The following is a 57671-nucleotide window of genomic DNA, read 5'->3' on the forward strand; positions in this document are numbered from 1 at the left end:
GTCTTTACCGGTTAGTGTGCTGATATGGCTCAGTCGGTAGAGCGCATCCTTGGTAAGGATGAGGTCCCCAGTTCGATTCTGGGTATCAGCACCATCTTTAAGTTAGTTTTAAAAGCTTTTGCCTGACGGCAATAGCGCCGTGGAACCACCTGATCCCATGCCGAACTCAGAAGTGAAACGCGGTAGCTCCGATGGTAGTGTGGCATTCGCCATGCGAGAGTAGGACACTGTCAGGCACCTATTTAGAAGAGGCCTCCCATTAGGGAGGCCTTTTTGCATTTCTGCGTTCCAAAAATCTGCCATGCCGCTGGCATTTTAGTAAAAGTGCTGGGCTATCAAGGGATTGCCCGTTACTCTTTAGCCGTTACCGATTAACACGTGATGCTGCCAGCGAGGTATTGATGGCTACGTTGAAGGAAATTGCACAGGAAGCGGGGGTTTCTCTCGCCACGGTATCCCGGGTACTGAACGAGGATCCCAGCCTGAGCGTCAAGGAAGAGACCAAGCAGCGGATCTTCGAGATTGCCGAACGGCTGGAGTACAAGACCAGCAGCGCCCGCAAGGGGGTACACAAGAGCAAGCTGCACTTTCTGGTGGTCTATGCCTATCCCCAGAGTACCGAGGTCAACGATCCCTACTATCTCGCTATCCGTTATGGCATCGAAACCCAGAGTGCCCGCCTCAATATCGAACTGACCCATCTCTACAACTGCGGTGAAGGGCGCGAACTGAGCACTGTGGATGGCATTCTGGTGGTCGGTACCCTCACAGCCGAGCGTCTCGTCCAGCTAAGGGCTTGTTCCAGCCAGCTGGTGTTTGTCGACTGCCGTTCACAGGGAGAGTTCGACTCGGTCGATGTGGATCTCGCCCTGATCAGCCAGCAGGTCGTCGATTACTTCATTGCGCAGGGGCACCAGCGCATCGGCTATATCGGTGGCCAGGACGAGAATCCGGATCTGCGCGAACTGGCCTTCCGGGAGTATGGCCAGCGGCTGGGGGTGGTGCAGGAGAGCGATCTCTATCGTGGCGACTTCTCCAGCGCTTCCGGCTACCAGTTGGCGAAGGAGATGCTGGCCGGCGACTGGCCCAAGGCGCTGTTCGTCGCCTCCGACTCCATCGCCATTGGCGTGCTGCGTGCCATCCACGAGAAGGGACTGGCGATTCCCCAGCAGATCGAGCTTATCAGCGTCAACGATATTCCGACCGCCAAGTTCACCTTCCCGCCGCTCTCAACGGTGCGGATCCACTCCGAGTTGATGGGCTCCCAGGGGGTCAATCTGTTGGTCGAACGGCTGCGTGACGAGCGGGATATTCCACTCCGGGTGCTGGTACCGAGCAAGTTGACCCTGCGCGGCACTACTCGCTGATTTTAGTAAAATGTTCTGCTTTTTAGTCGCACCATCTTGCGGTGGTGCGACACCTCTCCCAAGTAAACCTCTTTCCCATATCATCCAACAACTTCATATCATATTGTTTTATATTTGATTTTATTGCAGCTCAGCCAGCTACTATCAACATCCATGCCACTCATCCATATCTTGCCCTCCTTTATCTCCCGCTTCTGATCTCGCTCACAAAACCATCTGTTCATTGTGATCAGGTTAAAACTTTACCAATTCAAAGCTGATATTTAGTAAATGTTTATCTAGAGTTTACCCAGTTAACGTTGCCTTGTTCCGGGAGGACATGTGAATAACTGGGAAAACGTCCAATTCGTTGGTGAAAACAGGCTGGCTCCGCGCGCCTACTTCTTCTCTTATGCCGACCACGTGCTGGCGGCCACCATGCAGCGCGAGCTGAGCCGCCGCTTTCTCTCCTTGAGCGGTCAGTGGCAGTTCCACTACTTCGACCATCCCCTGCAGGTGCCGGAGGCCTTCTATCACAGCCCCATGAGCGAGTGGTGCCAGATCACCGTGCCCAACATGTGGCAGATGGAAGGACATGGCAACTTGCAGTACACCGACGAAGGTTTTCCCTTCCCCATCGACGTGCCCTTCGTGCCGACCAACAACCCCACCGGTGCTTATCAGCGCAGCTTTATGCTGAGCCCGGCCTGGGATGGCGAGCAGGTGATCATCAAGTTTGACGGGGTGGAGACCTACTTCGAGGTCTATGTAAACGGCCAGTATGTCGGCTTCAGCAAGGGGAGCCGCCTCACCGCCGAGTTCGATATCAGTGCCTACGCCAGCATTGGCGAGAACCTGTTGTCGGTGCGGGTGATGCAGTGGGCAGACTCCACTTATATCGAAGATCAGGACATGTGGTGGATGGCGGGGATCTTCCGCGACGTCTATCTGGTGGGCAAACCTGCCGCCCATGTGCAGGACTTCTTCATCCGCACCGCGCTGGCCGATGACAATCAAAGCGCAACCCTGAGCTGCGATCTCCAGCTGGAAAATCTGGGGGCTGCAGCCCGTGATCACCGTCTGGTCTGGTCGCTGCTGGATCAGGGCAGCGAGATCGCCAGCGGCTCGCTCGATCATCTCGCCATCGACGGCAAGTGTGATTGCCGCTTCACGCTGGATATGGCCAACCCCCATCTGTGGAGCGCCGAAGATCCTTACCTCTATCAGCTGCAACTCTCCCTCTACAACGGTCAGGGCGAGCTGCTGGAAGTGATCCCGCAGCGGGTCGGGGTGCGTGAAATCAAGGTCAAGGATGGCCTCTTCTACGTCAACGGTCACTACCTCAAGCTGCACGGGGTGAACCGTCACGACAACGACCACCTCAAGAGCCGCGCTGTCGGCATGGACCGTGTTGAACGCGATATCGTGCTGATGAAGCAGCACAACCTCAACTCGGTACGCACCGCCCACTACCCGAATGACCCGCGTTTTTACGAGCTGTGCGACCAGTACGGTCTGTTCGTGATGGCGGAGACCGACGTGGAGACCCACGGCTTTGCCAACGTCGGTGATCTCAGCCGCATCACCGACGATCCCTTCTGGGAGCCGGTGTTCGTGGATCGCATCGAGCGCCATGTGCACGCCCAGAAGAACCACCCCTCCATCATCATCTGGTCGCTCGGCAACGAATCCGGCTACGGCTGCAACATCAGAGCCATGTACCAGCGCTGCAAGGCGATCGACCCGACCCGGCTGGTGCACTACGAAGAGGATCGCGATGCCGAGGTGGTGGATGTGGTGAGTACCATGTATTCCCGCGTCTCCCAGATGAACTGCTTCGGCGAGTTCCCGATGGAGAAGCCACGCATTATCTGCGAATACGCCCACGCCATGGGCAACGGCCCGGGTGGTCTTAGCGAATACCAGCAGGTGTTCGACCGTCATCCCCACATTCAGGGTCACTACATCTGGGAGTGGTGCGATCACGGCATTCTGGATCAGGACGAGCAGGGGCGCCCGGTCTACAAGTACGGCGGCGACTACGGTGACTACCCCAACAACTACAACTTCTGCATGGATGGCCTCATCTATCCGGATCAGACCCCGGGGCCGGGCCTGCGTGAATACAAGCAGGTGATCTGCCCGGTCAAGGTGCGCGCACTGGATCTGGCGAGCGGCAAGCTGGCGGTGGAAAACCGCTACTGGTTCTCCACTCTCGACGACATCCGCCTGCTGGTCGAGGTGAAGGCCGAGGGCGAGCTGCTGGCCAGCCAGCAAATCCGGCTGGAAGGGGTGGCTCCCGGTGCCATCACCGAGTTGCAACTCGAACTGCCATCCCTCGATGGGCGGGAAACCTTCGTCCAGCTGCGGGTCATCAAGGCCACCGCCACCCGTTACAGCGCGGCGGAGCACGAGTTGGGCCAGTACCAGTTCCAGCTGAAAGAGTCGACTCGCCAGCTGCAGCCCTTTGCCAATCCTAACGCCACTCCGTTGCAGATCGCCGATGAGCGGCTCGACCTGACCTTGAGCGGCAGCGGCTTCGCCCTGCGCTTCTCGCGCCTCGACGGCAAGCTGGTGAGCTGGCAGCAGGATGGCAATGAGCTTATCGAGCGAGCCCCGCGTCTCACCTTCTTCAAGCCGATGATCGACAACCACAAGCAGGAGTACGAGAGCCTGTGGCACCCGAACCATCTGCAGATCATGCAGGAGCACTTCCGCACTCTGAGCTGGCGCCAGCTGGGCGAGGCGGTCGAGGTGACGGTAGAGAGCCTGATCGCGCCGCCGGTGTTCGACTTCGGCATGCGCTGCCGCTACGTCTACACCCTGAGCCCGAATGGTCAGCTGCACGTTGCGCTCTCCGGTCAGCCCTACGGCGGTTATGACGACATTATTCCCAAGATCGGCTTCGAGCTGGGCATTCGTCAGGATCTCGACCGAGTGCACTACTACGGCATGGGCCCGGGCGAGAACTATCAGGACAGCCGCCAGAGCAACTGGATCGACCGCTTCAACAGCACAGTGGGCGAGATGTGGGAGCACTACCCCTTCCCGCAGGACAACGGCAACCGCCAGCAGGTGCGCTGGGCGACCTTGACCAACCGTCACGGTGCCGGTCTCTACGTGCGGCCCGATGCCCCCATCAACCTGAGCGTCTGGCCCTACAGCTGGGAGCATATCCACGCGGCGCAGCACATCAACGAGCTGGAGCCGAGCGGTTATCTCACCCTCAATCTGGATCACAAGGTGCTGGGGCTGGGCTCCAACTCCTGGGGCTCCGAGGTACTGGACTCCTGGCGGGTGCGCTTCGAGCCGTTCAGCTTCGGCCTGACCCTGCTGCCCATCGCCCGTGGCAACCTCAATCCGGCTGCGCTGGCCGGGCTCGATCTCACCATCAACGGCGGGAGGAACCTCGCATGATCACCCTGGACAACCTGACCCTGTTCAAAAACATCTACCGGGAGGGCAAGAAGTGGGGCCGCTGCGTGGAGGCCATCAACAACCTGCCGAACCTCAAGCCCGGTATCTGCCACTCCATCGGTGACTCCCTCACCTACCGCTTGCAGGAGGGGGCCAGCCCGGCCACCTCCCTGTTCGAGGGGCAGCGCCGCTATTTCGACGTCCACTACTACCTGGAAGGGGAAGAGACAGTTGAGTGGGCTGCCAAGAGCGAGCTGGCGGTCGAGCAGGGCTATGACGACACCACGGATCGCGAGTGGCTGGCAGGCGAGGTGCGTGCGCGCCAGAAGGTCGGCAACGGTCAGGTGGTGATCTTCGAGAACGACGAGGCTTACCGGTTCGTCGGCGATGCGCCGGTGCGCAAGGTGATCATCAAGGTCACCGTCGAAGGCGGCTACTTCAAGAACAAATAACAAGCCGCTGGTTCTGCACTGATAAAAGCCGGAAGGGCGGGGCTCACCCTACAACCCACGCCCCGCCCTTTCGCGGCAATAACTACAGGTCTGGAGATGCACCATGTCTGATTCCAAACGGAATACGATAGGCAAGTTCGGTTTGCTGTCGCTCACCTTCGCGGCGGTATTCAGCTTCAACAACGTCATCAACAACAACATCGAGATCGGTCTGGCCTCGGCCCCGATGTTCTTTCTGGCCACCATTTTTTACTTCATTCCGTTCTGCCTGATCATTGCGGAATTCGTGTCACTGAATAAGAACTCCGAAGCGGGCGTCTATGCCTGGGTGAAGAGCTCCCTCGGCGGTCGTTGGGCCTTTATCTCCGCCTACACCTACTGGTTCGTGAACCTCTTCTTCTTCACCTCGCTGCTGCCGCGGGTCATCGCCTATGCCTCCTATGCCTTCCTCGGCTACGAGTACATTCTCACCCCGGTGGCGACCACGGCGTTAAGCATGGTGCTGTTTGCCTTTGCCACTTACGTCTCCACCAACGGCGCCAAGATGCTCGGTCCCATCACCTCGGTGACCTCGTCCCTGATGCTGCTGCTGACCCTCTCCTACATCCTGCTGGCAGGTGCGGCTCTGGTGGGTGGCGTGCAACCGGCCGACCCCATCACGGTAGAGGCGATGATCCCCGATTTCAGCTGGGCCTTCCTCGGCATCACCACCTGGATCTTTATGGCAGCCGGTGGCGCCGAGTCGGTAGCGGTCTACGTCAATGACGTGAAAGGGGGCTCCAAGTCTTTCGTGAAGGTGATCATCATCGCCGGGATCTTTATCGGGGTGCTCTACTCCATCGCGTCGCTGTTGATCAACGTGTTCGTACCGAGCGGCACCCTGAAATATACCGGCGGCTCGGTGCAGGTGTTTGAAGGGCTGGCGGCTTACTTCGGCCTGCCGGAGATCCTGATGAACCGCTTCGTCGGGCTGGTCTCCTTCACCGCCATGTTCGGCTCCCTGCTGATGTGGACGGCGACTCCGGTGAAGATCTTCTTCTCCGAAATCCCGGCCGGCATCTTCGGCAAGAAGACGGTCGAGCTGAACGAGAACGGTGTGCCTGCCCGGGCAGCCTGGATCCAGTACCTCATCGTGCTGCCGCTGATGGTGATCCCGACTCTGGGCTCCAACACCGCGCAGGATCTGATGAACACCGTCATCAACATGACCGCCGCCGCTTCCATGCTGCCGCCGCTGTTCATCATGCTGGCCTACCTCAATCTGCGTCTGAAGCTCGATCACCTGCCGCGGGATTTCAGGATGGGTTCGCGCACCACCGGCATCGCCGTGGTCTCGGTGCTGATCGCCATCTTCTCGGTGGGCTTCCTCGCCTCCACCTTCCCGACCGGCGCCGACATCATGACCATCATCTTCTACAACGTCGGCGGGATCGTGATTTTCCTCGGCTTCGCCTGGTGGAAATACAACAGATACGAGGCCTCCCTCAGTGCCGAAGCGCGTGCCAAAGAGGCCCAGCCGACAGCGCAGGTTGCCATGCAGACGCCATAGGCACTGAATTGAATCCCAATCAAACCGGGTGGCCGTTGGCCACCCGCAAACCGTTGAACCAGAAAAGGAAAAGAGAATGAGCGAGACGATCGAGTTTGCCGAATTCAAGCGGGTCGAGATGAAGGTGGGCAAGGTGCTGGAGGTGGTGCGTCACCCCGGGGCCGACAAACTCTACATCGTCCAGATCGACGTGGGTGGCGAGCGGCCGCTGCAGACCGTCACCAGTCTGGTGCCTTACTACAGCGAAGAGGAGCTGATGGGCAGCGAGGTGGTGGTACTGACCAATCTCAAACCGACCAAGATGCGCGGCGAGCGATCCGAGTGCATGTTGCTGTGCGCCGAGACCCCGGACGAGAGCCAGAGCGTGCTGTTGCAACCGCGGGTGCCGATGGCGCCGGGCACTCCGATCGTCTGAATGGTATTGCGAGCCGGTGCGGGAGACGGTACCGGTTCACCAGCGAGGCCGTGCACGCGGCCCGATCATAACAAGAGAATAAAGCGCGGGGCCGACAGACCCTTGCCGAACACATCACAGAGTCACAGCGCTCCCCGCAGGGAGCGCAAGTCCACTGGAGGACACCATGTCTGAATCCGTACGCGGCACCATAGGCAAGTTTGCCCTGTTGTCGATGACCTTTGCCGCCGTGTTCAACGTGCGCAACATCGTCAACAACAACATCGAGCTGGGGCTCAGCTCCGCCCCCATCTTCCTGCTGGCGACCATCGTCTACTTCATCCCGTTCGTCTTCATCATCGCCGAGTTCGTTTCGGCCAACAAAAACTCCGAGTCGGGGATGTACGACTGGCTGAAAAAGCCGCTCGGCACCCGGATGGCCTATCTGGGTTCGTTTCTCTACTGGTTCGTGAACCTGTTCTGGTTCGTCTCCCTGCTGCCCAACGTCATCGCCTACGCCTCATACGCCATGCTGGGGTACGAGTACAGCTTCTCGCCCATGGTCACCTCGATCATCTCCATCGTGCTGTTTGCGGCGGCGACCCACATCTCCACCAAGGGGGCGAGCTGGCTTGGCAAGATTGCCGAGATCGTGGCCTACGGGGTATTTGCCCTGTTCGCCATCTATGTGCTGGGCGCCCTGATGGCTCTGAGTGGCGATCATGTGCCGGCACAGCCCATCACGCTGGAGGCGATGACTCCCACCGTCAACTGGGCGACGCTCGGCATCATGTGCTGGATCTTCCAGGCGGCGGGCGGTGCCGAGACTGCAGCGGCCTATCTCAATGATGTGAAGGGCGGCCAGAAGTCCTTTATCAAGGTGATCATCAGCGCGGGTATCGTCATCGGTGCCATGTATGCGGTCGGTTCCCTTTTGGTGAACGTGTTCGTGCCGCGCGAGAGCCTCACTTATGCCGGCGGCATGGTGGAGATCTTCACCGGTATGGCGCAGTATTTCGGGCTTTCCGAGGCGCTGGTGGGCCGCTTCGTCGGCGTGGTGCTGTTCATCGCCATGTTCGGCTCCATGATGATGTGGACCTCGGCGCCGGTGAAGATCCACTTCTCCGAGATCCCGCAGGGGGTTTACGGCGAGAAGACCACCCAGCTCAACGAGCACGGCGTGCCGGTGCGCGCCGCCTGGTGGCAGTTTGTCTTCGTGTTCGCGATGCTGGTGGTCAACGGCTTCGGCTCCGAGTCGGTGCAGCAGATGATGAACACCGCCATCAACCTCACCGCCGGTACCGCCATGTTGCCGCCGATCTTCATCATGGTGGCCTACTTCGTGTTCCGCTGGAAACATGACGACACCCCGCGCGACTTCCGCATGGGGTCGCGCAAGTTCGGGATGGGCGTGGTGTCGGTGCTGATCGCCATCTTCGTGGTGAGCATGAGTGCCTCCGCCTTCCCGGCCGGGGTGGATCTGGTGCGCGCCTTCTTCATCAACGTCTTTATGACCGCGGTCTTCTCGGCGCTGGCCTACTGGTGGATCTCCCGCTTCGAGAAGCGGCAGGCCCGCAAGCTCGGCGGCAATGAGAAGAAAACCGGCAACGGCACGCTGGCCAGCCAGCGCTGATCGGCTGAGTGAAAAAACGGAACGGGCGGCCTTGGTCGCCCGTTTTTTTATCCATTTTTAGCCGTTTGGGAGCTGTCAGGGCCGTTTCATCGTCAACTTTTGCTGCTCGATATGACGATGGCGTTAAGCATTGATGAACAATTATTCGCCGCTCAACTTTGCGCCTCTCCGTTATCGGGGTAAGCTGGAGGTTCGTTTTAGCGGGAGGTGCCAGACATCTCCCGCTCCGTTTCTTGTCCTCCCCAATCCTGACTGTCGCCATGGCTGCAGGATGTCCTTCTGATGGAGACCTTTCGTGCGTCTGGATCCCTTTACTGTTGTGCTGATTGCGGTGGTCACCCTGGCCTCCCTCTTTCCCTGCGAGGGGCAGGTAGCCGTCTGGTTCGGTCTGCTGACCAAGCTGGCGGTGGCGCTCCTGTTCTTCATGCATGGCGCCAAGCTGTCGCGCCAGAACCTGCTGGCAGGCCTCGGCCACTGGCGGCTCCATCTTGTGGTGATGCTCAGCACCTTCGTGCTGTTTCCGCTGCTGGGGCTGCTGCTCACCCCGCTGGTGCCGAGCTGGCTGAGCCCGGCCATCTACCTTGGCTTCCTCTATCTCTGCGCCCTGCCTGCCACCGTGCAGTCGGCCATCGCCTTTACCTCGATGGCGGGGGGCAATGTGTCGGCGGCGGTGTGCAGCGCCTCGGCCTCCAGCATCCTCGGCATCTTCCTCTCGCCGGTGCTGGTGGGGATGATGATCCACGTGCAGGGAGAGGGGATCGACACCTGGCACTCCATCCAGTCCATCATGATGCAGCTGATGCTGCCGTTCGTGGTGGGCCACCTGTCGCGCCCGCTCATTGGTCGCTGGGTCGACAGCCACCGTCCGCTCATCGGCAAGCTGGATCAGAGCTCCATCCTGCTGGTGGTCTACGTCGCCTTCAGCGAGGCGGTGGTGCAGGGGATTTGGCACCAAGTAGGTTGGTACGATCTGGCCAGTATCGTGCTGCTGAGCTGTGTCTTGCTGGCGCTGGTGCTCTGCTGGAACGTCTGGATCAGCCGTCGCCTCGGCTTCGACAAGGCGGACGAGATCACCATCGTCTTCTGCGGCTCCAAGAAGAGCCTCGCCAACGGGGTGCCGATGGCCAACGTCATGTTCCCGGCCGCCAGCGTCGGTGTCATGGTCTTGCCGCTGATGATCTTCCACCAGATCCAGCTGATGGTCTGCGCCGTGCTGGCGCGCCGCTATCACGAGCAGGGGCATTGATAATCGCGGCGTTTTTATTGCCATAACAAGAGGGAGGCCCGTTGGCCTCCCTCTTCTCATCTGCATGCCGACCGGCGTGCTAGCGTTTGCGCCAGACGGTCAGCTGCGCCACCGTATGCTGGTATTTGCGGGCGGTCTCGCGGATGACGAAGGGCACATCCCGCGGCGGGCAGTGCTCCTCGAACTCCGCCGCCAGCAGCCGTTGCAGCGCCTGATAGGTGGTGAGCGCCTCGCCGTTTTCGCGAATGCCGCCGAGCCAGTTGGCGGGCGGGGTATATTCCGCCAGCCAGGTATAGGGGCTGGTGAGCACCAGCAGGCCACCGCTGCACAGCCGGGGAGCTATGTCCCGCAGGAAGCGGGCGGGCTCCCGCAACCGATCGATCAGGTTGGAGGCGAGCACCAGATCGTAGTGGTCATATTTGGGCTTGAGGTTGCAGGCATCCCCCTGACTGAAGTGGATGCGCTCAGCCTGACTCGCCCCCAGCCCGTGGCTCGACAGGCGCGCCTCGCAATACTCCACCAGTTCACCCTCCAGCGGAATGGCGTAGCGGAAGCTGTCCTGACTGGCGAGGGCCAGCGCCACATCGATGAAGCGGGCTGAGTAGTCCACCCCGTCCACATGCTGGAAGTGGCGAGCCAGTTCGAAGCTGGCGCGGCCGGTGGCGCAGCCGATATCCAGCGCCCGCTGGTGGTTGCTGCACAGCTCGCCAGCAAGATCAGCAAGCGTCTTGGCGTAGTTGGCTACCCCGAAGTGGCTCGGGCCGTACTGGAAGTCGAGGTACTGAGCGACCAGCGTGTCGGTTTCATAGGGATTCACGATAACGGGTTCCTGATAACGGGAGACCAGATAGCGGAAACCCGCATGCTGGAAGAAGTGACGCCGGAAGGCGTAACGGGATGATTTGAGCGCTTCGTTACCTGTGCTGATCCAGCTGCCGCCCTTGATCAGGGTGTGCTTGCCATCAAAGGTGGGGGTAGAGAAGTCGTCGTAGAGCGGGTGGATTTTAAAGCCGTCGAAACCATCGATGGCGGTGCTGGTCCACTGCCAGACATTGCCCACCAGATCGAAGAACTCCCCTTGCGGGCAGGCATCCACCGGGCAGGAGGAGGCGAAACGGGCCAGATTGATATTGCCGGGGGCCTCCGTCCAGTCCGGCTGATCGCCGGGTAGCTGCTCGCGCAGCAGCATCCATTCCGCCTCGCTCGGCAGCTGGATGGGGAGTCCGGTCTGGGCCGCCTTCCAGCGACAGAAGGCGGCCGCCTCCAGCTGGTTTACCTCGACCGGCCAGTCCCAGGGCATGGCGACCTGCTCGGTCATCAGCCGCAGCTGCAACTGCCCGGGTTCGGCGGGGTCTCCGACCCAGAAGGTGGGCATCTGCGCCTTGGCGTACTGGCACCAGCCCCATCCCTCCTCATCCCACCACTGTTGTTGGCCGTAGCCGCCCGCCTGAACGAAGGCGAGGTACTCGGCATTGCTCACCAGCATGTGGCTGGCCTGAAACGGGGCCAGCTTGATATGGCGCTCGCCATATTCGTTGTCCCAGCCGTAGGTGGCGTCCTGCTTGCCAAGGTGCACCTTGCCGCCGGCCACCGGCAGCAGGCTGTTGGCGGGCACCTGATCAATGCGGTGGCGGGCTTCGGTACAGGCGGGCCAATAAGGCTGCTGCCGCACCCAGGCGAGCGGCAACTGGCGGATCAGCACGCTGGAGGTCTCGAGGTGGATGCGCTCGTGCTCTATCCCCATCAGGATCACCCAGGCCGGGCTCTGCCAGTTGATGGGCAGGGTGAGCGGCATCTGGCGAATAAAATCGCACACCAGCGAACGGACTTTGGCCCGATAGCTGCGCAGCTCGCTGACCTTGGGCCAGTCGTAGTGGGTCTCGTCCAGATCGTCCCAGCTCATCTCGTCCACCCCGATGGCGACCATGGCCTCGATGCGGGCATCCAGCCGCTGGTCGATCAGGCGCGCCGCCAGCAGTTTGTTGATGAAGAAGGCGGCGGTGTGGCCGTAGTAGAAGATGAGCGGATGGCGCAGGGGGATCGCCTTGTTGAACCAGGCCCGCTCATCGGCCAGACAGTCGAACAGTGAGTCGTAGAGATCGAAGGTCTGGCAGAAGTAGGCGAGCAGCTCGCGCCGTTTCTGCTCGGGATCGCTGCCGGTCAGCAACGGGGTGCGAGTCGGCTCCGGCAGACCGGTGGCAGTGGAATAGAGAGGGCTTGCTTGGGTCACGCTCTGACTCCTTGTTGGCAGTGAAGACTGACAAGACAGTGGTAATGACATTACCGCAATGGAGAGCTTGGTACGCACGAAGTACCACTATTGGCTCAACAGACCGGCAGGGCAATCCAAAACTTCCACGGCTTGTCAGCGTAGCGACCGGCAGGACGACCCGCCAATCAGCCACAATCATATCCGTTCGAGAATGGTTATTTTCACCAAAATATGGTCTAAATGGCTCTCTGAATTCTTCGGTTTGTTCTGGGTTTAATGGTTATTTCCTTTTGAATCATTAGGTTAATTTTTGGCTCACGCTTTGCAGAGCATGAAAACCAATTGGCCCGGGATGGCCAACACATAAGGAGGAGAGTAGTGATGAAATGGATGATGGTTGTCATGTTGATGGCAGGGCTCAGTGGTTGTAACTGGCTGGATCAGACCAGAGTGACCGGAACGGGGGCTGTGGTCGAGCGCCAGCAGGCGCTCGGTGATTGGGTGACCCGGGTGCTGGCGGGGGTGCCTGCCACCCTCCATCTGGTCGCGGGGGAGCCGCGCGGTATCCTGATCAAGGGGCAGGAGAACCTGCTGCCCTATCTGGTGCTGACCGAGAGCGGCGACAAGCTGGAGATCGAGGTGAAGGAGGGTTACCGGCTCGATCCTACCGAGCCGCTGGAGCTGACCATCACCTTGCCGGTGTTGAACGAACTGGCATTGGCCGGGACCGGCAACGGCGATCTGAGCGGCTTCAAGGGCGATGAGCTGGTGCTGTCGGTGGCCGGTACCGGTGACATCGTCGCCAGTCAGCTGGAGCTGAAACGGCTGGAAGGGAATATCGCAGGCACCGGCAGTCTGGAGCTGGGCAGCGGTTCGGCACAGGCCATCGAGCTGAACATTGCCGGATCTGGCGATGTGCTCGGGAGCGGGATGCGCGGCAAGGAGGTAGAGGTCAATATCGCCGGCAGCGGTGATGTGGCGGTGCGGGCGCAGGAGACGCTGAAAGTCGGCATCGCCGGTTCAGGTAACATCGCCTACTGGGGCGATCCCAAGGTGGAGCAGCAGATCGCAGGCTCCGGCGGCGTGACCCGAGCGGGCAGTTGATATCAACCGATCACCCCAACTGAAACAGGCCCGCAACGGGCCTGTTTTGATCAGAGGTGGCGGGCGTGAAAGCGCAGGTGCGCCTCGATAAAGCTCGCCACGAAGTAGTAGCTGTGGTCATAGCCCTCGTGGCGGTTGAGCTCCAGTGGCCACTCCTTGCTGGCCGCCACTTCGGCCAGCGCATCGATATGCAACTGCTCGGCGAGAAAGGGATCATCCAGCCCCACATCCACCAAGGTTGGTAGCGGCGTGACCGGCTGGTGGCGCAGCAGCTGGCAGGCATCCCACTCCTGCCACAGCAGAGGATTGCTGCCGAGGTAGGCGCCGAGCGCCTTTTGGCCCCAGGGGCAGCGACTTGGATGGCAGATCGGGCTGAACGCCGAGACCGAGCGGTAGCGACCGGGCTCTCGCAACGCGGCGATAAGCGCACCGTGACCGCCCATGGAGTGGCCGCTGATGGCGCGGCGGGTCGAGACCGGGAAGTGAGTCTCTATCAAGTCGGGCAGCTCGCGGGTGACGTAGTCATACATCTGGTAGTGCGCCTGCCAGGGGCTCTGGTTGGCGTTGACGTAAAAGCCTGCTCCCATGCCGAGGTCATAACCGGGATCGTCCGCTACGCCATCGCCGCGGGGGCTGGTGTCCGGCGCCACCAGGGCGATGCCCAGCTCGGCGGCGATACGCTGGGCACCCGCCTTCTGCATGAAGTTCTCATCGGTGCAGGTGAGGCCGCTGAGCCAGTAGAGCACGGGCACCTTCTGGCCGGTGAGAGCCTGAGGCGGCAGATAGATGGCAAAATTCATCTCGCAGCCGAGCACGCTGGCGTGGTGGCGATAGCGCTTGTGCCAGCCGCCGAAGCTCTTGTTGCTGCTGATAATCTCCAGATTCATCGAAGGACTCCTGCGCCCCGCCCACGATGGCGGGCGGGGTGATCATGCTCAGTAGTGGATGACGGTGCGGATGCTCTTGCCTTGGTGCATCAGGTCGAACGCCTCGTTGATCTGTTCCAGCGGCATGGTGTGGGTGATGAAGTCATCAAGGCGGAACTCACCCTGCATATAGCGCTGCACATAGCTCGGCAGTTCGCTGCGACCGCGAACCCCGCCGAAGGCGCTGCCGCGCCAGACCCGACCGGTCACCAGCTGGAACGGACGGGTGCTGATCTCCTGACCCGCTCCGGCCACGCCGATGATGACCGACTCGCCCCAACCCTTGTGGCAGCACTCCAGCGCCGCACGCATCACCTTGACGTTGCCGATGCACTCGAAGGAGAAGTCGACGCCGCCATCGGTCAGTTCGACGATCACCTCCTGAATCGGTTTGTCGTAATCGTTCGGGTTGATGCAGTCGGTGGCACCCAGCTTGCGGGCCAGTTCGAACTTGCTCTCGTTGATGTCGATGGCGATGATGCGACCGGCCTTGGCCAGACGGGCACCGATCACCGCCGAGAGGCCGATGCCACCCAGCCCGAAGATGGCGACGCTCTCACCCTCCTTCACCTTGGCGGTGTTCATCACGGCACCAATACCGGTGGTGACGCCGCAACCGAGCAGGCAGACCTCTTCCAGCGGGGCGGCCGGGTCTACCTTGGCGATGGAGATCTCCGGCAGTACCGTGTATTCGCTGAAGGTGGAGGTGCCCATGTAGTGATAGATGGGCTGGCCATCTTTCGAGAAGCGGGTGGTGCCGTCCGGCATCAGCCCCTTGCCCTGGGTGGTGCGGATCTTCTGGCACAGGTTGGTCTTGCCGGATTTGCAGAATTTGCACTCGCCGCACTCGGGGGTGTAGAGCGGGATCACGTGATCCCCCACCTTGACGCTGGTGACCCCTTCGCCGATGGACTCGACGATGCCGCCCCCCTCGTGGCCGAGAATGCAGGGGAAGACCCCTTCCGGATCCTCACCAGACAGCGTGAAGGCATCGGTGTGGCAGACGCCGGTCGCGACGATGCGCACCCGCACCTCGCCCGCTTGTGGCGGCATGACCTCGACCTCTTCGATGGAGAGGGGCTGACCTGGGCCCCAGGCGATGGCGGCTTTACACTTGATGCTTTGAACCTGTGCCATGAATGACATCCTTCTTGTTGAGCAGGGCGAACAGAGATGAGTTCGGACATTCAGTGTAGTTTCCCGCCGATTTGGTGATAATGAGGGCAAATCTCAAATCACTTTTACACACAGGTAATAATGTTCGGCTGGGAAGGGATCTGTGAATTTGTCAGCGTGGCGGAGCAGGGGGGCTTTACCCCGGCGGCGCGCAAGCTGGGGGTGTCGGTGGCGCAGGTCAGCCGTCAGGTAGCACAGCTGGAAGATCGGCTGCAGGCCAAGCTGCTGCTGCGCACCACCCGTCAGGTGCGGCTCACCGAGCTTGGCGAGATCTACTATCGCCACTGCCGTCAGCTGCTCGACAACCTCTACGAGGCAGAGCTGGCGGTGGGGCGCCATCAGGCGGTGCCGCAAGGGTCGCTGCGCATCACCGCCCCCGTCTCCTACGGCGAGAGCCGCATCGCCCCGCTGGTGAATGACTTCATGGTGCGTTTCCCCCAGCTGGAGGTGACTCTCAACCTCACCAACCAGCTGCTGGATCTGGTGCACGAAGGCTACGATCTGGCGCTGCGGCTCGGTCATCTCAAGGATTCGACGCTGGTGGCGCGCAAGCTGGCGCAGCGGGTGCCCTATGTCTGCGCCTCACCGGCTTACACCGCCCGCCACGGCATGCCCAACAGCCTCTCCGAGCTGACTCGCCACACCTGTCTGGTGGGCAACGGCGACGAGTGGCACTTCACCCTGGATGGTCGCCCCCACAGCGTGCGGGTGCGCGGTCTATTGCAGTGCAACAGCGGCCACGCTCTGCTGGATGCGGCGCTCAAGGGGATCGGCATCATCCAGCTGCCGGACTACTACGTGAGCGATCATCTGGCCTGCGGTGAACTGATCGAGCTGCTGCCCGAACTGCGGGCTCCGGCAGAGGGGATCTGGGCCCTCTATCCCCACAACCGTCACCTCTCCCCCAAGGTGCGACTGCTGGTGGACTATCTGGCCGAACGGCTGAGCGACCCGCACCAACCGGCGCTGGTGATGCCGATAGGTTAGGGCGCTTCCCAGCCGCTGACTTACCGGCGGTGGGCGACAGGTGTGATGGCCGGAAAATAAAAGAGCCCTTGAGGAATCAAGGGCTCTTTTGCAGGCAACAACCGGATAGTCAGCGACCCATCATTCGATATTTTGAATTTGCTCGCGCATCTGCTCGATGAGGACTTTAAGCTCGACGGCGGATTGGGTCACTTCGGCGTTGATGGACTTGGAGCCGAGGGTGTTCGACTCGCGGTTGAACTCCTGCATCATAAAGTCGAGACGACGGCCACAGGCGCCACCTTTTTTCATGATCTTGTTGGTTTCGCTGATGTGCATCTCCAGACGATCCAGCTCTTCGGCCACGTCGATCTTCTGGGCCAGCAGCACGATCTCCTGCTCGATGCGGGCCGGATCCAGCTCGACCTTGGCTTCGGCCAGACGGTCGGTGAGCTTCTGGCGCTGCCATTCGATGATCTGCGGCAGGTGGACGCGCACCTTCTTCACTTCCACCTGAATACCGGCCAGACGCTGTTCGATCAGCGCCTTGAGGTTGGCCCCTTCGCTGGCGCGGGAGGCGAGGAAATCTTCCATGGTCTGGTCAAAGCCGCCGAGCAGCTCGGTGGCGACCGCGTCCATGTCCTGCTCGGCGGCAGCCATGACACCCGGCCAACGCAGTACATCGACCGGGTTGAGCTGGCCCTGACCCGCCTCTTTCATTACCCAGCTGGCGCTGTCGATGATGAGCTTGGCCAGCTCTTCATTGATATGGAGTTGGCTGGCGGCGGCCTGAGCGGCTTCAAAACGCAGGTTGCACTCCACCTTGCCGCGCTGCAGCTTGGCGCGGAAACGCTCACGCAGAACCGGTTCCAGGCTGCGCAGTTGCTCCGGCAGGCGAATGTAGGTTTCCAGATAGCGCTGGTTGACCGAACGAATTTCCCAAACGGCTGTGCCCCAGTCGCCCTTGAATTCCTTGCGGGCGTAGGCGGTCATGCTGTGAATCATTGATTGTTCCGGGCTTGATGAAGTGTGCGGCCAGTATACTCAGCCCGGCCCTGCTCGTCAGCCGATGCCGTGGTTTTAGCGGCTGATATTTGGGGCGGGATCACTTATAATCCCCCGCCAATTTGAGCCAGCCCAGAGGTCCGTTCCATGTCACGTCCAAGCGATCGCAGTGCCGCGCAACTTCGCCCGGTTACCATTACCCGCAATTTCACCAAACATGCAGAAGGCTCAGTGCTGGTGGAGTTCGGTAACACTCGCGTGCTCTGCACCGCCAGCGTCGACACCAGCGTGCCTCGCTTCCTGAAAGGGAAGAATCAGGGGTGGGTGACTGCCGAATACGGCATGCTGCCGCGCTCCACCCACTCCCGGATGAACCGTGAAGCGGCCTCCGGCAAGCAGAGTGGCCGTACTCTGGAGATCTCCCGTTTGATCGCCCGCTCCCTGCGCGCCGCGGTAGACCTGACTGCGCTGGGCGAGCACTCCATCACCGTTGACTGTGACGTGCTGCAAGCCGATGGCGGCACCCGCACAGCCTCCATTACCGGTGCCTGTGTGGCGCTGGTGGATGCGCTGAACTGGATGGTCGAGAAGGGCATGCTCAAGCAGAGCCCGCTCAAGCAGATGATCGCCGCCGTCTCCGTCGGCATGTATCAGGGCGAAGCCATCTGCGATCTGGAGTACATCGAAGACTCCGCCGCCGAGACCGACATGAACGTGGTGATGACCGAAGATGGTCGCATCATCGAGGTGCAGGGCACCGCGGAGGCCGAGCCCTTCACCCATGAAGAGTTGCTGGAGATGCTGGCGCTCGCCAAGGGCGGCATCGCCGACATCATTGCGCTGCAGAAGCAGTCGCTCTCCTGATTTTAAAAACGCGGCATTGACCGCGTTTTTTTATACCCCCACACAAGTAAACGACAAGCCAAGCAAGGAGCCAGAATGAAAGCCTACCAGCGTCAATTTATCGAGTTCGCCCTGGAAAAACAGGTCCTCAAATTCGGTGAATTTACCCTGAAATCCGGTCGTAAAAGCCCCTACTTCTTCAACGCCGGTCTGTTCAACAGCGGCCGCGATCTGGCCCGTCTCGGCCGCTTCTATGCCGCCGCCCTGATGGATGCCGGCATCGAGTTCGATGTGCTGTTTGGCCCGGCCTACAAGGGGATCCCCATCGCCTCCGCCACTGCCGTACAGCTGGTGGAGCAGCACGATGTGGACGTGCCCTGGTGCTTCAACCGCAAGGAGGCCAAGGATCACGGCGAGGGCGGCAATCTGGTGGGCAGCCCGCTCAAGGGGCGCATCATGCTGGTGGACGATGTCATCACCGCCGGTACCGCCATCCGCGAATCCATGGATCTGATCCAGGCTAACGGCGCCTCGCTGGCGGGCGTGCTGATCGCGCTGGACCGTCAGGAGAAGGGCAAGGGCGAACTCTCCGCCATTCAGGAAGTGGAGCGTGACTACGGCGCCCACATCATCGCCATCATCCAGATGAGCGACTTGATCCAGTATCTGGAAGAGAAGCAGGCCGAACAGCCGGAGCTGGCCGAGCAACTGGTTGCCATGAAGGCTTACCGCGCCCAGTACGGTATCTGAGCTTCGCTCACACCGCGCAATAGCTGAATGCGGCGCCCGTTTGTTCTCTGGTAGCAAACGGGCGCCGTTTTTTCATCTGCAAAAAGTGGATCATGTGGCTTGAGCTTGCCCTTACAGTAAAGGTTAGGGTTAGCCAGTCGGCGTTTTGTGGTGCCGACGGGTTCCGAGGAGGAACAACATGACCACTCATCTTCAATCACCCATTCATCTGCAATTGCCGCTCAGCGGCATGAGCTGCGCCAACTGCGCAGGCCGCATCGCAGCCAGTCTCAACAAACTCGACGGGGTATCGGCCACCGTCAACTTCGCGCTGGAGCAGGCGGCCATCGAGCTGGCCAGCCCCGACCGTCTGCCAGTGGTGCTCGACAGCATCAAAAGTCAGGGTTATGACTACGGTAGCGAGACCTTTTTGTTTCAAATTACCGGTATGACTTGTGCCGGTTGTTCGGCTCGACTGAACAAGATGCTGGCCGCGTTGCCCGGCGTTATCTCGGCCGAGGTCAACTTTTCCATCGAACAGGCCCGGATCGTGCTGGTGCCCGGGATGCAGACGCCCGCCGCTTTGTGCGAGCAGATCGAGGCGCTCGGCTTTGGCGCCCAGCTGGCACAAGGCTCGGCCAGCGGCCGCCGCCAGCAGTTGCTGGAGCGGGAAGCGCAGGAGGCCGCCACTGCCCGTCAGGCGCAAACCCGGGTCATCGTCTCGGCTTTGCTGACGTTGCCGCTGCTGGCGGGGATGCTGGCCATGGCCGGGTTGTTCCCCTGGCATCTGCCTGCCTGGCTGGAGCTGCTGCTCGCCACCCCGGTGCAGTTCTGGATCGGGGCCCGTTTCTATCGAGGCGCCTGGCTCGCCATCAAGAACCGCACAGCCAATATGGATGTGCTGGTGGCCACCGGCACCAGCGCCGCCTACTTCTACAGTCTCTATCTGTTGTTGACGCTGGGGATGGCTGCCAGTGGCAAGCTCTATTTCGAGGCGAGCGCCATCATCATTACCCTGATTTCGTTGGGAAAACTGCTGGAGGCTCGGGCCAGACGCAGCACCCAGTCCGCCATTCGCGAACTGATGGCGCTGCGGCCGGAAACCGCCACCGTCTGGCGTGGCGAGAGTTGGCAGAGCGTCGCCATCGACGAGGTGCTGCGCGGTGAGCGGCTGCGGGTGCTGGTGGGTGAGCGGGTGCCGGTGGATGGCAAGATCCTGAGCGGCGCCAGCGAACTGGATGAGTCGATCCTCACCGGCGAGAGTCTGCCGGTGCCGCGCAGTGCGGGCGACAAGGTGCTGGGCGGAGCCATCAACCGCTCCGGCGTGCTGGAGATCGAAGCCACTACCGTGGGGGAGGACTCCAGTCTCAGCAAGATCATCGCATTGGTGGAGAGTGCCCAGATGGGCAAGGCTCCGCTGCAGCAACTGGTGGACAAGGTTTCTGCCGTGTTCGTACCGGTGGTGATGGCCATCGCCCTGTTCACTCTGCTGGTGTGGTACGCCATCAGCAACGACTTCGGTCAGGCACTGCTGGCGGCTGTGGCGGTGCTGGTGATCGCCTGTCCTTGCGCGCTGGGGCTGGCAACGCCGGCGGCCATCGTCACCGGTACCGGAGTGGCGGCGCGCCACGGCATTCTGATCAAGGATGTGGATACCCTGCAGAAGGCCCACGCCATCAAGGCGCTTATCTTCGACAAGACCGGCACGCTCACTCAGGGCAAGCCGGTGCTAGCCAGCTGGAGCGGCAATGACGAGCAACTGCGCCTCGCCGCCGCCCTGCAGCAGGCGAGCGAACACCCGCTGGCGCTGGCGATGCGGGAGGCCGTCGGCACAGAAGTGGCGTTGCCCCAGCCGGAGGCGGTGGAAGTGTGGGTCGGTGCCGGTATTGTCGGTCAGGTGGCGGGTCACACAGTCGCCATCGGTAATGGCTCCCTGCTGGCCCAGCTCGGCATTGATCAGCCGCAACAGGATGAACAAGCCGCCGATGGGGCGACCCGGGTTTGGGTGGCCATCGACGGCGTGGTGGCCGGCATCGCGGCGCTGGCCGATACCCTGCGCCCCGAGAGTCCGGAAGCCATCGCCACCCTGCGCCAGCGCGGCATCGCCAGCTGGCTGGTGAGCGGCGACGCGCAGGCCCCCGTGGCCCATATCGCCGCCAAGCTGGGGCTGGACGGGGCCTTCGACTCCGTGTTGCCAGCGGGCAAGGTGGAGAAAGTGGAGGCGCTGCGGGCGCAAACCCGCGGGCTGGTGGCCATGGTGGGGGACGGGGTGAACGACGCCCCGGCGCTGGCGGCGGCGGATGTCGGTATCGCCATGGGCTCCGGCTCCGACGTGGCGATGGAGACCGCTTCCATCACCCTGATGCGATCCGACCCGCGGCTGGTGGCCGATGCCATCGACATCTCGGCGGCGACCTGGCGCACCATACAGCAGAATCTGTTCTGGGCCTTCGTGTTCAACATCATCGGCATTCCGCTGGCGGCGCTGGGCTACCTGAGCCCCGAGCTGGCGGGGGCGGCCATGGCCCTGAGCAGCATCACCGTTTTGAGCAATTCCCTGTTATTGAAACGCTGGCAGCCCAAGGCGGCGCACGGGCCAGCATCCAACCCGATCAGTAAGGAGGCATAAATGAACATCAGCAAGGTTGCCAAGGCCACTGGGCTGACCGCCAAGACCATCCGTTATTACGAGAGCATTGGCCTCATCACAGCCCCGGTACGCAGTGACAACGGCTATCGCAGTTACACCGAGGGGGCGCTGCGCGAGCTGCGTTTCGTCAAGCGGGCGCGAGAGACCGGCTTCAATCTGGAAGAGTGTCAGGAGCTGCTGGCGCTCTATCGGGACGAGCACAGAACCAGTGCCCAGGTGAAGAAGCTGGCGCAGGAGAAGATCGTCGATCTGCGGGCTCGCATCGCCGGGCTGCAGGCCATGCTTACCTCCCTGGAAGGGTTGGTTTGCTGCTGCCACGGGGATGAAAATCCCGAGTGCCCGATCCTCGACGAATTGGAGAAGGGGTGAGCAAGGACTCACCTGCCAGCGCAGAAGAAATCGTTATTGATTGATTAACTTCTTAATAAGCGGCGCTTTATTGTTGCGGGTCAGGGGGTAATGGTAGACTGCTCGGCTCTTGTACAGGAGTACTCAGTTGACCCAGAGTGTGACACGCCAGGTTAAGCAGGCCATTATGGCCCAGCTCTATACCCATGCATCGTTCAGTCTCCCCTGTTTGGGCGTGTTGGCATTTGGCTGGAGTCTGCTGTTTCACGACTATCTACCCGCCATCGAAGCGCTCGGTTGGCTGGCAGGCACTTTCCTGTGGCTGCTGGGTCGGGGCTGGCACCTGCGCTGGCGTCGAGCCCGCCTGCACCAGACTCCGTTGCCGGTGCTGGAGCGGGAGCTCTTTATCGGAGCCACCATCACCTCCATCATCTGGGCCCTCGGGGTGCTGCTCTACATGGACAAGCTGCCCGATACCTACCGGGCCGCCATGATGATGCTCTCCAGCCTCATTCTTACCGGCAGCGCCATCATGCTGTTTGGCAGCCGCCGCACCCTCTATGGTTCCGCCCTGCCGCTGGGCATGGCGATGCTGTTCGAGCTGGGCAACGGTAACGAGCAGGAGCGGATTGTCTCCTGCATGCTGGCGGGCTATCTGTTTGTCTTTCTGCCGACCCTGCTGCGCCGGATGCGGCGGGATCAGATCGCCTCGCTCCACCACCGTTTCTCCAACGCCGAGCTGGTTGCCGAACTGAAGGCTGTCTCCGAGCATTTGCGCCTCACCTCTCGCCTCGACGGCCTGACCGGCATCGCCAACCGTGCCCATCTCGACGACTCTCTGGAGCGCGCCTGGCGGCGCTGCCATCGCGCCCGGGCGCCGTTGTCACTGGTGCTGGTGGATGTGGATTACTTCAAGCAGTTCAACGATCTCTACGGCCATCAGCTGGGGGATGACTGCCTGCAACAGGTGGCGGGGCTGCTGGCCGAGGTGGAGCGGCGCGAGGACGATCTGGCGGCCCGTTATGGCGGCGAAGAGTTTGCCTTGCTGCTGCCCTGCACCGGCATGCAGGGGGCATTGCAGGTGGCGGACAATGTGCGGCAGGCGCTCAAGGAGCTGGCCATCCCGCACCAGAAGTCACTGGTCTCCGGTCGGGTCACATGTAGTTTTGGTGTTGCGACACTGATACCGGACAACAGCATGAAAATCGCCGATTTGATCCAAAAAGCGGATGCGGCACTCTATCAGGCCAAGCATAATGGGCGGGATCGAATCGAAGTAGCCTTGATGGGTAAGGTTGCCTGAATTTAACGTGACAGATTAAAGAGGTTGTCTATGCAATGTCATCGTATCGAAGAGCTGCTGGAGTTGTTGCAGCCTGCCTGGATCAAGGAACAGGATCTCAGCCTGGTGCAGTTTGTTGCCAAACTGGCCCAAGAAGCGGGATTTGAAGGGCCTCTGTCCGAGCTGACCGACGACATGCTGATCTATCACCTCAAAATGCGGGAATCCGACAAGCAGGCGATGATCCCCGGTCTGGCCAAGGATCATGTGCCCGATTTCAAAGAGGCACTGCTCAAGGCTCGCGGAATCAAGTGAATCTTTAGCGGAAGCGCATCACCCTGGGGTGATGCGCTTTTTTGTTGCCGAAAATTGCGATCCAACCCCAATATTAGATACATCTAATCCACACAATTAGCATGCTGTTTAAGATATAATCCGCTCCATAACAAATAAGGGAGCGATGTCTTGCAATGGCCGACCACGATAAAATCGATATCAAGGACGTCACCGACAAGGGCGTAACCGGGACCTTCAACCCCAATACGTTCAAAGCCAGCGACGACAGATTCAACCCTGGCAACCGCATCTATGTGCGAGCCCAGAAAGGGTATTGGCAGCGGATGCGCAAGGCCATGGGCTGGTTCTTTGTGGCGCTGTTCGTGCTGCTGCCCTGGCTGCGTTACGACGGGCGACAGGCGGTGTTGTTCGACCTCGGTCACCAGCAGTTCCATATCTTTGGCGCCACCATCTGGCCGCAGGATCTGACCCTGCTGGCTTGGCTCTTCATGATCGCCGCCTTCGGACTCTTCTTTATTACCACCTTCCTCGGTCGGGTCTGGTGTGGCTATCTCTGCCCGCAGACGGTCTGGACCTTCATGTTCATCTGGTTTGAAGAGAAGCTGGAAGGGCCCGCCAACAAGCGGCGCAAGCTGGACGAGGCGCCCTGGAGCGGCGAGAAGCTGGCCCGCAAGGGGGCCAAGCATCTGGCCTGGCTGGCGATCTCGCTGGTCACCGGCCTGACCTTTGTCGCCTACTTCCAGGATGTGACCCGGTTGGTGCCGGATGTGCTGACCCTCAAGGCGAGCGGTTGGGTGCTGTTCTGGGTGAGTTTTTTCACCATCATTACCTACGGCAACGCCGGCTGGATGCGCGCCATCATGTGTATCCACATGTGCCCCTATGCCCGCTTCCAGTCCGCCATGTTCGACAAGGACACCTTCATCGTCGGCTATGACACCAAGCGTGGCGAGACCCGTGGCGCCCGCTCCCGCAAGGCAGATCCCAAGGCGATGGGGCTGGGCGACTGTATCGACTGCGATCTTTGCGTGCAGGTCTGCCCGACCGGTATCGATATCCGCGATGGCCTGCAGTACGAGTGCATCAACTGCGGTGCCTGCGTCGATGCCTGCGACCAGACCATGGAGCGGATGGGCTACCCGAAAGGGCTCATCAGCTACACCACCGAGCACAAGCTGGCCAACGACTCCACCCATGTGGCGCGGCCCAAGCTGATTGGTTACGGGCTGGTGATGGCGGTGATGCTGGGGGTGTTTGTCTACAACGCCATGTCCATCATGCCGATGGGGCTCGATATCTTGCGGGATCGCAACCAGCTGTTCCGCGAAAACAGCGAGGGGCTGATTGAGAACACCTACACCCTCAAGATCCTCAACAAGACCCTGCAGTCCCAGACCTACCAGCTGGATGTGGAGGGCTTGCCCGAGTATCAGTGGTTCGGCCCCCGTGAAGTGACCCTGAAGGCGGGCGAGATCTACACCCTGCCGGTCAGTCTGGCGGTCGATCCTTACAACCTGAAACGGCCGGCGCTGGATATCCAGTTCGTGCTGAAACGGGAGGGGGCGGCGCCCGATGACAGCAAGGGCAACCTGCGCCAGGGCAGCAAGTTTATCAGCCGGTTGTAACTGCGTGTGGCTGCGGGCCGGGCGTGACACCAGTCCGGTCACCAGCGAGCACGGCAATGGCGGGCAGTGGTGATAGAATGGGGCGCAACGGCGCCCCTTTCTTATGGTGGATGACATGCGTTTCAACTATTCCGACCTCAATCCCGACCTCATCATGGATGCGCTCGATCTCAGTGGCCTGCGGCTCGACTCCGGCCTTATCGAGCTCAACAGCTACGAAAACCGGGTCTACCAGTTTCAGGATGAGGATCGTCGCCGCTATGTGGTGAAGTTCTACCGTCCCGGCCGCTGGAGCCGGGCCCAGATCCTCGAGGAGCACGAGTTTGCCACCCGTCTCGCGGAGGCGGAGATCCCGGTCGCTGCACCGCTCGCCTTCGCGGGCGAGACCCTGCTGGAGCACGAGGGCTACCCCTTTGCTATCTGGCAGAGCGTCGGTGGCCGCCAGTTCGAGGTGGATAACCTCGACCAGCTGGAGTGGGTGGGGCGTTTCCTCGGTCGCATTCATCAGATCGGCGCCAGCAAGCCGTTCCACCATCGGGTACGGCTCGATGTGGATAGCATGCTGCACGAACCGCGTCAGCTGCTGGCGTCTGGCGAGTGGCTGCCAAGCGGGCTGGCGAAGCAATTCTTCGGGGTACTCGACGAGCTGATCAAGTATGTCAGCGACGCCATGACCCTGGATGTGGCGCAGATCTCCCTGCATGGCGATTGCCACCCGGGCAACATCCTCTGGCGCGATGGCCCCATGTTTGTCGACCTCGATGATTGCCGCACCGGCCCCGCGATTCAGGATCTCTGGATGATGCTGAGCGGCGAGCGCCACGAGCAGCAGATCCAGCTCGATACCCTGCTGGCGGGCTACGAGGAGTTTATGGAGTTCGACTCGCGGGAGCTGGCGCTGATCGAGCCGCTGCGGGCGATGCGCATCGTTCACTACATGGCGTGGCTGGCACGGCGCTGGGAAGATCCCGCCTTCCCCCGTCACTTCCCCTGGTTCAATACCGATCACTACTGGCGTCAACAGATAGCGACCCTGCACGATCAGCTGGAGGCACTGAAGGCGCCACCGTTGAGCCTGATGCCAAACTGGTGAAATAGAAGGGATCTTGCGCGGCAAGGGGGACTCGATCTCCGGCCCTGACCATTGACGTCAGCATGGCGAAACAATAGGCTTGGCACTGCTTCGGTTCGCCGGGCGTGCCTCACAGTGATCCCTTAACAGGAAACATCATGAAAAAAGTTCTATTTTTCCTTGCTGCCATGCTGATGATCCCCATGGTTCACGCCGCCCCCGAGTTCAAGGAAGGCGTCAACTACGATGTGGTCAAACAGACTGGCAGTGCCCAGCCGGAAGTGATGGAGTTTTTCTCCTACTACTGCCCGCACTGCGCTACCTTCGAACCGATCGTTGAACAGTTGAAGGCCGGGTTGCCAGAGGGTGTGCCCCTCAAGAAGAACCCGGTTGCCTTCCTCGGCCGCGAAATGGGCCCCGAGATGCAGCGTGCCTATGCCGTTGCCAGCCTGCTCAATGCCGAAGCCAAGCTGACTCCTGCCATCTTCACCAAGATCCACACCCAGCGTCAGCCGCCGATGAGCCGTGACGATGTGAAGAAGATCTTCGTGGACAACGGCGTACCGGCTGAGGAGTTCGACGGTGCCGTCGACAGCTTCGCCGTCTCCGGCATGGTCTCCCAGTTCGATCGCAACACCGAGAGCTACAACATTCGCGGTGTACCGGCCTTCCTGGTGAACGGCAAGTACATGGTGAAGATTGAATCCATCACCTCTCAAGAGCAGTTCAACAAGCTGGTGCAGTTCCTGCTGGCCAAGAAAGACTGATACCCCTTGAGTCGATAAAAAGCCCGCCGGTGTGAACCGGCGGGCTTTTTGTTTTCTGGCAATCTGGCAGGTCAGACCCCGACGTGGAACGCCTGTTTGAGGTTGCGGATAAACTCCGCATCCCGGCAGAGGGTCTTGCCCGGGCTGTCGGAGATCTTGGCAACCGGGCCGCCATTGCACTCGATCAGCTTGAAGACGATGTTCATCGGGCTGACGCCGGGCAGATCGCAGGTGAGCTTGGTGCCGATGCCGAAGCTGGTATTGATGCGGCCACGGAAGTGGCGGAACAGCTGCACCGCCTTGTCGAGGTTGAGCCCGTCGGAGAAGACCAGGGTCTTGTCGGTGGGGTCGATGCCAAGGCGCTGATAGTGACTGATCGCCTTCTCGCCCCACACCACCGGATCGCCGGAGTCGTGGCGCAAGCCCTGATAGCTGCTGGCCAGCTCGAAGTCGAAGTCCCGCAGGAAGGCATCCATGGTGATGCAGTCGGTCAGGGCGATACCGAGATGGTCGGTGAACTCGTCCAGCCAGCTGGTGAGGGCGGCGCGCTGGCTGTGCTCCAGCGGGAAGCCGAGCTGCTGGTGCGCCTGGAACCACTCATGGGCCTGGGTGCCGACAGCGGGCAGCTTGTACTTCTGGGCCAGCATGTAGTTGCTGGTGCCGCGAAACGCCGGCAGACGCTCCTTGAGGCGACCCACTACCGCATCCTGTACCGCGTGAGAGAAGCGGCGGCGGGTGCCGAAGTCGATGAGGTTGAACTCGCTCATCTCGTCGCTGCTCAGCTCCTTCTCCAGCTTGTCGATCTTCTGATCGAGCCGCTCCAGCGCGTGGCTGACGCCGAACTGGGGGTAGCGGAAGCGGTTGCGCATCTCGCTGATGATGGCGAGCACCGGGATTTCCCACAGGATCACATCCTGCCAGGGGCCCTCGACCCGCACATTGATGCGGCCATCCTGCTCGAACACTTTGAGCAGGGAGGCGTCGAGCGGCTTGCGGCGCAGGTGGTCGAGGTAGTCAGGGGTGAAGAAGGGACGCTCGGCCAGAAAATCGAGCTCTGGCTTGGTCAGTCGCAGGGAACCGGCGAGGCGCAGTTGCTCCTCGATCTGGCCCATCATGGGCAGCAGATCCTCTTCATTGCGGCTGTGAAACTCGGCCACCACCTCGGCATCCGGATAGCGATGGAACACCGCCTGCTGCATATGCAGCTTGTAGGCATCGGTGTCGAGCAGGCTGGTGAGGATTGGAGGCATATCAGGCTCCTCGCAGACTGGTGAGCACGATGGAGCTCCCCTGCCGCATATGTAACGTGCAGGCATCGGTGTCGAGCAGGCTGGTAAGAATCGGTGGCATATCAGGCGTCCAGCAGGCGTTGTACATCGATCAGGGTCTGGGCCAGTTCGGCGCCAGCCTCAATCATCTGGGTGTGGGCGCTGGCAACCGTCGCGGGCGCGATGCCACGGCAGGCATCGAGATGGACGATCACCCGGAAACCGGCGCGGCGCAGTTGCAGCACGCTGGTTTTGACACAGTAGTCGGTGGCGAGGCCGCCGACCAGTACGGTATCGACCTTGCGGGCTTGCAGGAATTCGATGAGTCCGGTGCTGCGCCGTTCGGCCAGGTCGTGGAAGCAGGTGCCGTAGGGATGGAGATCCGGTTCGACCCCCTTCCAGACGAAGAAGTCATAGTCGATGGGAGCGGGCAGGCCGTCGAGCAGCTCGAAGCCCTTGCTGCCCGGTACGCAGTGCACCGGCCAGGTGAGGTCGGCGTTGGGCAGATCCAGCGGCAGCAGCATGCCAGCGGGGTCAGAAACGGCCCAGTCGGCATTGGCGGGGTGAGAGTCCTTGCTGCCGATCCGCAGCGTGGCGAGGGTGGCCTGAGCGTTGAGCGCAGCCACAATATCATCACCGCCCGCAACGGGCAGTTCGTTCGGGCAGAGGGGGGTAAAGCCCTTCTGCGCATCAATATCCAGGCTGGCGACGGTTCCCATGATTGGCTCCTGCACATACTATTCGTGTGATATTATCTACCAAACATTAATGGAAGGCGAGCAGGGCGATCGGCATGCTGAGAATGAGTCTGGATATGGTGGTGCTGCGGTTGCATGAGGAGCGGCTCGAGCTGCTGCTCGAGACCCGCGATCGCCCCCCTTTTGCCCACTGCTGGCAACTGCCTGCGCTGCGCATCGATGAGACCCGGGATCGGGATCTGGATGCCGCCCAGCGCCGTCTGCTGGCGGAGTGGGGGCTCGGTCACTGCTACAGCGAGCAGGTCTGCACCCTCGGCAATCTGGAGCGGGATCCCCGCGGCTGGTCCACGACCCTGGTCTATCTCTGTCTGGTCGATCCGGAAGTGGAAGCGATCCACGGCTGCTGGCATCCACTCGCCAACCTGCCGGGGCTGAGCCTCGCCTTCGACCATGTTCAGCTCATCGCCAAGGGGTTGGAGCGGTTGCGGATCAAGAGCCGCTACAGCACCCTGCCGCTGCAACTGCTGGGGCCCGAGTTCACCCTCTCCGAGGTGCAGCGCGCCTTCGAAATCATCCTGCAAACACCCATGAATACGGCGGCATTTCGCAAGCGGATCCATCGCGCCGACATTCTGGTGGATACCGGCCGCAAGCGCACCGGCAAACAGCGCCCCGCCATTCTCTATCGGCTGGAGAGCCCCTGCTGCGTGATGTTCGATCAGGTGATGCATGGAGCGGAAGCATGAGTGAGACCGGCGTGCACAAGGTGCTGGTGAGTGCCTGCCTGCTGGGTCAGCCGGTGCGTTACGACGGTCAGAGCAAGGGAATCGTCAGCGACTGGCTGAGTGCGCTGGGAGCCGAAGGACGGGCGCTGGCCTTCTGCCCCGAAGTGGCGGGCGGTCTGCCGACCCCGCGTCCTCCTGCCGAGCGGCAGGGCGAACGGGTAGTGACGGCGAGCGGGCTGGATGTGACTGAAGAGTTTGATCGCGGCGCCGAGCTGGCGTTGGCTATTTGTCAGGCGCAGGGCATTCGCTTCGCCCTGCTGAAAGAGGGGAGCCCCTCATGTGGCAGCGGCCGTATCTATAACGGCCGCTTCGAAGGTGTTTCTGTAGCGGGCGAGGGCAAGACCACTGCCCTGCTGCGCCGCCACGGGATTGCAGTCTTTTCCGAAGATCAGTTGGCCGAGTTGGCTTCTGCGCTCTCTTTGGATTCCTCCCCGGATTTGGCGGCAACCGGCAGCAGCACCTGATCGCTCTGCCACCCCTCCAGCACCTCGTCCTTCTCCTGCCAGCGCTGGTTCAGCCACTCCTGAAAACCGCGCTTGAACTGCTTGTCGTTGAAGTAATCTCCTATCAGCTGTTCATTCACCGGCAGCTCCTCAATCCGCACCTGAATGCGTTTTACCCGTCCCATCAGGAAGTCCTTGAACGGGGTCTCGGCGTTGTCCGGATAGCGGATGGTGACGTTGATCAGGCTGTCGAACTGCTCGCCCATGGCCGCCAGTGTAAAGGCCAGTCCTGCCGCCTTGGGCGGCATCAGGTGACGATAGCGGGAGCGGGCAGCATCCCGTTTCTGCTCGGTGAAGCGGGTTCCTTCCACGAAGTTGATGACGGTAGTGGGGATATGGCGAAACTTCTCGCAGGCGTTGCGGGTGGTCTCGATATCCTTGCCGCGCAGGTGCGGGTTCTTCAGCAAAAACTCCCGAGAGTAGCGACGCATAAAGGGCATATCGAGCCCCCAGCAGGCGAGCCCCAGCAGCGGGATGTAGATGAGCTCGTGCTTCATGAAGAACTTGGGCACCGGCAGCCGGTCGCGGAACAGGTGGCCGAGCACCACGATATCGGTCCAGCTCATGTGGTTGCTGATGATGAGATACCAGCCATCCTTGCGCAGCTTGGTATTGTCCTCCACCTGCCAGTCAATACGGGTGGTGAGGCGGATCACCAGCGCATTGCAGGCAAGCCACAGTCTCATGAGGCGGTTGTTGAGGCGGCTGCAGGCGCGGCCAAAGGCCGGGATCGGCAGTACTAGTTTGGCCAGCGACACCAGCAGGATCAGGCTGGCGCACAAGGCGGTGAAAAGGATGGTCAGGCCCGCGCTGATGATCAGCACCAGCGGGCCGGGAAGCAGGGATAGCATGAATGTTTACTGCGCCTTGGTTGCCAGCAGTTGGCTTAGGGTCTGGTCCTTTTCGTGCCAGATCCCGTTCAACCACTGTTGAAACTCTTGTTGGAACTCGGGGTCATTGAAGTAATCCCCCACCAGCTTGCGGTCGATCGGCAAATAGCGGACCTGAACCTTGATTTGCCCGACCCGGCCACACATGAAGTCCCAGTAGCTGGGGATGCCGTCCGGATAGGCGATGGTGACATCCACCAGTTGATGCAACTGGTCACCCATGGCTGCCAGGGTAAAGGCGATGCCGCCTGCTTTCGGTTGGAGCAGGTGACGATAGGGCGAACCCTGCTTCTGATGTTTGCCCTTGGTGAAGCGGGTGCCTTCGACGAAGTTCATCACACTCACCGGAATGTGGCGGAACCTGGCACAGGCTTTACGGGTTGTTTCTATGTCTTTTCCCTTCAGATGGGGATGCTTTTCCAGAAATTTCCTGGAATATCGCCGCATGAAGGGGAAGTCGAGCGCCCACCATGCCAGGCCGAGAAAAGGTACCCAAATAAGCTCTTTCTTGAGGAAAAACTTCAGGAAGGGGATTTTTTGGTTAAAAACCCGCTGCAGTACCAGTATGTCGACCCAGGATTGATGGTTGGCAATCACCATATACCACTCATTCCGGCGCCCTTTGTCCACTCCGACCACCTCGAAAGGGGTTTTTATGATGGTTTTCTGGATCAGATTGTTGAAACCGATCCAGCAGCTGGCACAGCCATCGAGCAGCCAGTTGCAGAGGGTGCGCCACCCCTTGAGGGGGAGCAGGAGCTTGAGCAGACCCAGCGAGAAGATGGGGACAAACCAGAAGAGGGTGTTGAAAAAATAGAGCAGGGTGGAGAGACTGCCGCGCAGTCGCTCTGTCAGCTTGTTGGGCATGAGTCGGGTCCGTCTTGCTGTCGATAAAGGGCCATCAAGTGGTCAGATCTGTGGCCATAATATCAGCCGATTGCCTGCGAGACCATTCAGAGCCTTTACGGGGTTGGACTCACCCTTTCCCTTCTGTCAGCTGCTGCGCAATCGCGACAGCAGCCGGTCCATGGCGCGATAACCGAGCGCCTCGATAAGATGCTCCTTGCCGATGGCGGGTTGCCCGGCCAGATCGGCGATGGTGCGTGACACCCGCAGGATGCGATGCCAGGCCCGGATGCTGAGCCCCAGCTTCTGGATGGCATTCTCCAAAAATTCGGCATCTTGCGGCGATAATCGGCAAATATCTTCGATTTCACGACTATCCAGCAGATTGTTGAGCTTGCCGTTGCGGCTCAGCATGCGCTCCCGTGCCGCCAGCACTCGACCGCGGATCTGCTGACTAGACTCCCCCCGCTCCGCCTTGCCGGTCAGGCTCCCCTTGGGCAGCAGCGGCACCTCCACCGTCAGATCGAAGCGGTCGAGAAAGGGGCCGGAGAGCTTGCCGAGGTAGCGCAGGATCTGATCCGGGCTGGAGCGGGTTTGGCCATCGCCATAGTGGCCACAGGGGCTGGGATTCATGGCGCCCACCAGCTGGAAGCGGGCGGGGAAATCCACCTGACGGGCGGCCCGGCTAATGGTGATGTGGCCCGTCTCCAGCGGCTCGCGCAGGGAGTCGAGCACCTTGCGCTCGAACTCGGGCAGCTCGTCGAGAAACAGCACTCCGTTGTGGGCCAGCGATATTTCGCCGGGTCTTGGGTGGCTGCCGCCTCCCACCAGCGCCACCGCCGAGGCACTGTGGTGCGGCGTGCGATAGGGTCTGTGGTGCCAGTGACCGGCGCGCGGGGTGAGGCCACCGATGGAGTGGATGGCGGCGGTCTGCTGCGCCTCCTGCTCGCTCAGCGGCGGCAAGATGCCGGGAAGGCGGCTCGCCAGCATGCTCTTGCCAGTGCCGGGCGGGCCGATGAACAGCAGGTTGTGGCTGCCGGCGGCGGCGATCTCCAGCGCCCGCTTGGCCTGAGACTGACCGATCACATCCTGCAGATCCGGTACATCGGGCAGGCTTTCCGCGTTTTGGGGATCCGGCAGCGGCAGTTCGTACTGGCCCGCCAGCCAGGCGGTGACGGCCAGCAGCTGATGGGCGGTGCGCACCTCGGCATCCTGGATGAGGGAGGCTTCGGGGCCGTTCTCTCGCGGTACCAGCAGGGTGCGTCCCGCATCCCGGCAGGCGAGTACGGCAGGCAGTACCCCGAGTACGGGACGAATCTCGCCGGTCAGGGCCAACTCCCCTAAAAATTCGTGATCGAGCAGATATTTTGCAGGTATCTGCTTGGAAGCGGCAAGAATACCGATGGCGATTGCCAGATCGAAACGGCCACCCTCCTTGGGCAGGTCGGCGGGGGCCAGATTGACTGTGATGTGTTTGCTCGGGAACTCGAAGTTGCCGTTGAGCAGGGCGCTGCGCACCCGATCCCGAGACTCTTTCACCGAGGTTTCCGGCAGGCCGACCATGTTGAAGGCGGGCAGGCCGTTGGAGAGGTGAACTTCCACCGTAACTTGCGGGGCCGCGATCCCGAGGCTGGCACGGCTATAAACCACAGCTAATGACATAAATCCCGTCCTTGAGTTGATATATGTTCTGACTAACTGCTTGTTGTTGGTTTTTTATTCCAGAGTTCCGGCTGGGGAATAGCCAAAATCAGTGGGTTGTCACAGAAAAAAGGCTTGCCCAATAAAAATCACCGTGCTAGTTCTAATAGCCATTCGCGGTAGAAACCGCCCCAATTTCACAGGATTTCCGGTTGTAACTATGAACATGGCCTCCCGTTTCGTCAGCATTATTGTGGTCCTAGTGGTGATTATTATCTCACCGCTCGGGGCTCGTTTAGCTGCACGGAACAAGGGATAGACCCACCACCGGACAGAACGAAACAAGCGACCCCCGAGCCTCACAGCTCGGGGGTTTTTTTTCGACCAAAGGACAGGATTTTCCACATGAACGGCGCGCAGTTTTTGGTACAGGCTCTCAAGAAACAGGGTGTGACCCAGGTGTTTGGTTACCCGGGCGGGGCCATCATGCCGGTCTACGATGCCCTGTATGACGGTGGTCTGGCCCATCAGCTCTGCCGCCACGAGCAGGGCGCCGCCATGGCGGCGGTCGGTTATGCCCGTGCCTCCGGTCAGGTGGGGGTCTGTATCGCTACCTCCGGCCCCGGCGCCACCAATCTGGTGACCGGTCTGGCGGAGGCGCTGCTCGATTCGGTGCCGCTGGTGGCCATCAGCGGTCAGGTGCCCTGTTCTGCCATCGGCACCGATGCATTTCAGGAGGTCGACGTGCTCGGCATGTCCCTCTCCTGCACCAAGCACTCCTTTATGGTGACTGATGCCGCCGATCTGGGGCGTGTACTGGCAGAGGCTTTCGCCATCGCCACCGAAGGGCGCCCCGGACCTGTGCTGATCGATTTTCCCAAGGATGTGCAACTTGCTGCCGTGCCGCCCCAGAGCCCGCTGTTTGCGGTGGAGGAGCCGGAGGTGCTCAACCCCTCGGATCTGGCCGCTGCCCGCACCCTGCTGGCCGCCGCCGAGCGTCCGGTGCTCTACGTCGGTGGCGGGGTGGGCATGGCCAATGCCGAGCAGCAGTTGCGCGACTTTGCTGCCGCCACCGGCATGCCTGCGGTCACCACCCTCAAGGGGATTGGCGCGCTCGACCCCGACAGCCCCGTTTATCTCGGCATGCTCGGCATGCACGGCACCAAGGCGGCCAACTATGCGGTGCAGCAGTGCGATCTGCTGCTGGTGGTGGGCGCCCGTTTCGATGATCGGGTGACCGGCAAGCTGGAGGAATTTGCTCCCGAGGCCAAGGTGATCCATCTCGATGTGGATGCCGCCGAGTTTGGCAAGCGCCGCGCCGCCGAGGTGGGTATCACCACGGATCTCAAGCAGGTGTTGCCACGCCTCGCCATGACTCTCGACATCGTCCCCTGGCGTGGACACTGCGTCGCCATGGCCCGCGAATATGCCTTTCGCTACGACCATCCCGGTCATGCCATCTATGCCCCGGCGCTGCTCAAGCAGCTCTCCGCCAGGTTGCCGGAGACCAGCGTAGTGGCCTGCGACGTGGGTCAGCATCAGATGTGGGTAGCCCAGCACATGCGCTTCACCAGTCCGCGCAACCACCTCTCCAGCGCCGGTCTCGGCACCATGGGTTTCGGCCTGCCCGCCGCCATCGGCGCCAAAATGTCCCGCCCCAATGATGAAGTGGTGCTGGTGAGCGGTGACGGCTCTTTCATGATGAACGTGCAGGAGCTCGGCACCATCCGCCGCGCCCAGCTCAAGGTGAAGATGGTGCTGCTGGATAACCAGCGCCTCGGCATGGTGCGCCAGTGGCAGGAGCTGTTTTTCGACGGCCGCTACAGCGAGACCATCCTCTCCGACAACCCCGACTTCGTCGCCCTGGCTGCTGCTTTCGGCATCCCGGGCGAGACCATCACATGCAAGGAGCAGATAGCCGGCGCCCTCGATCGCCTGCTGGCAAGCGAGAGTGCCTACCTGCTGCATGTGGCTATTTCAGAGGAAGAAAACGTCTGGCCCCTGGTTCCGCCGGGAGTCGCCAACCACCAGATGATGGAGCAACGCCCATGAACCCGCACACCCTTGCACAGCCAGCATTTGCACAGCACACCCTGCATATCCACGCCCAGCCCAGACCCGAAGTGATGGAGCGGGTGCTGCGGGTGGTGCGTCACCGCGGTTTCAATCTCTGCGCCCTTAATATGGAGCAGGATTGCCAACAGCTGCGGATCACGGTTACTGTCGAGTCGGTGCGTCCCATCCAGCAGTTGTGGAGCCAGCTGGTGAAGCTGGTGGACGTCTCCCGGGTCGATGCACTGGAACAGCAACCCCGGATCAGAGCTTAAGGAGCCAAGCCAATGTCACAGCCTTCCCAATCCGCCACTCACCCCCAATACATCTGGTTCAACGGCAAACTGGTGCCCTGGCAGGATGCCCAGGTGCACGTGATGAGCCACGCCCTGCACTACGGCTCCTCGGTGTTCGAGGGTGTGCGTGCCTACGATACCCCCAAGGGCACCTGCATCTTCCGTCTGCAGGAGCACACCCGCCGCCTGTTCGACTCCGCCAAGATCTACTGGATGGACGTCCCCTACAGCGAGTCCGAAGTGAATGAAGCCTGCCGCACCGTGGTGCGCGAGAACGGCCTGAAGAGCGGCTACCTGCGCCCGCTGGCCTTTGTCGGCAACGTGGGGCTGGGGCTGCATCCGCCGCTGGATGCCAAGGCTGACCTGATGGTGGCCGCCCTGCCGTGGGGCGCCTATCTGGGGGAGGAGGGGCTGAAAAACGGGGTGGATGTCTGTGTCACCTCGTGGAACCGGCTCGCTCCCAACACCATTCCCACCGGCGCCAAGGCGGGCGGCAACTACCTCTCTTCCCAGCTGATCAGCCGCGAGGCCAAACGCAACGGCTTCGCCGAGGGGCTGGCGCTGGATGTTAACGGCTACCTGAGCGAAGGGGCGGGTGAGAACCTGTTTCTGGTGAAGAACGGTGTGCTGTTCACCCCGCCCGCTACTGCCGCCATCCTGCCCGGTATCACCCGCGACACCATCATGACGCTGGCCCGCGATCTCGGTTACGAGGTGCGCGAGCAGGCGCTGCCCCGCGAGGCGCTGTACGTGGCGGACGAGATCTTCATGACCGGCACGGCCGCCGAGGTGACCCCGGTGCGCTCCGTCGATCGGATGAAGGTGGGCGCTGGCAGTCGTGGTCCGGTGACCGAGCAGCTGCAAAATGCCTTCTTCGGCCTGTTCAACGGCCAGACCGAGGACAAGTGGGGCTGGCTGACGCCAGTCAACGACTGATAAGAGAGGGGAGGCGCCATGCCTCCCCGAGTCGCTTCCGGTGAGAGCTTCCTAGAGGAGTCTTCACCAGGGTCGATTCCGATCCACTCGTATCATCACCGCATAACGCATCGAGCCCATATGGGCATTCAGGGAGTAGAGACATGCCGAAGTTGAGATCCGCCACCACCACCCACGGACGTAACATGGCCGGGGCCCGCGCCCTGTGGCGTGCCACCGGAATGACCGATCAGGATTTCGGCAAACCCATCATCGCCGTGGTCAACTCCTTCACTCAGTTCGTGCCGGGCCACGTCCACCTCAAGGATCTGGGCCAGCTGGTGGCGCGCGAGATCGAAGCCGCCGGCGGCGTCGCCAAGGAGTTCAACACCATCGCCGTGGATGACGGCATCGCCATGGGCCATGGCGGCATGCTCTACTCCCTGCCATCGCGGGAGCTGATCGCCGACTCGGTGGAGTATATGGTCAACGCCCACTGCGCCGATGCCATGGTCTGTATCTCCAACTGCGACAAGATCACCCCGGGGATGCTGATGGCCGCCCTGCGCATCAATATCCCGGTCATTTTTGTCTCCGGCGGCCCGATGGAAGCGGGCAAGACCAAGCTCTCTGACCAGATCATCAAGCTGGATCTGGTGGACGCCATGATCCAGGGCGCCGATCCCAAGGTGTCGGACGCCCAGAGCGAACAGGTGGAGCGCAGCGCCTGCCCCACCTGCGGCTCCTGTTCCGGCATGTTTACCGCCAACTCCATGAACTGCCTGACCGAGGCGCTGGGTCTTTCCCAGCCGGGTAACGGCTCGCTGCTGGCGACCCACGCCGATCGTGAGCAGCTGTTCAAGCTGGCGGGCCAGCGCATCGTGACTTTGGCCAAGCGCTGGTATGAGCAGGATGACGAGACCGCCCTGCCGCGCAATATCGCCACCAAGGCGGCGTTCGAGAACGCCATGGCGCTCGACATCGCCATGGGTGGCTCCACCAATACCGTGCTGCACCTGCTGGCGGCGGCGCAGGAGGCGGGTGTCGACTTCACCATGGCCGATATTGACCGTATGTCCCGCAAGGTGCCGCAGCTCTGCAAGGTGGCACCCTCCACCCAGAAGTACCATATGGAAGATGTGCACCGTGCCGGTGGCGTGGTCGCCATTCTGGGCCAGCTGGAAAAAGCGGGTCTGGTGCATGGAGATACCCGTACCGTGCTGGGTTGCTCCCTTGTCGAACAGCTCAATGAGTATGACGTCAGCCGCCAGCCGAGTCAGGAGGTGGTGGACTTCTACCGCGCTGGCCCGGCCGGGATCCGCACCACCAAGGCGTTCAGTCAGGATTGCCGCTGGCCGGAGCTGGATCTGGACCGCGCCGAGGGCTGCATCCGCTCGCTGGACAACGCTTACAGCCAGGAGGGCGGCCTTGCCGTGCTTTCCGGCAACCTCGCGGTCAATGGTGCCATCGTCAAGACTGCCGGTGTGGATGAGAAGAACCTCACCTTCCGCGGCCCGGCACGGGTGTTCGAGAGTCAGGAGAGCGCGGTGAACGGCATCCTCGATGGTACCGTGAAAGCAGGCGAAGTAGTGGTGATCCGCTACGAAGGGCCGAAAGGGGGTCCGGGCATGCAGGAGATGCTCTACCCCACCACCTATCTGAAATCCATGGGATTGGGCAAGGCGTGCGCCCTGATCACCGATGGTCGCTTCTCCGGCGGTACCTCGGGCCTCTCCATCGGCCACGTCTCGCCGGAGGCAGCCTCTGGCGGCGCCATAGGTCTGGTGGAGGATGGCGACATCATCAGCATCAATATCCCGGCCCGCAGCATGGTGCTGGAGGTGGCCGACAGCGTGCTGGCTGCCCGCCGCGTCGCCGTGGAAGCCCGTGGCTGGAAGCCGCTCGATCGTCAGCGTCAGGTCTCCTTTGCCCTGCGCGCCTACGCCATGTTCGCCACCAGCGCCGATAAAGGCGCGGTGCGCGATCGCTCGATGCTGGGGGAATAAATCATGGTCTCTGCGGCGGATTATCTACGCAAGGTGTTGCTCTCCCCCGTCTACGAGGCGGCGCGGGTGACCCCCCTGCAAACCTTGAAGAAACTCTCCGAGCGGCTAGGCAACCACGTCAGCCTGAAGCGGGAGGATCTGCAACCGGTCCACTCCTTCAAGCTGCGCGGCGCCTACCACAAGATTGCCACCCTGACCGAGGAGCAGAAGGCACGCGGCGTTATCGCCGCCTCTGCCGGCAACCACGCGCAGGGGGTCGCCCTGTCGGCCGCCAAGCTCGGTATCAAGGCGATCATCGTGATGCCCAAGACCACGCCGGACATCAAGATCGATGCGGTACGCCGTCAGGGCGGCAACGTCATGCTGTTTGGCAACAGCTTCGATGAGGCCTACGGCGAGAGCCGCCGCCTCGCCGCGCTGGAGGGCTACACCCTGATCCCGCCGTTTGACGACGTCGAGGTGATCGCCGGGCAGGGCACCATCGGCAAGGAGCTGCTGGAGCAGGATACCCACCTCACCCACGTCTTCGTGCCGGTGGGTGGCGGCGGACTGGCCGCCGGGGTGGCGGTCTATATCAAGCAGCTGCTGCCGGATGTGAAGGTGATCGGGGTGGAGGCGGAGGGTTCCGCCTGTCTCAAGGCTGCCATGGCGGCCGGTGAACCGGTCAATCTGGAGCGGGTCTCGCTGTTTGCGGACGGGGTGGCGGTCAAGCGCATCGGCGAGGAGACCTTCCGCCTCTGCAACCAGTATCTGGACGAGGTGGTGACCGTCTCCAACGACCAGATCTGCGCTGCACTGAAAGACATCTTCGACGACTGCCGCGCCATTGCCGAGCCGTCGGGGGCCCTGTCGCTGGCGGGCCTCAAGGCCTACAGCGAGCGGGAGCAGGTCAAAGGGGGGCGGATGGCGGCCATTCTCTCCGGCGCCAACGTCAACTTCCACAGCCTGCGCTACGTGTCGGAGCGCTGCGAGATAGGCGAGAAGCGCGAGGGCATGCTGGCGGTGACCATCCCCGAGCGCAAGGGGGCCTTCCTCGACTTCTGCCGTCAGCTCGGGCCGCGCATGGTGACCGAGTTCAACTATCGCTATGCGGATGCCGAGCAGGCGTCGCTGTTCGTCTCGGTGCGCCTCACCGGCGGTGACGAAGAGCTCGGCCAGATCATCGATCAGCTCGGCGGCAACGGTTATCCGGTGGTCAACATGACCGAGAGCGAGCTGGCCAAGAACCACGTGCGTTACATGATTGGCGGCCGCCCGGCCCGGCCCCTTGGTGAGCGTCTCTACAGCTTCAAGTTTCCGGAGCAGCCGGGAGCCCTGATGCGCTTCCTCGAGACCTTGGGCTGTCGCTGGAACATCAGCCTGTTCCACTACCGCAACCACGGCGCCGACTACGGCCGGGTGCTCTGCGCCTTCGAGCTGCCGGACGAGGACGTGGCCGCCTTCCACGACTACCTGCACGAGATTGGCTACGGTTGGAAAGAGGTGAGCGACGACCCCGCCTACCGGCTGTTTCTGGCCAGTTGAGCAAGGGGGGCTTCAACAACTCATCAGGAGGGAGGCGTTATGCCTCCCTTTTCTATTGCTGCGTGTGGATAGGTTCACTCCGTACGACGCAACGTCATGGTTTAACTGGCAAAACAGTGTGAATAGGTACACAGGTGATTTTTACGCCGGATATTGCTGGCAAGCTCACACTCCTGATGGCTTGGTCATTTGAGGCTGCGTTCGGATGGGATACCCTGAATAGCGGAGAGGCCGCCTGACGGCTTCACACAGGGAAAGTGCGCACTCAGGCGCCCATAACGACTTATTGCAGAGGCGAAAATATGAATAAATCCATGCTTGCCGTATTGGTCAGTGGTTTGCTGGCGGCCGGAGCCGTGCAGGCCGCCGCTCAGGACAATACCTGGTATGTCGGTGGCAAGGCCGGTTGGTCCAATTACTATGGCGTTGACCACAACCAGTATGCCGAGTCGATTGCCCAGACGTTGGGTAATACCAGCGAGAACACGGATGATCTGGGTCTGGGCCTGTTCGCCGGTTACCAGCTCAACCCCAATCTGGGCTTCGAGCTGGGCTATGACTGGCTTGGCAAATACGACACCACTTCGGGCACTGGCGCCAATACCCTCAATACCGAAGCCAAGAGCCAGATGATTCAGGCCACCATGAAGATCAGCTTCCCGGCAACAAATGTGCTCGATCTTTATGGTCGACTGGGCGGCGCCTATGCCTGGACGGATAGCGAGATCAGCTTCGCCAATACCAGCGAGACCGGCAAGAAGCATGGCGCCGCCTTCGTTGGTGCGCTGGGTGCCGAATACGCCATCGATCGTGACTGGGCTGCCCGTCTGGAGTACCAGTACACCACGCCTCTGGGAGATGCCTCTCTCGATCGCTCCGGTATCGAGATGGATAACGGCCTGATCTCGTTCGGGATGCTCTATCGCTTCGGTCAGCAAGGTGGCGAGGTCGCTGCACCGGCGCCCGCTCCGGCCGCCGAACCGGCACCTGTAGCCGTGGTTGAGCCGAAGACCTTCAGTCTGAGTTCCGATGTGCTGTTCGAGTTCAACAAGGCGACCCTGAAGCCGGCTGCCAATCAGGCGCTCGATGCCCTGTTCAGCCAGATTGTGGCGGCCAATCCGAAAGATGGCGTCGCAACTGTCATCGGTTATACCGACCGCATCGGTTCCGACAACTACAACCTGGCGCTATCCGAGAAGCGTGCCCAGAGTGTGGCCAGCTATCTGGTATCCAAAGGCTTGTATGCCGACAAGGTACGAGTCGAGGGGCATGGCAAGGCCAATCCGGTCACTGGCAACAGCTGTGCCAGCCGCTCCAAGCAGGAGCTGATCGCCTGTCTGGCACCGGATCGCCGGGTAGAAATCCATCTGGAAGGGGTCTCCCAGCCTGTCCAATAAGCAGAGCAACGGGATCGATAAATGTAAAAACGGGAGGCTTAGCCTCCCGTTTCTTATGGGGTGTTTACGATGTTGAGCCTCAGAGCCCGAACAGCGGGCGCAGGCGAATGCCGATGAGGCTGCCAGCGAGGGCCATCAGCATCCAGACCCAGCCATGAAGGCTGCCAGAGGCGGTGCCATCGAAGAAGCCGCCGAGGTTGCAGGCAGCGTACATGGCGCCCATTCCCATCAGCAGGCCGCCGAGGATGGAGGCCAGACTGTTGCCGAGCCGCATCGGGGCGAAGGTGCCGCCACCGCTCAAACAGCGCGCCAGCATGGCCCCCAGAATACCGAGCCAGAACATGCCGACCATGGGGTTGATAAAGAGTGGCTGGGCAAGCTTGGGGTTCCCCTCGAACAGGCCGAACAGGGAGGCGCCGCGCAGCGCCATGTCATAGACGGCGCCGGTGATGGTCCAGGCCGAGCCGTGCAGAGCGACCACGGACGAGTTGAGCAGGGCGATGATGATGCCGCCGGTCAGCACGGTGAAGCGGCCATCGCGCCAGAACAGGTTGCCGCCGCTGAAGAGGGGCTTGAGCTCGCCGGTGCGCTTGAGTTCGCTGTTGCGAAACAGCAGGAACAGCGCAGCGACCAGCGCCAGATTGAGCAGCATGCCACTCCAGATATTGCCGGTCAGATCCCGGGCCAATACCACATGGCTGGAGAAGGTAGCCTCCAGTTCGGGGCGGAACTGGTTGCTGATAAGGGTGCCGATGCCGTAGCAGATCAGCACCAGCCAGAAGCGGGGTTGCCCCTCGCCGCAGCAGTAAAGAGTGCCGGTGGCGCAGACGCCAGCCAGCTGCATGCCGATGCCGAACAGGAAGGCTCCGACGATGAAAGGAATGCCGATAGCCATCACGTTACCCACCATGGCATCGCCAAACAGGGCGTGGCTAAAGGAGAGGAAGGTGGTGAACAGCAGAATCTCGATGGCGATGGTGAGCAGGTGAACCCGCACATAGTAGCTGTTGCGTTTGGTCAGCATTTCGCGCCAACCGAATACGATGCCGAAGCGACTGAAGGAGAGGGTGAAGCCGAAGCCGAATCCGATCAGGGCCATCAGAGCCCATTTCATACCAAAGGTGTTGCCAAGCCAGAGTAACGCTCCCCCCGCGATTGCCACGATGGGGAGCGACCATTTTCGAGTCATGTCAGTTGATCCTTGCAGTTGGTTTTTAGAGGGGCGGATCCTATTCCCTCATGGAGTCTAATGCTACCCATTTAACCAGTGCAGAGAAAAAAGGGGAGCGCTGACTCCCGTCAGCGCCGGGGATCAATGGCGGGTGGTGTCGAGATGGAAGTGGTGAGTCTGCCTGGTCAGGATGCGGGCGTGCTGGGCGACCAGGGTCGCCTCTTCGGCGGCCTGACTGGCGCTCTGGTTGGCCTCGGCCGCCAACCGCGACATCTCCCCGACCTGATGGTGGATCCCTTGCACCAGCCGGGTCTCATCGCTCATCAACTGATCGACCTGAGCGATGCGCTGATTGATCTCCTCGCAGCTCTGCGCGATCCGGGCGACGCTCTGGCGCGCTGTCATCGTGTGAGTGACCGCCTGTTCGACCCGGGCCAGCTCGGTATCCATCTCGCTGGCGGCGCGCAGGCTGACATCCTGGATCTTGCCGATGATGGTGTTGATCTCGGTGGTGGCGCTGCCGGTGCGGGTCGCCAGCGAGCGTACTTCATCGGCCACCACGGCAAAACCGCGTCCCTGTTCGCCTGCCCGCGCCGCTTCAATGGCGGCGTTCAGCGCCAGCAGATTGGTCTGCTCCGCAATATCGTGAATGGCGCCCGCCAGCCCGGCAATCTGCTGCGAGAGGCCAGTCAGATCCGAAATGGTCTGGGAGACCTGCTTCACTCCCGTGACTTGTTCCCCGATCACCAGTTCCACGGTGTGGATGGCGATCGTCGCCTCTTGTGCCCGCTCTGCTGACTGCAGGGTTTGCTCCCCCACCTGATGCAGCTGGCTACCCGCCTGTTCAATGGAGTGGGTGAGCTGTTCGATGGCCTGTTCGATATGTTGGGCCGCCCCGACCTGAGCCTGACTGTCATCGGTGTGCCGTTGTGCCATGGCGGTCAGGCTGGTGGCGCGATCATCCAGCGTACTGGCGCTGCGCTGCAGCGACTCCACCAGGGTTGCCAGCTGGTCACGCATGGCCCCGATCTGGCGGATCAGCTCGCCGATGGCATCAAGGCCCGGCTCCGGCATGGGGCGGTTCAACTCCCCTTCGGCGATGGCGGCGGTCGCCTTGCCTGCTGCCAGCAGCCGCTGTTGGGTGGGGCGTCCCAGCCAGAAGATGAGCCCGGCCCCCAGCAGTGCGGCGCACAACAGCAGGCCGTAGCAGAGTCGAGTGGTGTTGGCTAGATGGGCCATCTGCTCGGCGGCATACTCGTTGCCGCGGATGACGGTGGCGTCCACCCCTAGCCGGTGGGCGTTATAGAGGGTGTGCAGGCGCGCCGCAATCGCGCCCGCCTGCGCTAGGTCCCCCACCTTGATGGCGGGGACAAACTTGTCGTTGAGCAACTGCCAGAACCGCTCCCCCTGCACTTTTTGCTCCCCCAGCAGCAGTTCCCTGAGGGGTTCGTTCAGGCTGCTCTCTTGCCAGAAGCGGTTACGGCTCTCGAACTCTTGCTGCAGTCGGGCGAGGGTTTGCAGCAGGGCCTCCCGCTCCTCCGGTTTGGCATGGAGCAGGGTGTAGACCTGCAACTGGGATTCGATGAGGTAGAGAGGCGGCGGCAGAATATCGGCTACCACATCCTTCCCCTGTCCCATCTGATCGGCTGCGCTCCGGACCGAGTAAAGCCCGAAAAAGCTGATGGAAATCAGCGTGATAATGACCATGATCCCCAGAACCTGACCAAAAAGCAGGGATCTGTCGTGAATGTGCTTGAGCATGTTGCCTCCATTCGGCTCCGTTCCATGGATAGCATAGCTCTCTGGCGGGATAGTGAGACTCGGGTGTGGTCTGTTGATGGCGAGTCGGCTCTGGAGAAGGGGAAGTCGCAGTCTGAAGGCCGCTGGTGGCACGAAAAAGAACCCCGGCTGATGAGCCGGGGTCGCTGGTGGTGAGGCGGTGTCAGGTTCGGCTTGGCGCGGCTTTGCCGCTGCGCAGCCCATCCAGACTGAACAGTACCAGCGCACTCCAGATGCAGGCAAAGGTGAGCAGTTTGTCCATCGCCAGCGCTTCCCCATAGAGGGTGACCGCGAGGATGAACATCAGGCTGGGGCCTATGTACTGGAAGAAGCCCAGGGTGGAGAGCTTGAGCCGGTTCGCGGCGGCAGTGAAGCAGAGCAGGGGGGCCGTGGTGACGGCGCCTGCGGCGATCAGCAGCAGGTTGAGGTGCCAGTCGTTCTGGGTGAGATGGCTGGTGGGGCTGTCGGCAAAGCCCCACAGATAGATGGCCGCTGGCGGCAGCATGATCATGGTTTCGATCAGCAGACCGGTGAGGGCATCGAGGGCCAGTTTTTTGCGCACCAGCCCATAGATGGCAAAGCTCGACGCCAGCACCAGCGCAATCCAGGGCAAGGAGCCAAAGGCGATAAGCTGGATGGCCACCCCGGCAAAGGCCAGCGCCACCGCCCACCACTGCAGGCGGCGCAGTTTCTCGCTCAGAAACACCATTCCCAACAGTACGTTGAACAGCGGGTTGATGTAGTAGCCGAGGCTGGCATCCAGCATGTGACCGTTGTTGATGGCCCAGATGAACAGCAGCCAGTTGCCGCCGACGGTAACCGAGGTAAACGCCAGGGTGAGCAACACTTTTGGCTGGCGCAGCACCGCCTGCACCTTGTGCCACTGACGGCCTGCCAGGGTCAGTACCATCAGCAGCACGCAGGACCAGATCATCCGGTGGGTCAGGATTTCGGCGGCCGGAACGGCAGAGATGGTCTTGAAATAGATGGGGGCTATGCCCCAAAGGGTATAGGCGCACAGGGCGTAGATGACGCCCTGACGCTGGATCTGTTGCGGCATGCGGATGACCTTTACTGAAGCGTTGGATGCGGGAAAACATCGCAAAAAATCAGTGTAGCGATCCTTTTGCGGGGAAAGAAGCGAATAAACGAAGTTTGAGGGATAGGAGGAGTGTGGCTGGCCGCTCAGCCTTTACCGCGGCGGATCTTGTCGACATCCATCAACAGCCACAGCATCAGGGCGATGGCGGAGATCCAGGGGCCCCAGGTCACGTAGGCCTCGCCGTGCCCCAGCACGAAGAACAGCAGGGGCAAACCGATCACCAGAAAAAGTACGCTTCCCAGAAAAAATAGCATTTTTGTCTTTATATTTAACATGTTGGCTTTTTTATCATTATAAGGATTGAGCCCGGTGATGGAAGGCCAAAAATGCAAAAGGGGGATTTCTCCCCCTTTTTGATCCGATAGTGCTGCTTTGTCGTGTTAATCCAGCTGAATCCAGGTGCTTTTCAGCTCGGTGTACTTCTCCAGCGCATGAAGTGACTTGTCGCGACCGTTGCCGGACTGTTTGAAGCCGCCAAATGGCATGGTCATGTCACCACCGTCCCAGTTGTTGACGAACACGGTACCGGCGCGCAGGGCGCGGGAGCCCTTCACCGCCTTGTTGAGATCCGCCGTCCAGATCGCCGCGGCTAGGCCGTAGTCGGTGTCATTGCCCAGCGCAATGGCCTCCTCCAGCGTATCGAAGCCGGTCACCGCCAGCACAGGGCCGAAGATCTCCTCGCGGAAGATGCGCATCTGCGGGGTCACGTCGTCGAAAATAGTGGGTTCGATATAGAAGCCGCCACTCTCCATATTGGTGCGGTTGCCACCCAGCAGCAGCTTGGCCCCCTCCTGCTTGCCAATCTCGATATAGCGCAGCACCTGCTCCATCTGGATGTGATCCACCATGGCGCCGATACGGGTCGCAGGGTCGAGCGGGTTGCTCGAGATCCACTCGCGGGCATGGGCCAGCAGTCGCTCCATAAATTGCGGCTTGATGCTGTTTTGCACCAGCAGCCGAGAGGCGGCGGTGCACACCTCGCCCTGGTTGTAGAAGATGGCGCCAGCGGCGCTCTTGGCCGCGGCGTCCAGATCCGGTGCGTCGGCCAGTATGATGTTGGGGCTCTTGCCGCCGCACTCCATAAAGGCGCGCTTGAGGTTGGACTTGCCGGAGCACTCCACCAGATGTTTACCGATCTTGGTGGAGCCGGTGAAAGTGATGCAATCCACGTCCATGTGCATGGCCAGCGCCTCGCCCACGGTGTGGCCAAAGCCCGGTAGCACGTTGAACACACCGTCCGGAATGCCCGCCTCCTTGGCCAAACCTGCGATACGCAGGGCCGTCAGGGGGGATTTTTCGGAAGGCTTGAGAATGACCGAGTTGCCGGTAGCGAGCGCCGGGCCCAGCTTCCAGCAGGCCATCACCAGCGGGAAGTTCCAGGGCACTATGGCGGCGACCACCCCGAGCGCTTCGCGGGTCACCAGTGCCAGGGCGGACTCCTCCACCGGGGCGACCTGATCGTAAATCTTGTCGATCGCTTCGGCGTTCCAGGCGATGCAGTTGGCGGCGGCGGGGGCGTCATAGCCCATGGCATCGCCGATGGGTTTGCCCATATCCAGCGACTCCAGCAGCGCCAGCTCCACCTTGTTGAGGCGCATCAGCTCGGCGAAGCGCTGCATGATCTGTTTGCGCTGTTTCGGCGGCAGGCCGCTCCAACGCTTGTCGTTGAAGGCGTCACGCGCAGCCTGTACCGCCAGTTCGGCATCGGCGGAATCGCAGGCTGCCACCTTGGTCAGCAGCTTGCCGTTGGCCGGGTTGATGCAATCGAAGGTGGCGCCATTGACGGCATCCCGATAGCTGCCGTTGATAAAGGCTTGCGAGGGCAGGGTCAGATGGGCGGCCTTGTGTTGCCACTGGGCCAGGGTCAGGTCACTCATGTTCACTCCTTGAACCGGCAAAAGTCAGTTTCCGCGTATCAATATGCTAAACATCCTGCCGCTTGTAAATCCATCTTGTAACAATTCATTAAACATTGCCCCCTGCCGATGCGCGTCTGAATGTCAGAAACTGGCGGGGGTGTTGGCCGAGATCAGCACGCACTCCTGTTCGCCACTATTGCGAAAACGGTGGGGGGTGCGGCTGTCGAAGTAGTAGCCATCCCCGGCGCCCAGCAGGTAGATCTGCTCGCCCACGGTCACTTCAACTTCGCCCTTGATGACGATGCCGCACTCTTCACCCTCGTGGCTCAGCATGTCGTCGCCGGTGTCGGCGCCCGGTGGCAGCACCTCCTGCAACATGCCGATGGCGCGGTTGGCGCGGCTGTGCCCGACCAGCCGGTAGCTGATGGGATGCGTGCCGAGATCCGGCATATCGGCGGCGCGGAAGATCACTTCGGTGCCCATTTCAGTCTCTTCGGTGAAGAAGCTGGCCAGCGACATGGGGATCCCTTCCAGCACCTTGCGCAGGGAGGCGACAGAGGGGCTCACCTGATTTTTCTCGATCTGGGAGATAAATCCGTTGGTCACACCGGAGCGCTTGGCCAGCTCGCGCTGGGAGAGGGCCGCCTTGGTGCGAACCGCCTTGAGGCGGTGACCGATATCCATCTATAGACACTCCTTGACTGTTTACTATTATTAAAATTGTGTTAAATATCTTATACCACCCTGCTGATGCGTCTAGCTAGGGGTGGCACCAGACAGGGCGATAACGGGCCCTTTTTTATGGATTCAGGTGTTTAATTTAATAGGCATTGGCCGACAGTTGCTAAACACCTTAAGGATGAGGTGACCATGAAACCGATCAGCGACATCAATACGCCCTCCGACATGTCCGCCTTCTGGATGCCGTTCACCGCCAACCAGCAGTTCAAGGCGGCGCCGCGCATCCTGAAGTCGGCAGAGGGGATGTATTATCACTCAGAGGATGGCCGCAAGATACTGGATGGCACAGCCGGACTCTGGTGTTGCAACGCGGGCCATGGTCGGCGCGAGATTGCCGAGGCGGTCTCCCAGCAGATTTCCCACCTCGATTTCGCTCCCACATTCCAGATGGGCCACCCCCTGCCGTTTGAGCTGGCCAACAAGCTGGTGGAGATCGCCCCCAAGGGGTTTGGCCACGTTTTCTATACCAACTCGGGTTCCGAGTCGGTCGATACCGCGCTGAAAATCGCGCTGGCCTGGCAGCGGGCTCGCGGTCAGGGCACTCGCACCCGGCTGATTGGTCGCGAGCGTGGCTATCACGGGGTCGGCTTTGGCGGTATCTCGGTAGGGGGCATTCCCGGCAACCGCAAGTGGTTCGGCTCCCTGCTGACCGGGGTGGATCATCTGCCCCATACCCTCAACATCGCCAAGAACGCCTTCACCAAAGGGCTGCCCGAGGAGGATGTGGCGCTGGCCAACGAGCTGGAGAAGATCGTCTTCCTGCACGATGCCAGCAATATCGCGGCGGTGATCGTCGAGCCCATCGCTGGCAGTACCGGCGTGCTGATGCCCCCCAAAGGCTACCTCAAGCGGCTGCGGGAGATTTGCACCAAGCACGGCATCCTGCTGATTTTTGACGAGGTGATCACCGGTTTCGGTCGCCTCGGCTCCCCCTTCGCCGCACAGGAGTTCGATGTCATCCCCGACATGATCACTTGCGCCAAGGGGCTGACCAACGGCGCTATCCCCATGGGCGCGGTGCTGGTGCAGAAGCACATTTATGACGACATGATGGCGGCAGGCAAGGGGGCTATCGAGCTGTTCCACGGCTACACCTATTCCGGTCATCCGGTGGCTGCGGCTGCAGGGCTCGCGACCCTCGAGATCTATCGCAACGAGAACCTGCTCAGCCGCGCCGCCGATCTGGCTGGCTACTGGGAGGAGGCGGCCCATTCGCTGAAGGGCTGCAAGCATGTGAAGGATGTGCGCAACTACGGGCTGGTGGCGGGTATCGAGCTGGAATCGATGCCGGATGCACCGGGCAAGCGCGCCTACGAGGTATTTGTCCGCTGTTTCGAGAAGGGGGCATTGATCAGGGTGACCGGCGACATCATCGCCCTGTCGCCACCGCTCATCATCGAGCGCAGCCAGATCGACGATCTCTTCACCCTGCTGCAGGGTGTGTTGCAGGCACAACCCTAACCCATTTGATGGCCCCGCACTGGCGGGGCCTTGCGCTGTCTTGCTCGGCGCAATTACCACATCAGTTATCACGGAGGATACATGACATACAGGGTCAGCAACTTCATCAACGGCCAGCTGCAGGAGAGTGGCAGCGAGCGCCAAGGGGCCATTTTCAATCCCGCCTGCGGCAAGCAGCAGGGAAGCGTCGGGCTGTCGAGCGCCGCCGAGTGTCAGGAGGCGATCGCCATCGCCGAGCGCGCTTTTGCCGACTGGTCGCAAACCCCGCCGCTGGTGCGGGCGAGGGTCTTTTTCCGCTTCAAGGAGTTGATGGAGCAGCACAGGGACGAGCTTGCCCAGCTCATCAGCCGCGAGCATGGCAAGGTCTTCTCCGATGCGCAGGGTGAGTTGACCCGCGGGCTGGAGGTGGTGGAGTTTGCCTGCGGCATTCCCCATCTGCTCAAGGGGGAGCACTCCCTCAACGTCGGTCGTGGGGTAGACAGCTACTCCATGATGCAGCCGGTCGGTGTTTGCGCCGGTATCACCCCGTTCAACTTCCCGGCCATGGTGCCGCTCTGGATGTTCCCGGTCGCCATCGCCTGCGGCAACACCTTTATTCTCAAACCCTCCGAGAAGGATCCCTCCCTCTCGTTGCGGATGGCCGAGCTGCTCAAGGAGGCCGGTCTGCCGGATGGCGTGCTCAACGTGGTGAACGGTGACAAGGAGGTGGTGGATGTGTTGCTGACTGATCCGCGGGTCGGTGCCGTGTCGTTTGTCGGCTCCACCCCCATTGCCCAGTACATCTATGCCACCGCCTCGGCCCATGGCAAGCGAGTGCAGGCGCTGGGCGGTGCCAAGAACCACATGGTGGTGATGCCGGATGCGGATCTCGATCAGGCGGTCTCCGCCCTGATGGGGGCTGCTTATGGGGCCGCGGGCGAGCGCTGCATGGCCATTTCGGTGGCCGTGGTGGTGGGTGACGAGACCGCCGATGCGCTGGTAGCCAAGCTGACGCCGCTGGTGGAAAAACTGCGGGTGGGCCCGGGGTTGGGCCAGAGCCCGGAGAACGAGATGGGGCCGCTCATCAGCAAGGAGCATCTGGCCAAGGTGCGCGGCTACGTTGATCAGGGAGTGGCCGAAGGGGCCGCGCTGCGGGTCGATGGTCGCACGCTGAACCACGACGAGGGTTACTTTATCGGCGGCTGCCTGTTTGACGAGGTAACTCCCGAGATGCGCATCTACCGCGAGGAGATCTTCGGCCCTGTGCTCTCTATCGTGCGGGTGCCGGATTACGAGACGGCGCTGCGCCTCATCAACGAGCACGAGTACGGCAACGGCACCGCCATCTTTACCTGTGACGGCGACACCGCGCGGGACTTCACGGCGCGGGTGCAGGTCGGTATGGTAGGGGTGAACGTTCCCATTCCGGTGCCGATGGCGTTTCACAGCTTTGGCGGCTGGAAGCGCTCCATCTTCGGGCCGCTCAACATGCACGGGCCGGACGGGGTTCGCTTTTATACCCGGATGAAGACGGTGACGGCGCGCTGGCCCCAGAGCCTGCGCAGTGGTGCCGAGTTCTCCATGCCGACCATGAAGTGACGTGCTGGCACGTGCTCATGGACTAACCTCTTGCCCCCGCCGGTCGATGATTGGCGGGGGCGAACTCTGTAAAGGAACAACAGATGCGATTGGGAATTCTCGATTGTGACCGGCTCGATCCCGATCTGGCGGATCGTTTTGGCCCCGTTTACTCCGAGATGTTTATCAGGGGCTTTGCGGCCCTGGCCCCCGAGCTGGAATTTCGGGTCTGGTCTGCCCTTGATGGGGAGCTGCCGGAGGATCTGCACGAGTGCGATGCCTGGCTCATCACTGGCTCGCGCCACGACGCCTATAGCGATATCCCCTGGATTCAGGCACTGCGGGCATGGATCCGCCAGGCGCACGATGCCGACGTCAAGCTGGCCGGTGTCTGCTTCGGTCATCAGGTGATCGCCCAGGCGCTGGGCGGCGAGGTGGTGAAGTCTACCAAGGGGTGGGGGCTGGGAGTGTCGGTGCACCCCATGCTGGCAGATGAGCCCTGGATGGCGCCGGCGCGGGATCAGATCCGCATTCTGGCCAGCCATCAGGATCAGGTGGCCCTGCTGCCGCCGGGGGCAACCCGGCTGGCGGGCAACGACTTTTGTCCCAACTTCATGTTTTTGCAGGGTGATCACATCGTCGCCATTCAGGGGCATCCGGAGTTCTCGGTGGAGTACAACCGGGCGCTAATCGAGCGGCGCCGTGGCCTGTTGCCCGACGAGCGCTACCAGAGCAGCCTCTCCTCGCTGGAGGGAGAGGTGGATTCGGCGACCATGATGCAGTGGCTGCTGCAGTTTCTGGGGATCCTGCCGCTGCGGGCTGGCGCGGCCTGAGCCCGGTTTGTCAGCCACCCCTTCGGATGCTAGATTTTGTAGCAAAATTAAGGATCAAGCGCTGAGATGTCGGGATCGGATGGTACACTGGCCGCCCATGTGGCGGCCTGTTTGTCTGGCTTGATTGCCGTCCCGGCCTGAGCCAAACCTGTCTGAGCCAAACCTGTCTGAGCCAAACCAGTGTGAGAGTGTGACGCCTTGAAACTACAGCAATTGAAGTATTTGATCGCGATCCGGGACCACAACCTCAATGTGTCCGTGGCTTCCGATGCGCTCTTCACCAGTCAGCCGGGGGTCAGCAAACAGATTGGCCTGCTGGAGAGCGAGCTGGGGGTGCGGATCTTCGAGCGCCGTGGCAAGCACCTGCACCGCATTACGCCGGTGGGGGAAGAGATCATCAAGTGTGCCGAGGCGATGCTCAATATCGAGAGCAAGATCAAGGCGATCTCCCGCGAGTATCTGGACCCGACCGTGGGCACCCTCAATATTCACACCACCCACACCATCGCCCGCTACCTGCTGCCCAAGTCGGTCACCTACTTCACCAAGAAGTACCCCAAGATCTCGTTCCACCTTCATCCGGTGATGTCGGCGAGCAAGGAGCAGATCAGCAAGGGTTACTCCGATTTCTCCATCGTTGCCCACGAGATTGGCTTCGACAAGGAGCTGATCGCGCTGCCCGCCTACCTCTGGACTCTCTCGCTGGTGGTGCCGCAGGATCACCCGCTGGCCAAGGTGAAGAAGCCGACCCTGGAGCAGCTCTGTCACTACCCGATCCTCAGTTACGAGAGCGGAGCCACTGGCCGTCAGGTGCAGGACGAGGTATTCCATGCCGCCGGTCTCACCCCGAGCTACTACATGACGGTGATGGACGCCGGGGTGATCAAACGCTACGTGGAGCTGGGTTTTGGCATCGGTATCATCTCCTCGCTGGTGGCCAACGACACCGATAGCCCCGGGCTGGTCTCCATCAATCTGGAGCACCTGTTCAAGCCCTGTCCGGCCCAGATCTGCTTCAGCAAGAGCATCCTGCTGCAGAACTACATGTATGACTTCATCAGCTCCTTCTCGCCCCACCTCACCAAGGAGGTGATCCAGAGTGTGATGCAGCAGCCGACCCAGGCGCGCATCGACGAGCTGCTGGCCGGGGTGGAGCTGCCCATCTATTGATCCCGATCGGATTCCCGATCGCTGTCGGTTGTCTCTTTTGTCAGGCTGGGCTCTACTCGGGGTTCAGCCTGTCTCTTTTGGGCTATCTCCATCGTCCGAGGTCTCTATGTCCCGCATTCTGCTGCTTGCCAATCTCAACTGTGATCATGTGCTCTCCCTCTCCGAACCGCTGGTGGCGGGGGCCCGGCTGCAATATGTGGATCAGGGGCGCAGGCTCGGCGGTGGCGCTGCCAACACCGGCATCGGGCTGGTGTGGGCGGGTCACGAGGTGACTATCGCCTCCCGTATCGGGCTGGACGAGACCGGCGACTGGCTGCTGGAGCAGGCGGCCGGTTACGGGCTGGATTGCAGCCATGTGGAACGCTTTGGCGGCGAGACCGGCGAGCTGCTGATCCTGGTGGACTCCACTGGCGAGCGCACCATACTGCGCCGCCCGCGGCGTCCCGACCTGCCCGGCGATCTGCCGCTGGAGGGGGTGGATTGCCTCTATGTGAACTATCCCGGTACCGCCATCATCAGTTACATGCGCCAGATGCTCGGCAAGAGCTTCGTGGTAGCCCAGTATCCCAAGGGCGGCCAAGCGCGCCGTCCCTGCCATGTGCTGGTAGCCTCCCGCTCCGATCTCGGCGAGGTGAGCGACCCCTGGCAGCATGCCCGCCAGCTGGCGGGGGAGCAGCTCGAATGGCTGGTGTTGACTGAGGGCAAGGCGGGGGCGGTGGCCATCCATGGTGACGAGCAGATCCGGGTCGCCGCTCGGCCGGTCTCGGTGGTCGATACTACGGGGGCTGGGGATGCTTTCGCCGGCGGATTGATCCATGGTCTGGCGCGGGGCATGGCGATCAAGGATGCGTTGCAGTGCGCGGTGGACTGGGGGGCGTTTGCCGTCGCCTCCGAGAGCTCCATTCCCTCGGTCGCGCTGAAAAACTGGCTGAAACAGCCCCACTGAACCATCTCTTTGACGGTCGATTGAGGAGCGGTTCGCGGGCCATATGGCTGCTGGTCGAAGGGGCTTGGCTAAGGGGACTATTCGGGAGATTTACCCGCCATAAAGCGGGCAAACGCCGGGCTAACCCGGCAAGTTTGCGATCAATCAAAGAAAGTGTCGATTTATGTGCATCTTCATCGACACCCGGTTGTGCTGCTCTTAACCTGTCACTCCGCAACTCAGATTAAGAGACAGGCCCCCTCTGGCGAACCAATGGGCAAACAGAGGCAAACCGGTTGTCTCCTGCCTCTTAGCTCAATGTTGTCGTCCTGATTCCTGGCTTGTAGTAAGAGGCAAGTGCGACCATGCAACTGACACGATTTACCGACTACGCCCTGCGTACCCTGACCTTCCTGGCGGTTCAGCCGGGGGATCGTCTGTCGACCATTACCGAAGTGGCCGATACCTTCGGCATCTCTCGCAACCACGTGGTCAAAATTGTGCACCAGCTTGGCATCAAGGGGTACATCGAGACGGTGCGCGGCAAGCACGGTGGCATCCGCCTCGGTCGCTCGGCGGTCTCCATCAATTTGCGGGATGTGGTGATGGACATGGAGCATGTGCTCTGTCCGGTCGATTGCAAGCGCGAGAACTGCCGTCTCTCCGGTGGCTGCCGTATTCAGGGCATTCTGCGCCGCGCCATGAACGCCTTCCTCGAAGTGCTGGGTGAGTACACTCTGGCTGATGCGGTGCGCGATCCCAATCGTCTCTGCCACCTGCTGGGTATCGAGCAAGAGACTATTGTGACCATGGCCTGACGGGGCGTGGAATATCGAACAAGATGTGAAAGGGGCCTGATGGCCCCTTTTGCTTTTGTACGCAGGTGGTTTTTAACGACTGCCTGGCTGGCGGATCAGGGTGATGGCGCCGTGCAGGCAGGCGAGGCCACAGGCACCGCAGCCATTGCAGGCATCCATATTGACGTTGATGCCGTCGGCGGTGGCCTTGATCGCTTGTTGTGGGCAGGCATCTTCACAGAGCAGGCAGTAGAAGCCCTGCCGAGCCTGACAGCTCTCTTCAATCTGCACCCGGGTCTGCACCTGACGGCCCAGTTGCAGGTCGAGGGCGCCGGTGGGACAGGCTCTGGCGCAGCTGCCACAGTAGCTGCACTGGCCGCAGGCGAGATCGAGTACCGGGGTACCGGCGATGGGGCTCCCCTCGTACTCCTCCTGGGTGGCCGGTTTGAGCAGACCGCGCGGGCAGGCCTTGAAACACTCGCCACAGCGGGTGCAGAGGGAGAGGTACTGGGACTCCTCGATGGCCCATGGCGGGCGCGCTTCATGGCAAACCACGGCGGGCTTGCGGGAAGCTTGCCAACCTTGTGTCAGCCAACGGAGGAAATAGTGAGTCATGCTCGCCCCTGATACCTATTAGGGGTTAATTTTATCGAAGTTTCGGGAAGCAGGCCAGAGAATAGCGGCCGTCAGGATCGCAAGCTCAGTTGCCCTTGTGTAAGCTAGGCGGGTCTTTTTACGTGGTTGAATGAAATCATATGTGGCTATTTCTCTGGCGTGCGTCCCTGCTCTATGTCTTTCCCCTGCTGATGTGGGCCTACTGCCGCATCAAGGATATCGAGTTCGCCGAGCTCGATACCGGCGTCAACACCCACAAGTGGGTGGTGCTGGCCGCCTACCTCATCTACGTGGTGCTCTGGATCCTGGTTAACCGCTATCTCGAACTCTTCCTGCGTCAGCGGAGCCGCAAATGATCGACCCCGGGCTCTGGGGGATCTTGCTGCCTGCCGCCGTGCTGGCCCTCGGACTGGGCTGGCTGATCGGGCGGCGGGCCGCCACGGCGCAGGCTCAGGAGCTGATGCTGGCGCAGGAGCGTTATCAGGCGCTGCAGGATCGCTTCGACGAGTTGCAGGATGAGCGGATGCAGGGCCAGCAGAAGCTGGATCAGCAGCAGACCCTGCTCATCAAGCTCACCGCCCGCCTCAAGGATGCGGAAGCGACCCTGCGCAGCGAACGGTTGGCCGCCGCTGAGAAGCTGCAACTGCAACAGGAGGCGGAGCAGCGCCTCAGCCAGCAGTTCGAGAACCTCGCCAACCGGATCTTCGAGCAAAACTCCGGCAACTTCCGCGAATTGAACCAGAACAGCCTCGATCTGCTGCTCACCCCGCTAAAAGAGCAGCTCGAGGGCTTTCGTCGTCAGGTAGGCGAGACCCACGCCCAGGAGACGGCCCAGCGCCACAGCCTCAAGTTCGAACTGGAGCGCCTCGCCGAGCTCAATGCCCGCATGACCGAGGAGGCGGCAGCGCTAACCCGCGCCCTCAAGGGTGACAGCAAGCAGCAGGGCAACTGGGGTGAAGTGGTGCTGGCACGGATCCTCAGCGAATGCGGCCTGCGCGAGGGCCACGAGTACCACACCCAGGTCAATATTGAGGTGGAGAAGGGCAAGCGCTACCAGCCCGACGTGATTGTCCACCTGCCGCAGGAGAAGGACATCATCATCGACGCCAAGGTGTCGCTGACCGCCTACGAGCGCTGGTACAACGCCGATGACGAGCTGGAGAAGGCGGTGGCGCTCAAGGAGCACGTCGCCTCGGTGCGCAACCATATCCGCGAGCTGGGCCGCAAGGATTACCAGCAGCTGCCCGGGGTGCGCACCCTCGACTATGTGCTGATGTTCGTGGCGGTGGAGCCCGCCTTCCTCACCGCGATGGAGGCCGATCCCTCGCTAGTGCGTTACGGTCTCGACAACAACATCCTGCTGGTGAGCCCCACCAATCTCATGGTGGCGCTGCGCACCATCGAGAACCTGTGGCGCTACGAGCGGCAGAACCAGAATGCCCGCCAGATTGCCGAACGGGCCGGTCGCCTCTACGAAAAGCTGCGGCTGTTTGTCGAGGAGATGCAGCAGATGGGCGGCAGCCTGCACAAGGCGCAGGAGAGCTACGACAAGGCGATGGGACGGCTGGTCAACGGCCGTGGCAACCTGATTGCGCAGGTCGAGCGTTTCCGCGAGTTGGGGGTGGAGGTGACCAAGAGCCTGCCCGAGCCGCTAGTGGAACGGGCGCTGGAGCGCGACAAGGAGCTGGAGTAGTTTTTCCCCTTACAGCCATCAGCAAAAGGCCCAAACCCGGTTTGGGCCTTTTGCTATCTGCCAGCTGGCCCAGTGCTTACCCATCATCAGAAATCCGCAAAGCAAACG

Annotated in this window: 50 protein-coding genes, 1 tRNA gene and 1 rRNA gene; 36 read left to right on the forward strand and 16 right to left on the reverse strand. The window is 61.3% G+C overall.

Annotation, left to right across the window (positions count from 1 at the left end):
- Window positions 1–18 precede the first annotated feature (18 nt).
- The 9 genes from AB5Y99_RS16905 to AB5Y99_RS16945 all read left to right on the forward strand — a co-directional run bounded on the left by AB5Y99_RS16905 (window position 19) and on the right by AB5Y99_RS16945 (window position 10037).
- Window positions 19–94, forward strand: a tRNA-Thr gene (locus AB5Y99_RS16905).
- A 27-nt stretch (window positions 95–121) separates the two neighbouring features.
- Window positions 122–236, forward strand: a 5S ribosomal RNA gene (gene rrf, locus AB5Y99_RS16910).
- Between the two features lie 165 nt (window positions 237–401).
- The gene (gene ebgR, locus AB5Y99_RS16915) at window positions 402–1367 is read left to right on the forward strand and encodes a transcriptional regulator EbgR (RefSeq protein ID WP_323893506.1); all 966 of its coding nucleotides are present in this window, start codon (window positions 402–404) and stop codon (window positions 1365–1367) included.
- Window positions 1368–1688: 321 nt separating this feature from the next.
- Complete coding sequence (gene ebgA / locus AB5Y99_RS16920; RefSeq protein ID WP_368210232.1) at window positions 1689–4763, forward strand: beta-galactosidase subunit alpha; 3075 nt, start codon at window positions 1689–1691, stop codon at window positions 4761–4763.
- Window positions 4760–5215: a beta-galactosidase subunit beta gene (locus tag AB5Y99_RS16925; protein ID WP_204477882.1), complete on the forward strand. Its 456-nt coding sequence runs from the start codon at window positions 4760–4762 to the stop codon at window positions 5213–5215. The genes ebgA and AB5Y99_RS16925 overlap by 4 nt, the downstream gene beginning before the upstream one ends.
- A gap of 103 nt (window positions 5216–5318) precedes the next feature.
- Entirely contained in the window at window positions 5319–6764 is a 1446-nt protein-coding gene (locus tag AB5Y99_RS16930; protein ID WP_107683168.1) for an amino acid permease, read from the forward strand.
- Window positions 6765–6840: 76 nt separating this feature from the next.
- A complete protein-coding gene (locus AB5Y99_RS16935; protein ID WP_005342042.1) occupies window positions 6841–7179 on the forward strand; it encodes a tRNA-binding protein in 339 nt (112 codons plus the stop codon).
- 166 nt (window positions 7180–7345) lie between these two features.
- Window positions 7346–8791, forward strand: coding sequence for an amino acid permease (locus AB5Y99_RS16940; protein WP_111901717.1), 1446 nt, complete (start codon window positions 7346–7348; stop codon window positions 8789–8791).
- A 295-nt stretch (window positions 8792–9086) separates the two neighbouring features.
- Window positions 9087–10037, forward strand: coding sequence for a bile acid:sodium symporter family protein (locus AB5Y99_RS16945; RefSeq protein WP_058056266.1), 951 nt, complete (start codon window positions 9087–9089; stop codon window positions 10035–10037).
- Between the two features lie 79 nt (window positions 10038–10116).
- Here AB5Y99_RS16945 and ovoA read toward each other — a convergent pair whose 3' ends face one another.
- Window positions 10117–12267 (reverse strand): 5-histidylcysteine sulfoxide synthase, encoded by a 2151-nt coding sequence (ovoA, locus tag AB5Y99_RS16950; RefSeq protein WP_368210235.1) that lies wholly within the window; start codon window positions 12265–12267, stop codon window positions 10117–10119.
- A gap of 363 nt (window positions 12268–12630) precedes the next feature.
- Here ovoA and AB5Y99_RS16955 point away from each other — a divergent pair, with 363 nt between their 5' ends.
- Window positions 12631–13353, forward strand: a complete 723-nt coding sequence (locus tag AB5Y99_RS16955; protein ID WP_368210238.1) for a head GIN domain-containing protein — start codon at window positions 12631–12633, stop codon at window positions 13351–13353.
- Window positions 13354–13403: 50 nt separating this feature from the next.
- Here AB5Y99_RS16955 and fghA read toward each other — a convergent pair whose 3' ends face one another.
- Both fghA and AB5Y99_RS16965 read right to left on the reverse strand, forming a co-directional pair.
- The gene (fghA, locus tag AB5Y99_RS16960) at window positions 13404–14240 is read right to left on the reverse strand and encodes an S-formylglutathione hydrolase (RefSeq protein ID WP_005356100.1); all 837 of its coding nucleotides are present in this window, start codon (window positions 14238–14240) and stop codon (window positions 13404–13406) included.
- Window positions 14241–14288: 48 nt separating this feature from the next.
- Window positions 14289–15416, reverse strand: coding sequence for an S-(hydroxymethyl)glutathione dehydrogenase/class III alcohol dehydrogenase (locus AB5Y99_RS16965; RefSeq protein WP_368210241.1), 1128 nt, complete (start codon window positions 15414–15416; stop codon window positions 14289–14291).
- Window positions 15417–15536: 120 nt separating this feature from the next.
- Here AB5Y99_RS16965 and AB5Y99_RS16970 point away from each other — a divergent pair, with 120 nt between their 5' ends.
- Window positions 15537–16442: a LysR substrate-binding domain-containing protein gene (locus AB5Y99_RS16970; RefSeq protein ID WP_368210243.1), complete on the forward strand. Its 906-nt coding sequence runs from the start codon at window positions 15537–15539 to the stop codon at window positions 16440–16442.
- Between the two features lie 120 nt (window positions 16443–16562).
- On the opposite strand, the gene AB5Y99_RS16975 is transcribed toward AB5Y99_RS16970, so the two are convergent.
- The gene (locus AB5Y99_RS16975; protein ID WP_005342032.1) at window positions 16563–17426 is read right to left on the reverse strand and encodes a YicC/YloC family endoribonuclease; all 864 of its coding nucleotides are present in this window, start codon (window positions 17424–17426) and stop codon (window positions 16563–16565) included.
- Window positions 17427–17573: 147 nt separating this feature from the next.
- Here AB5Y99_RS16975 and rph point away from each other — a divergent pair, with 147 nt between their 5' ends.
- From rph to AB5Y99_RS17020, 9 genes are all read left to right on the forward strand, one after another.
- Window positions 17574–18290, forward strand: coding sequence for a ribonuclease PH (gene rph / locus AB5Y99_RS16980; protein ID WP_040067619.1), 717 nt, complete (start codon window positions 17574–17576; stop codon window positions 18288–18290).
- A 75-nt stretch (window positions 18291–18365) separates the two neighbouring features.
- Complete coding sequence (gene pyrE / locus AB5Y99_RS16985) at window positions 18366–19019, forward strand: orotate phosphoribosyltransferase (protein WP_139747657.1); 654 nt, start codon at window positions 18366–18368, stop codon at window positions 19017–19019.
- A 178-nt stretch (window positions 19020–19197) separates the two neighbouring features.
- On the forward strand, window positions 19198–21627 hold the full coding sequence (locus tag AB5Y99_RS16990) for a heavy metal translocating P-type ATPase (protein WP_368210248.1): 2430 nt from the start codon (window positions 19198–19200) through the stop codon (window positions 21625–21627).
- On the forward strand, window positions 21628–22017 hold the full coding sequence (gene cueR / locus AB5Y99_RS16995; protein ID WP_005356117.1) for a Cu(I)-responsive transcriptional regulator: 390 nt from the start codon (window positions 21628–21630) through the stop codon (window positions 22015–22017).
- A gap of 127 nt (window positions 22018–22144) precedes the next feature.
- The gene (locus AB5Y99_RS17000) at window positions 22145–23299 is read left to right on the forward strand and encodes a GGDEF domain-containing protein (RefSeq protein ID WP_005339596.1); all 1155 of its coding nucleotides are present in this window, start codon (window positions 22145–22147) and stop codon (window positions 23297–23299) included.
- 30 nt (window positions 23300–23329) lie between these two features.
- Entirely contained in the window at window positions 23330–23593 is a 264-nt protein-coding gene (locus tag AB5Y99_RS17005) for a YihD family protein (RefSeq protein WP_005339598.1), read from the forward strand.
- A 155-nt stretch (window positions 23594–23748) separates the two neighbouring features.
- A complete protein-coding gene (ccoG, locus tag AB5Y99_RS17010; RefSeq protein WP_368210250.1) occupies window positions 23749–25200 on the forward strand; it encodes a cytochrome c oxidase accessory protein CcoG in 1452 nt (483 codons plus the stop codon).
- 103 nt (window positions 25201–25303) lie between these two features.
- Window positions 25304–26293, forward strand: a complete 990-nt coding sequence (locus tag AB5Y99_RS17015; protein WP_368210251.1) for a serine/threonine protein kinase — start codon at window positions 25304–25306, stop codon at window positions 26291–26293.
- A 137-nt stretch (window positions 26294–26430) separates the two neighbouring features.
- Window positions 26431–27039, forward strand: coding sequence for a thiol:disulfide interchange protein DsbA/DsbL (locus tag AB5Y99_RS17020; RefSeq protein WP_005339604.1), 609 nt, complete (start codon window positions 26431–26433; stop codon window positions 27037–27039).
- Between the two features lie 71 nt (window positions 27040–27110).
- Here the strand turns inward: AB5Y99_RS17020 and pncB are convergent, their stop codons facing one another.
- Together pncB and AB5Y99_RS17030 are read right to left on the reverse strand one after the other, a co-directional pair.
- A complete protein-coding gene (gene pncB, locus AB5Y99_RS17025; RefSeq protein ID WP_005339605.1) occupies window positions 27111–28289 on the reverse strand; it encodes a nicotinate phosphoribosyltransferase in 1179 nt (392 codons plus the stop codon).
- Between the two features lie 101 nt (window positions 28290–28390).
- Complete coding sequence (locus tag AB5Y99_RS17030) at window positions 28391–29026, reverse strand: nicotinamidase (RefSeq protein WP_005357452.1); 636 nt, start codon at window positions 29024–29026, stop codon at window positions 28391–28393.
- A 74-nt stretch (window positions 29027–29100) separates the two neighbouring features.
- Between AB5Y99_RS17030 and AB5Y99_RS17035 the strand changes: the two genes are divergently transcribed.
- A complete protein-coding gene (locus AB5Y99_RS17035) occupies window positions 29101–29751 on the forward strand; it encodes a DNA mismatch repair protein MutT (RefSeq protein WP_005339607.1) in 651 nt (216 codons plus the stop codon).
- Window positions 29748–30254 (forward strand): DUF523 domain-containing protein, encoded by a 507-nt coding sequence (locus AB5Y99_RS17040; RefSeq protein ID WP_021231509.1) that lies wholly within the window; start codon window positions 29748–29750, stop codon window positions 30252–30254. The genes AB5Y99_RS17035 and AB5Y99_RS17040 overlap by 4 nt, the downstream gene beginning before the upstream one ends.
- On the opposite strand, the gene AB5Y99_RS17045 is transcribed toward AB5Y99_RS17040, so the two are convergent.
- The 3 genes from AB5Y99_RS17045 to AB5Y99_RS17055 all read right to left on the reverse strand — a co-directional run bounded on the left by AB5Y99_RS17045 (window position 30179) and on the right by AB5Y99_RS17055 (window position 33691).
- The gene (locus AB5Y99_RS17045) at window positions 30179–31144 is read right to left on the reverse strand and encodes an acyltransferase (protein WP_021231508.1); all 966 of its coding nucleotides are present in this window, start codon (window positions 31142–31144) and stop codon (window positions 30179–30181) included. The two genes, AB5Y99_RS17040 and AB5Y99_RS17045, sit on opposite strands and share 76 nt — an antisense overlap.
- A 6-nt stretch (window positions 31145–31150) precedes the next feature.
- The gene (locus AB5Y99_RS17050; RefSeq protein ID WP_005356150.1) at window positions 31151–32050 is read right to left on the reverse strand and encodes an acyltransferase; all 900 of its coding nucleotides are present in this window, start codon (window positions 32048–32050) and stop codon (window positions 31151–31153) included.
- A gap of 126 nt (window positions 32051–32176) precedes the next feature.
- Window positions 32177–33691, reverse strand: coding sequence for a YifB family Mg chelatase-like AAA ATPase (locus tag AB5Y99_RS17055; protein WP_058058954.1), 1515 nt, complete (start codon window positions 33689–33691; stop codon window positions 32177–32179).
- A gap of 384 nt (window positions 33692–34075) precedes the next feature.
- On the opposite strand from AB5Y99_RS17055, the gene ilvG reads away from it, so the two are divergent.
- From ilvG to ompA, 6 genes are all read left to right on the forward strand, one after another.
- Window positions 34076–35722, forward strand: coding sequence for an acetolactate synthase 2 catalytic subunit (gene ilvG, locus AB5Y99_RS17060; RefSeq protein ID WP_368210255.1), 1647 nt, complete (start codon window positions 34076–34078; stop codon window positions 35720–35722).
- Window positions 35719–35997 carry an acetolactate synthase 2 small subunit gene (ilvM, locus tag AB5Y99_RS17065; protein ID WP_005342011.1) on the forward strand — a complete coding sequence of 93 codons (279 nt, stop codon included), beginning with the start codon at window positions 35719–35721 and terminating at the stop codon, window positions 35995–35997. Before ilvG ends, ilvM begins: the two co-directional genes overlap by 4 nt.
- Before the next feature lie 12 nt (window positions 35998–36009).
- Window positions 36010–36954, forward strand: a complete 945-nt coding sequence (locus tag AB5Y99_RS17070) for a branched-chain amino acid transaminase (RefSeq protein ID WP_005342010.1) — start codon at window positions 36010–36012, stop codon at window positions 36952–36954.
- Window positions 36955–37097: 143 nt separating this feature from the next.
- Window positions 37098–38939, forward strand: a complete 1842-nt coding sequence (gene ilvD / locus AB5Y99_RS17075) for a dihydroxy-acid dehydratase (RefSeq protein WP_368210256.1) — start codon at window positions 37098–37100, stop codon at window positions 38937–38939.
- A gap of 3 nt (window positions 38940–38942) precedes the next feature.
- Window positions 38943–40463 (forward strand): threonine ammonia-lyase, biosynthetic, encoded by a 1521-nt coding sequence (ilvA, locus tag AB5Y99_RS17080; RefSeq protein ID WP_201947305.1) that lies wholly within the window; start codon window positions 38943–38945, stop codon window positions 40461–40463.
- Window positions 40464–40765: 302 nt separating this feature from the next.
- Window positions 40766–41860, forward strand: a complete 1095-nt coding sequence (gene ompA, locus AB5Y99_RS17085) for a porin OmpA (RefSeq protein ID WP_368210258.1) — start codon at window positions 40766–40768, stop codon at window positions 41858–41860.
- A gap of 79 nt (window positions 41861–41939) precedes the next feature.
- Here ompA and AB5Y99_RS17090 read toward each other — a convergent pair whose 3' ends face one another.
- The 6 genes from AB5Y99_RS17090 to AB5Y99_RS17115 form a co-directional block, all read right to left on the reverse strand.
- Window positions 41940–43049 (reverse strand): YeeE/YedE thiosulfate transporter family protein, encoded by a 1110-nt coding sequence (locus AB5Y99_RS17090; protein WP_200879899.1) that lies wholly within the window; start codon window positions 43047–43049, stop codon window positions 41940–41942.
- Window positions 43050–43172: 123 nt separating this feature from the next.
- Window positions 43173–44792 (reverse strand): methyl-accepting chemotaxis protein, encoded by a 1620-nt coding sequence (locus AB5Y99_RS17095; protein WP_368210259.1) that lies wholly within the window; start codon window positions 44790–44792, stop codon window positions 43173–43175.
- A 181-nt stretch (window positions 44793–44973) separates the two neighbouring features.
- On the reverse strand, window positions 44974–45870 hold the full coding sequence (rarD, locus tag AB5Y99_RS17100; protein ID WP_201992660.1) for an EamA family transporter RarD: 897 nt from the start codon (window positions 45868–45870) through the stop codon (window positions 44974–44976).
- 125 nt (window positions 45871–45995) lie between these two features.
- Complete coding sequence (locus AB5Y99_RS17105) at window positions 45996–46166, reverse strand: hypothetical protein (protein WP_005341999.1); 171 nt, start codon at window positions 46164–46166, stop codon at window positions 45996–45998.
- Between the two features lie 126 nt (window positions 46167–46292).
- Window positions 46293–47789, reverse strand: a complete 1497-nt coding sequence (locus tag AB5Y99_RS17110) for an aldehyde dehydrogenase (RefSeq protein WP_201992659.1) — start codon at window positions 47787–47789, stop codon at window positions 46293–46295.
- Between the two features lie 123 nt (window positions 47790–47912).
- Window positions 47913–48455: a cupin domain-containing protein gene (locus AB5Y99_RS17115; protein ID WP_005339643.1), complete on the reverse strand. Its 543-nt coding sequence runs from the start codon at window positions 48453–48455 to the stop codon at window positions 47913–47915.
- 186 nt (window positions 48456–48641) lie between these two features.
- Between AB5Y99_RS17115 and AB5Y99_RS17120 the strand changes: the two genes are divergently transcribed.
- From AB5Y99_RS17120 to AB5Y99_RS17145, 6 genes are all read left to right on the forward strand, one after another.
- Window positions 48642–49973, forward strand: a complete 1332-nt coding sequence (locus AB5Y99_RS17120) for an aspartate aminotransferase family protein (RefSeq protein WP_368210262.1) — start codon at window positions 48642–48644, stop codon at window positions 49971–49973.
- Window positions 49974–50054: 81 nt separating this feature from the next.
- Entirely contained in the window at window positions 50055–51551 is a 1497-nt protein-coding gene (locus AB5Y99_RS17125) for a CoA-acylating methylmalonate-semialdehyde dehydrogenase (protein ID WP_368210263.1), read from the forward strand.
- A gap of 83 nt (window positions 51552–51634) precedes the next feature.
- Window positions 51635–52363: a glutamine amidotransferase gene (locus AB5Y99_RS17130; RefSeq protein WP_005357481.1), complete on the forward strand. Its 729-nt coding sequence runs from the start codon at window positions 51635–51637 to the stop codon at window positions 52361–52363.
- A gap of 198 nt (window positions 52364–52561) precedes the next feature.
- A complete protein-coding gene (locus AB5Y99_RS17135) occupies window positions 52562–53533 on the forward strand; it encodes a LysR substrate-binding domain-containing protein (protein WP_071913734.1) in 972 nt (323 codons plus the stop codon).
- A gap of 106 nt (window positions 53534–53639) precedes the next feature.
- On the forward strand, window positions 53640–54479 hold the full coding sequence (locus AB5Y99_RS17140) for a PfkB family carbohydrate kinase (RefSeq protein WP_005339652.1): 840 nt from the start codon (window positions 53640–53642) through the stop codon (window positions 54477–54479).
- 344 nt (window positions 54480–54823) lie between these two features.
- Window positions 54824–55276, forward strand: coding sequence for an Rrf2 family transcriptional regulator (locus AB5Y99_RS17145; RefSeq protein WP_005339654.1), 453 nt, complete (start codon window positions 54824–54826; stop codon window positions 55274–55276).
- Window positions 55277–55348: 72 nt separating this feature from the next.
- Here the strand turns inward: AB5Y99_RS17145 and AB5Y99_RS17150 are convergent, their stop codons facing one another.
- Window positions 55349–55870 (reverse strand): ferredoxin-type protein NapF, encoded by a 522-nt coding sequence (locus tag AB5Y99_RS17150; protein ID WP_005339657.1) that lies wholly within the window; start codon window positions 55868–55870, stop codon window positions 55349–55351.
- A gap of 140 nt (window positions 55871–56010) precedes the next feature.
- Here AB5Y99_RS17150 and AB5Y99_RS17155 point away from each other — a divergent pair, with 140 nt between their 5' ends.
- Window positions 56011–56226 (forward strand): hypothetical protein, encoded by a 216-nt coding sequence (locus AB5Y99_RS17155; protein ID WP_005339659.1) that lies wholly within the window; start codon window positions 56011–56013, stop codon window positions 56224–56226.
- Window positions 56223–57563 (forward strand): DNA recombination protein RmuC, encoded by a 1341-nt coding sequence (gene rmuC, locus AB5Y99_RS17160; protein WP_368210265.1) that lies wholly within the window; start codon window positions 56223–56225, stop codon window positions 57561–57563. The genes AB5Y99_RS17155 and rmuC overlap by 4 nt, the downstream gene beginning before the upstream one ends.
- Window positions 57564–57671: the final 108 nt, after the last annotated feature.

It is taken from the genome of Aeromonas sp. R4-2 (genome assembly GCF_040908295.1).
Classification (GTDB): domain Bacteria; phylum Pseudomonadota; class Gammaproteobacteria; order Enterobacterales; family Aeromonadaceae; genus Aeromonas; species Aeromonas veronii.

Coding starts and splice junctions, on each gene's coding strand:
- AB5Y99_RS16955 (WP_368210238.1), top strand. CDS start 12,631: ATGAAATGGATGATGGTTGTCATGTTGATGGCAGGGCTCAGTGGTTGT.
- AB5Y99_RS17150 (WP_005339657.1), bottom strand. CDS start 55,870: ATGACTCACTATTTCCTCCGTTGGCTGACACAAGGTTGGCAAGCTTCC.
- AB5Y99_RS17070 (WP_005342010.1), top strand. CDS start 36,010: ATGTCACAGCCTTCCCAATCCGCCACTCACCCCCAATACATCTGGTTC.
- ebgR (WP_323893506.1), top strand. CDS start 402: ATGGCTACGTTGAAGGAAATTGCACAGGAAGCGGGGGTTTCTCTCGCC.
- AB5Y99_RS17130 (WP_005357481.1), top strand. CDS start 51,635: ATGCGATTGGGAATTCTCGATTGTGACCGGCTCGATCCCGATCTGGCG.
- rph (WP_040067619.1), top strand. CDS start 17,574: ATGTCACGTCCAAGCGATCGCAGTGCCGCGCAACTTCGCCCGGTTACC.
- pyrE (WP_139747657.1), top strand. CDS start 18,366: ATGAAAGCCTACCAGCGTCAATTTATCGAGTTCGCCCTGGAAAAACAG.
- AB5Y99_RS16965 (WP_368210241.1), bottom strand. CDS start 15,416: ATGGCACAGGTTCAAAGCATCAAGTGTAAAGCCGCCATCGCCTGGGGC.
- AB5Y99_RS17045 (WP_021231508.1), bottom strand. CDS start 31,144: ATGCTATCCCTGCTTCCCGGCCCGCTGGTGCTGATCATCAGCGCGGGC.
- rarD (WP_201992660.1), bottom strand. CDS start 45,870: ATGCCGCAACAGATCCAGCGTCAGGGCGTCATCTACGCCCTGTGCGCC.
- AB5Y99_RS17145 (WP_005339654.1), top strand. CDS start 54,824: ATGCAACTGACACGATTTACCGACTACGCCCTGCGTACCCTGACCTTC.
- AB5Y99_RS16930 (WP_107683168.1), top strand. CDS start 5,319: ATGTCTGATTCCAAACGGAATACGATAGGCAAGTTCGGTTTGCTGTCG.
- AB5Y99_RS17155 (WP_005339659.1), top strand. CDS start 56,011: ATGTGGCTATTTCTCTGGCGTGCGTCCCTGCTCTATGTCTTTCCCCTG.
- AB5Y99_RS17020 (WP_005339604.1), top strand. CDS start 26,431: ATGAAAAAAGTTCTATTTTTCCTTGCTGCCATGCTGATGATCCCCATG.
- AB5Y99_RS17050 (WP_005356150.1), bottom strand. CDS start 32,050: ATGCCCAACAAGCTGACAGAGCGACTGCGCGGCAGTCTCTCCACCCTG.
- ompA (WP_368210258.1), top strand. CDS start 40,766: ATGAATAAATCCATGCTTGCCGTATTGGTCAGTGGTTTGCTGGCGGCC.
- AB5Y99_RS17030 (WP_005357452.1), bottom strand. CDS start 29,026: ATGGGAACCGTCGCCAGCCTGGATATTGATGCGCAGAAGGGCTTTACC.
- AB5Y99_RS17095 (WP_368210259.1), bottom strand. CDS start 44,792: ATGCTCAAGCACATTCACGACAGATCCCTGCTTTTTGGTCAGGTTCTG.
- ilvD (WP_368210256.1), top strand. CDS start 37,098: ATGCCGAAGTTGAGATCCGCCACCACCACCCACGGACGTAACATGGCC.
- AB5Y99_RS17040 (WP_021231509.1), top strand. CDS start 29,748: ATGAGTGAGACCGGCGTGCACAAGGTGCTGGTGAGTGCCTGCCTGCTG.
- ilvG (WP_368210255.1), top strand. CDS start 34,076: ATGAACGGCGCGCAGTTTTTGGTACAGGCTCTCAAGAAACAGGGTGTG.
- ccoG (WP_368210250.1), top strand. CDS start 23,749: ATGGCCGACCACGATAAAATCGATATCAAGGACGTCACCGACAAGGGC.
- pncB (WP_005339605.1), bottom strand. CDS start 28,289: ATGCCTCCAATCCTCACCAGCCTGCTCGACACCGATGCCTACAAGCTG.
- fghA (WP_005356100.1), bottom strand. CDS start 14,240: ATGAATCTGGAGATTATCAGCAGCAACAAGAGCTTCGGCGGCTGGCAC.
- rmuC (WP_368210265.1), top strand. CDS start 56,223: ATGATCGACCCCGGGCTCTGGGGGATCTTGCTGCCTGCCGCCGTGCTG.
- AB5Y99_RS16990 (WP_368210248.1), top strand. CDS start 19,198: ATGACCACTCATCTTCAATCACCCATTCATCTGCAATTGCCGCTCAGC.
- ilvA (WP_201947305.1), top strand. CDS start 38,943: ATGGTCTCTGCGGCGGATTATCTACGCAAGGTGTTGCTCTCCCCCGTC.
- AB5Y99_RS17105 (WP_005341999.1), bottom strand. CDS start 46,166: ATGCTATTTTTTCTGGGAAGCGTACTTTTTCTGGTGATCGGTTTGCCC.
- AB5Y99_RS17120 (WP_368210262.1), top strand. CDS start 48,642: ATGAAACCGATCAGCGACATCAATACGCCCTCCGACATGTCCGCCTTC.
- cueR (WP_005356117.1), top strand. CDS start 21,628: ATGAACATCAGCAAGGTTGCCAAGGCCACTGGGCTGACCGCCAAGACC.
- AB5Y99_RS17140 (WP_005339652.1), top strand. CDS start 53,640: ATGTCCCGCATTCTGCTGCTTGCCAATCTCAACTGTGATCATGTGCTC.
- AB5Y99_RS16975 (WP_005342032.1), bottom strand. CDS start 17,426: ATGATTCACAGCATGACCGCCTACGCCCGCAAGGAATTCAAGGGCGAC.
- AB5Y99_RS17055 (WP_058058954.1), bottom strand. CDS start 33,691: ATGTCATTAGCTGTGGTTTATAGCCGTGCCAGCCTCGGGATCGCGGCC.
- AB5Y99_RS16935 (WP_005342042.1), top strand. CDS start 6,841: ATGAGCGAGACGATCGAGTTTGCCGAATTCAAGCGGGTCGAGATGAAG.
- AB5Y99_RS17115 (WP_005339643.1), bottom strand. CDS start 48,455: ATGGATATCGGTCACCGCCTCAAGGCGGTTCGCACCAAGGCGGCCCTC.
- AB5Y99_RS16925 (WP_204477882.1), top strand. CDS start 4,760: ATGATCACCCTGGACAACCTGACCCTGTTCAAAAACATCTACCGGGAG.
- AB5Y99_RS16940 (WP_111901717.1), top strand. CDS start 7,346: ATGTCTGAATCCGTACGCGGCACCATAGGCAAGTTTGCCCTGTTGTCG.
- AB5Y99_RS17005 (WP_005339598.1), top strand. CDS start 23,330: ATGCAATGTCATCGTATCGAAGAGCTGCTGGAGTTGTTGCAGCCTGCC.
- ilvM (WP_005342011.1), top strand. CDS start 35,719: ATGAACCCGCACACCCTTGCACAGCCAGCATTTGCACAGCACACCCTG.
- AB5Y99_RS17015 (WP_368210251.1), top strand. CDS start 25,304: ATGGTGGATGACATGCGTTTCAACTATTCCGACCTCAATCCCGACCTC.
- AB5Y99_RS17090 (WP_200879899.1), bottom strand. CDS start 43,049: ATGACTCGAAAATGGTCGCTCCCCATCGTGGCAATCGCGGGGGGAGCG.
- AB5Y99_RS17125 (WP_368210263.1), top strand. CDS start 50,055: ATGACATACAGGGTCAGCAACTTCATCAACGGCCAGCTGCAGGAGAGT.
- AB5Y99_RS17035 (WP_005339607.1), top strand. CDS start 29,101: ATGCTGAGAATGAGTCTGGATATGGTGGTGCTGCGGTTGCATGAGGAG.
- AB5Y99_RS16970 (WP_368210243.1), top strand. CDS start 15,537: ATGTTCGGCTGGGAAGGGATCTGTGAATTTGTCAGCGTGGCGGAGCAG.
- AB5Y99_RS17110 (WP_201992659.1), bottom strand. CDS start 47,789: ATGAGTGACCTGACCCTGGCCCAGTGGCAACACAAGGCCGCCCATCTG.